The following is a 56,005-nucleotide window of genomic DNA, read 5'->3' as shown; positions in this document are numbered from 1 at the left end:
ACGCCAGCTCACTTATCCAGCGATTAATATCGTTGTTATCGGACTTATCAAAGCTATCGAAATTGTTGCTATCATTATCCTGTAATCTCTCTAATGCTTTTGTGGCTTGCAGATAGCAAAGTCTTGGGCTTATTGCGCCAATAGTGAGATAGGCTGAGAGTTGGCTGGTCGCTTGCAAATTTGGCACATCGCGGCTGATGTCATAGTTATCGATATCATCAGCGATGAAATCCTCTAAACGTTGGCACGCAGCTCCTTCACCCGCTGGATAAGCCGTTCTAGCGTGCTCAAGCTGAGCGCCAAAATCAATGTGCTGATACTCTACGGCGGTCTCTAACCGTTTTTGATAATCTTCGACGGCTTTTTTACTGAGTTTTTCTATGTCTTTAACAGTATGAGCGCTGTCTTTTGCAGTTTTTAGGCTGCTTTTTGACTGGCTGCTTTTTGACTGATAGTTTACCGCCATGGCTTGGTGCATTTGTAAGCTGCTAACATCTAAAGTGTGCCGCCATTTGTTATAAAATGGGGTAAAGACCTGATACATGCTATCGTCATTGGTGGTAATGGTTTTTGGTGGCAAGATACATTGGTCGTGCCAGCGGATAAATTTGATATCGGATTTAGCAAGTTGGTTGGTTAGTTCTTGGTCGCGCTCAATCTCATTACCTTCGTACTCATGATTTGCCATGACAAGGCTGATATCATTTACCTCACACAACGTGCTTAGCGTCTCAACACAGTCAGAAAAGCTGGCACAGACTTGTACGGTTAAGTTGATATTTAAGTGTTTTTGCAAAGAGGTTGCTAAGAGTGGCAAGCTGCGAGCGATATGATCGAGCTGGGTGAGTGACATATCATGCGCGTGCCACTGTTCAGGCGTTATAAAAAAAATAGCGCTGACTCGCGCATTATCCTTATTTGCACGCTCGCAAAGCGCTGCCAATGCCGTATTGTCATGAACTCGCAGGTCACGACGAAACCACATTAAGTAATGGGCAGGGTTTGCACTCGTCGTATTATTGCTAGCAATGTGCTGAGACGTTGCCGCCACCGTTTTAGACATTCCACCTTTCCTATATTAATCAATCGCAATCATAAACAAAACTGTGAATAAAAGTATGCTAGGATAAGTTTTTGGATGCAATGGATTTGCTATTCAATTAACAAATCATCATATTTGCTTTTTAGCGTTGGCAATCAATATTTATCGTCGTCTATGTATTCGAGCCAATCTATCAACGTTATATTTAGTGTCATGTCTATTTGATGTTATATCTAAGGTCACATTATGCAGGTGAAGTTTTGTGGTTTTACCCAGCCTAGTGATATTAAAATGGCTGCTCAGTTGGGTGTCGATGCCGTCGGCTTGGTTTTTTATCCACCGAGTCCGCGCGCTGTTACTATCGAGCAGGCACAATTGCTAAGTGCTTCTTTGCCCGCTTTTATCAGTGTGGTGGCCTTGGTGGTCAATATGCCGCGAGCGGAACTGATTGAACTGGCAAATCGTGTCCCTTTTGATATCATTCAATTTCACGGTGATGAAACGCCTGAGCAGTGTCAGCAAATGGCAAGCGCGGTCAATAAACGCTGGATAAAAGCCTTACGTATCAATACCGAGCAGCACACCACTGCTAGCGTAAGTGCTCAAATTGATGAGTTTGCTGCCGCTGGCGCGAACAGTATTTTGCTCGATGCTTACCATCCGCATAAGTATGGCGGCACAGGTGCCAGATTTGACTGGAGTTTGCTACCGCAAGACAGCTCGCTGCCTATTATTTTAGCGGGCGGGCTTGATGCCGACAATGTCGCTGCTACTTTAGAGCTGCCGATTTATGCCGTCGATGTCAGCGGCGGAATTGAGTTGGGCAAAGGTAAAAAAGACGCTGCCAAAATGCGTGCCTTTATGAAAGCAGTTAAACGCGACCGATGGCAAAACGAGACGCCGAGCGAACCTTCGAATATCAGTAATTAGCTTTTTAACGGTGGATTTCTATTTGTTAAGTAGCTCATTACCTAAAATCTTTCCCTTTATTTATTCTAAAAAATACCACTTATTATAGTAGGAATTATCATGAGTCATGTCGCAAGCAAAGATGTATCTGCCACGGCTAAAGCTATCAATACCTTTACCAATCCAGAAAACGTCCAAGACTTTAACCAATATCCTGATGCGCGCGGACATTTCGGCGTTCACGGCGGTCGTTTTGTGTCTGAAACCCTGATGGCAGCGCTTGAAGAGCTTGAAACCTTATACACCAAAGTCAAAGCCGATCCGGCATTTTGGGAAGAGTATCATAATGATTTGGTCAATTATGTTGGTCGCCCAACGCCGCTTTATTATGCCAAGCGTTTAAGTGATGAAATTGGCGGCGCACAGATTTACTTTAAGCGTGAAGACTTAAATCATACGGGCGCGCATAAGGTAAATAACACCATTGGGCAGGCACTACTTGCCAAGATGTGTGGTAAAAAACGTATCATCGCTGAGACCGGCGCAGGACAGCATGGCGTCGCAACGGCCACGATAGCTGCGCGCTTAGGGTTAGAGTGTATTGTTTATATGGGTGCCGATGATGTCGAACGCCAAAAGATGAACGTTTATCGTATGCGTTTGCTCGGTGCGACGGTGGTGCCAGTAACTTCAGGGTCGCGGACGCTGAAAGACGCCATGAACGAGGCCATGCGCGACTGGGTGACTAACGTTGATACGACTTATTATATCATTGGCACGGTTGCAGGGCCGCACCCTTATCCACTACTGGTACGTGATTTCCAAGCGATTATCGGTAAAGAAGCCCGTATTCAACATTTAGAAAAAACGGGAAAATTACCTGATGCCTTGGTTGCCTGTGTTGGTGGTGGCTCAAACGCGATTGGTCTATTCTTTGATTTCCTAAATGATACTGACGTCAAAATGTATGGCGTCGAAGCAACGGGCGACGGTATAGAAACGGGTCGCCATTCAGCGCCATTGGCCGCTGGCCGTATCGGCGTATTGCATGGCAATCGTACGTATTTGATGGCGGACGATGAAGGCCAAATCCAAGAGACACATTCTATCTCAGCGGGTCTTGATTATCCGGGCGTTGGCCCTGAGCACAGCTTCTTAAAAGACATGAAGCGTGTTGAATATGTTGGCTGTACCGATAAAGAATCGCTAGAGGGCTTTCATGAAGTGACGCGTAAAGAAGGCATTATCCCTGCGCTTGAATCTGCTCATGCGGTCGCCTACGCGCTGAAGCTGGCTAAAACCATGACGCCTGAGCAAAGCATCATCGTTAATATGTCAGGTCGTGGCGATAAGGATTTGCATTCAGTAATGAAGGCAGAAGGGATTGAGTTATAGATTCGTTTTCTAGCTTAAAAATCATTAATATTTTTCATTTAGTTTGATAGTGCCCTCTATTAAGTTTAATAGAGGGTTCACAATATATATTTATATTATTTAATTTTGAAAAATCAGAGAATTAGTAAGATGGCAAAAGTCACACCCTCTATGGCGAAAAACCAGATTAAACGTAGCCTACTACAGGTTATAGATACTCACCCTAACAAATCTCAGAAGCAGCAAGTTTGGAATTATTTTGATAATAAATGCGCCTATTGCGATATAGTAATTGATCCGAATAGTCGCAAAGGTCATCTTGACCACTTGCAGGCTGTAAAAGATGGCGGTACTAATGAAATCTATAACTTTGTGCTGGCATGCAATATTTGCAATGGTGATGAAAAAAGAGAAATGCCTTGGCGAGAATTCTTAATTAATAAATGCCAAAACTTACCAGATTCGGTTTATGTAAAACGCTTAGTACATATTGAGACTTGGCATCAGAAATCGCTTATTAGTCAGTTAGATGCTGACATATTGTTTCAAATCGATGCCATCATAGAAACCGCTCAAGCGAGTTTTGATAAGTCTATTAAACAGATGCGAGCTTTACGCGATTCAATGACAACAAACTCATTTTAAAATTATAAGAGAACCACTATGACCCGAATTGAAAGTACGTTTGAAACCTTAAAAGCCCAAAATAAAAAAGCCCTGATTCCTTATGTCATGGCAGGCGATCCAACGCCTGGTAACTTTGTTGGCTTACTACACGACTTGGTTGAGCATGGCGCAGATATGATTGAAGTAGGCTTGCCGTTTTCTGATCCAATGGCCGATGGCCCAACTGTTGCATTAGCTGGCGAGCGCGCCTTAGCAGCCGGTACTAGTACGCGTGATGCGCTAAACATGGTGGCAGAATTCCGCAAACAAGATACGCAGACGCCGATTATCCTAATGGGCTATCTGAATCCCGTGGAAATCATCGGTTATGACAATTTTGTCGCCTTATGCGAGCAATCAGGCGTCGATGGTATTTTAATGGTTGATTTACCACCAGCAGAGGCGGGCAGCTTTACGCAGCATTTGACTGAGCATGCGATGAATGAGATTTTTTTATTATCGCCAACGACTTTGCCTGAGCGCCGCGAGCAAGTACTGACCCATTGCGGTGGTTATATTTACTATGTGTCATTAAAAGGCGTGACCGGTTCGGCGACGCTCGATACCGATGATGTGGCTACCCAAGTGCAAGCGATTAAAGCCGAGACCGATTTGCCAGTATGTGTGGGCTTTGGCATTCGTGATGCGGCCTCTGCCAAAGCGATCGGTCAGCACGCCGATGGTATTATCGTTGGAAGTGCACTGGTGCAAAACTTTGCTGATATCGATGCTAAAGATGCGACTGCGGTTGCAGCTGCTCAGCAAAAAATTATGGTAAAAATGGACGAGCTACGCGGCGCACTTGATAGTTTAACCGCCTAAGATTATATCGAGTTTATTGGTATCAAAATTTGAAAGGCTTAGAAGGCTAGCGCAATTTTTATAACAATGTTTATAAAGACACAGGCAAATGACTTTGCTAAAGTTAGTTTACGTGTGTAAACTAACATCACATATAAATTGTTACAGTTGCGCATAAGCGTGCTTTATAACTGCTGATGTTTGTTATAACGATATGTGACTTTTAAATTGATTCTTATAAACGGACTTCTTAGGGACAAGAGAATAAGCCAATTAAACCAAGCTGGCCAACTTGTCGATAAGCCTTTGATAATGGCGAATATTATGACTGATACGATAACAAAATCTGATATGACCACTGCAAATAATACTGAAACAAGCACGACTGAAAAAAATGGCAGTTCCGCTGGGCAATCATGGTTTGAGCGCCCGATACCGGGCATTAAACAGCAACTGACCGCACCTTTGACGGCTGTCGAAACTGAACCGTCAACCAAGTGTAGCAGCTGTCATTCGATGATTACCAATACGGCGCTGATTTTCAATTGCTATGTCTGCCCGCATTGTGACCATCATTTACCGATGAGTGCTCGTGAGCGCTTAAACTGGCTGCTCGACCAGGTAGAGGGTGAGCTAGGACAGCAGTTTACTGCCAAAGACCCATTGAGCTTTGTGGATAGTAAGCCGTATCCGCAGCGCATGAGCGAAGCACAAGACAAAACCGGCGAGTCTGAAGCACTGATTGTGATGTATGGTAAATTGCGCAATCTTGATATCGTGACGTGTGCCTTTGACTTCCGTTTTATGGGTGGCTCTATGGGCTCGGTGGTTGGCGACCGTTTTGTAGAAGCCGCTGAAAAAGCCCTTAAAGATAAAGTACCCTTAGTCTGCTTTGCGGCCTCTGGCGGCGCGCGTATGCAAGAGGGTCTGCTATCCTTGATGCAAATGGCTCGTACGGCGGCGGCGATTGAGCGTTTGCGCTTAGCTGGTGTGCCATATATCGTAGTATTGACCAATCCTGTTTATGGCGGAGTGACGGCATCGCTTGCTATGCTTGGCGATATCCATTTGGCAGAACCAAAGGCCATGATTGGCTTTGCTGGTAAGCGCGTGATTGAACAAACGGTGCGCGAGACGCTAGAAGAGCCGTTCCAGCGTGCCGAGTTCTTGTTAGAGCATGGCGTGGTTGATGAAGTGGTGCACCGTCATCAGCTCATTGATACCATTTACCGTCTGCTAGCAAAACTATGCCGCGTGCCTAATGTTGATGCTTAACATGTGCTGAGCTGGTTTAGTAAACAGGCAATCGAGATCGTTATGACTTAATAGCATTTATCGTTAATCACGGTAAATGCTATTTTTGCTTTTTGGCTAGGTAGTTATATACTGTCTCTATTTCCTAATTAAGTATTTTCTCATTCTCTATTTTCCCGAAAAATTTCATATAGGTTCTGCCCATGTCTGACTCTACCGTTTCTAATTCTAATATTCCTAATCAGCACTCGAGTTTGACCGAATGGCTTGATTATATGCAGCAAATTCATGTCTCGGCGATAGATATGGGCTTGTCACGCGTATTGCCGGTTGCTGAGGCGTTAGGCGTGGTACAGTCAGCCAAAGACGATGCTTATGTATTTACCGTAGCGGGCACCAATGGTAAAGGCTCAACGACCGCGGTCATCGCGCAGATGTGCCAAGCGGCAGGTTATAAAACGGCGCTGTATCAGTCACCGCATCTGAGTGTGTTTAACGAGCGCGTGCGTATCAATGGCGAGATGGTCAGTGATGAGACGTTGATTGATGCCTTTAGCAAAGTAGAAACGGCAAGGTTACAGTGCGCTTTAACCTTATCATTTTTTGAAATGACAACATTGGCAGCATTATTAATCTTTGCTGAAGCAGATTGCGATGTCTGGGTGTTAGAAGTGGGGCTCGGTGGTCGCTTAGATGTGGTCAATATCATTGATCCTGATATGGCGGTGATTACCAATATCGCTATCGATCATGTCGATTGGCTAGGCGATAATGTCGAAGATATTGGCCGTGAAAAAGCAGGTATTTTACGTGATGGTATTCCCTTAATTTATGGTGCTACTGCGATGCCAGCTAGTGTACAGCAAGCGATTGCTACGCATCAGGCAACTTGTTATCAAGCTGGGCAAGACTTTGATTATCGTGAAGTGGATACCGACGTTTGGCAATATAGTAATGCTGCTGTCACTATGCAACTACCGCGTCCAGCACTGTCATTGACCAATACCGCCAATGCTTTATCAGCGGTGCTGGCAAGCCCATTAAATATTGATAAAAGTGCTATTGAACAGGCATTGCAGACGGTCAAGCTTGCCGGTCGCTTTGACTATCGTGAGACCCACAACCGTCATTGGCTGTTTGATGTGGCGCATAACGAGCAAGGCGTTGAGTTTTTATTGGCGCAATTATTACCGCTTTGGCAGCAGCATCTAGCAACGCAAAATAGTTGCGCACACTTAAGTAGTAAACCTGCCAACATTAAAATGCTGTTTTCTATGTTGGGCGATAAGGATATTAAGAAAGTCGTGCAGCGTTTGACTGAAGCGGGCTTGCCGATTAGCGATTGGTTTATCGCTGAGATTGATTATCCACGTGCAGCAAGCACAGAGCAGCTACAAGGTATCTTAGCGAGTTATGTTGATAAGGCACAAGTACATGCGTTTAAACGTTTATCAGAAGCCACCGCTGCCGTTATGAAATGTAGCCAAGCGCAGGACTTAATCGTGGTATGTGGCTCGTTCCATACGATTGGCGAGGCGCTAGCGGGTCTTGATGCTGATAATTTAAATTAAAATCATACTGATTTAATGTTAGTCTTAGCAGGAGTGTGAGGGCAGACAGTATAAAAAATATGCTTTATAATCAAACTGCTTTACCATACTGCTATACAATGCTATGTACAAATTAAAATGGCTATAAACAGCTTGTCTTAGCATTTGAGAAGTGGCTGGACATAACTGGCGGCGATATTAAGTTTCAAAATTGTTTATTAAAGCTATATAAACATAGCTTGGGACGACAGTTGCGCCGCTCAATCAACCTTATTACCAACTAAGAGACGTAAACGGATGAACTTTTCGAGACAAGCCTTATTGGGCATTGGGATGATTATCGGCGGTAGCGTGATGCTATACGCCATGGTGCAACAAATTGGCGATAGCAATAAAACAAAACCTGCTTCAGCGATGATAGAAAAACAAAGCCCGGCGCAAGAATCTCCACAGCCCTTGACGACTGATATCGAGACTGAAAAGCGCATTTTGGCACAAAAACAAAAAGAGCGCGCCGCCCGCGTTGCAGAGCAAGAAAGGCGTGCGCAGAAATTCTTAAGCGAACAAGAGGCAGCTGAAGCGCAAGCATTGGCCAAAGCGCGCGCTGAAAGCCAGCAGTATTTGGCGAGCACCGCACCTGCTAAAGACAAAGAAGCCGAGGACAGTAAAGACACTGAAACAGATACCTTGACAGCGACCAAACCTAGTAAGGATAGCAATAATACTGCTACGGCAGCTGAGAATGATAATAGTGCCCGTGAGCAGAAAAAAGCCGCTCAAGCGCAACAAGAAGCCCAGCGCCAAGCTGTGCTTAAAGAACAAGCAGCCGCTAAAAAGCTAGCAGAGAGTAAAAAGGCAGCGGAAGCAAAAAAGCAGGCAGAGGTTAAAAAACAAGCTGAAGCTGAGAAAAAACAAAAAGCTGCAGAAGTCGCTAAAAATGAAGCGCCAAAATCGCCTACGGATTATCAGGTAAAAAAAGGTGATGGGCTGATTAAACTGGCACGGCAACACAATATGCCCGTAGAAGTCTTGGCACAAGCAAATAACCTTTCACCGTCGACCTCGCTACAACTGGGTCAAAATATTACCATCCCATCGCGTCAGCAGGTAGATCGCCTAGCACGTGAAGCAGCAGCGGCTGAAAAAGCGCGTGAAGAAAAGCGTCAAAAAGAAGAAGCGTTAGCCAAGAAATCTGCCGATGCCAAGCGTGAAGCGCAGCAGAAACTGAGCGCAGCCCGTAAAGAGGTGAAAGAAACCGATGCTAAAGGCAGTTTTGGCGTACAAGTGGCACTCGCGAATGACCAAGCCAAAGCGGATGAGTTGGCAAAAAAATTCCAATCAGCGGGTTATCAAGTCAAAACCAGTCCTACCAGTCGTGGTGTGCGCGTTATCGTTGGCCCTGAGCGCGGCAAAGTCGCCGCTTTGGCGCTAAAAGATAAGATTAATAGCGACCCGAAAGTGAATACCACCAGTGCTTGGGTTTTATACTGGCGCTAAAATAAATTTAAATTGCTGTAATATGATAGCCATTAGCACTAAATAAACCGTGCGATTTTAATTACGCCCGTTTGTATTTTTATCTTTCTCGTTAATTTTATTCAAACACGACATCTATTGTCGTGTTTTTTGTTTTATCGTTTGCCGATTGGGGCCAGCTTGGTTACGATGTGCGCCGCTATTTTCTGTTTCTTCCTGTTCTTTTCTGTACTGTATAACCTGTCAGCCTATAAAGGCTGCCCTGTCGCGGTTAGCTATGTGTCGTCATTTTATTTAATGACATCCTCTACGTAGCTGACGGCTTTCATTATGTATAAGGTAAAACCATGTCATTTGGCGTTATATTTTTAATATTAGCAGTTGGATTTGTTGGGCTGATCACCCTGCCAAAACTGTTTTCTAATAAGCATTCCACTGAGCCTGAGCCGCCACCTGTGCGCGGTGATGAGCTGGCTATTTGGCCATTTGCGCCGATGCCTATCATGACCGATACGGAAGTCATCTTTTTTAAAAAGTTAAAAAATGCGCTGCCCGAATATCATATTTTTGTGCAAGTTCAGCTGTCTCGTATCATCGAAGCAAACAGTGACGAAACCTCGGAGCGTAGCTTTTGGTTTAACCGCATTTGTCGCCAAAGCGTCGACTATGTCATCGTGGACATCGATGCACAGACTACCTTGCTGGCCATCGAGCTTGATGATTGGACGCATAATAGTAAAGCGCGGCAAAAGGCGGACGATAAAAAAGACAAAGCGCTTGCCAGTGCCGGTATTGCTATCGTGCGCTTTCATGCCGAACGCATGCCGAGTGCTGATATGCTCAGATATGAGCTGATGCAGGTAATTGAGAGTTATTAAGTTTATAATAAAAGCTTAACGTATGTCTTTTGCTGGGTCAGGCTTTTTAGGATAAATCACAATCAGCCTGTCACCTTCAAAATATAATCCTGTTCTTAAAATACCGTTTTCAGAATAGATAAGGGATAACTGACGATTGTCATAAAAGTCGCGCTTGCTAAACCATTCAATATAATGGGCGGCGCGTAATGCGGTTACATCAATCGTTGCAAGCGTGGCATTATCAGTTTTATCGCACCATTCGTGCATCGGAAAGCTTGGCGCTAGCCACGCAGGGTAATTAAAATTATAAGTGCCAATTGGCAAAAAGAAACGTCCTTTAATGACGCCATAACGTTTATCAATCTTCACTTGTCCATGTGCCTCGGTATCTAGCCATACTGTACGAAATTGTTTGGTTTGCATATGGGTCATTTTGCGCTGTAAATTATCGTTGGAGTTGATACCGACCCAATTTATCGGCGCAAACGGCGCTGACCCCATAAAAAACTTAATCGCTAATTCCCAATGCTCAACCAGATTGTCTTCATGATTATACAAAATCAAATCAAGCTCGCCTGTTGTCTGCTTGCCATTGTATAACTGCACGTTATTGGCAAGCGTCTCGTACCGATGTAATTTGCGTGCAAAGCCATCTTCTAGCCAAAACGATAACAATCCTTCAAAGTGAAAACCCAAGCGATTGGGGCTAGGAAGTTTTAATAAATAGCGGGTTAATGCCTGATAGTCATTGGTGGTATCCAACTCTTTTAAACGCGGCTTATAAGCTTCAAACTGCTGTTGCCAAAAGTCTGCGCTATGTATTGCAACTTTGTGGGTAGTTTGATGCGGTGCGAAATCCAACCACGTCGTCAAGACGTTAGGGCAGGCGAGTACATACGCCAAATCACGCACAAAAGGTCGCCGATAAGCTTCCCAAGGTGCATAGCTATCAAGGCGCGGCGTAAGCTCCAACATAGGACAAACCAGAGTAAATATAAAGTATTTACCCTAGCGACTTGCTTACTAAAAGTCTATAGCGAATCGTAATATGTTAAGATTGTAGTCATCTGACAGAATGTATGATTGCCAACCCTTCAGTAATACAGAGGATTAAATTATGAAATACCTTTTGCAAATCGACTTTCCTTATAGTGGCCCTTTTGGTAGTGCGTTTTTTGATGCCATGAAAGAGTTGGCTGAAGATATCGCAACCGAAAACGGTTTGGTCTATAAGCTATGGACAGAAAATGAAGCAACGCAAGAAGCGGGCGGTATCTATGTGTTTGATAATTTGGACGATGCCAACAGATATTTAGAAAAGCATAGCCAAAGACTGACTTCATTTGGTTTTAAAGACATCAAATCCAAAGTCTTTGTCATCAATGAAGCGCTAAGTGCGATCACTAAAGCGTCTTTATAATACTTAGTGAAGAATAATGAGCATAAAAAAAGCCAACCATTGATATCAATGGTTGGCTTTTTTGTTTAACTACTATGTTTGGTCGGAACGGCAGGATTTGAACCTGCGACCACTACACCCCCAGTGTAGTGCGCTACCAGACTGCGCTACGCCCCGAATGACTGACTATTTTACGCAAAATTATGCATATTGCAAGGGCTATTTATTTTAGCCAAAATCTACAATCACATTTTACTTATCATAGTCAGTTGCATACACAGTTATTCAACCTTAACCCAATAGCTCTTTTAGGATTTGGTTGACTTGTTGCGGGTTGGCACTGCCACGGCTGGCTTTCATCACTTGCCCAACCAGACCGTTAAAGGCTTTTTCTTTACCGCCGCGATACTCGTCGACCATCGCTTGGTTTTTGGCAATAACCTCTTCAACGATGGCTTTAATTGCGCCCGTATCGGTTTCTTGCTTAAGCCCTTTTTCTTCGATGATTTTATCAGCAGCGTCATCAGCATCGCCGCCTTCGCGCTCATAAAGTGCACTAAAGACTTTTTTGGCCAATTTGCCCGATAAAGTGTCATCTTTGATACGTGCCAGCATGCCAGCCAATTGCTTGGCGCTGATAGGCGAGTCGGCGATGTCTTTATCATCTTTGTTAAGGGCACCGAGTAGATCACCCATGACCCAGTTAGCCGCCATTTTGGCGTCTTGTTGCCCGACCTCAGCGACGACATTTTCAACATAATCGGCGAGCGTACGGCTACCGGTCAAGATGCGAGCGTCGTATTCTGATAGTCCAAGCGCTTCTTCAAAGCGTGCACGGCGAGCAACAGGTAGTTCAGGCATCGCAGCCTTGATGGCATCGACCGTATGCTGCTCGATACGTACGGGCAGTAAGTCAGGATCAGGAAAATAACGATAGTCGTTGGCGTCTTCTTTGGTACGCATGGTACGGGTTTCATCGCGCTCAGGGTCGTATAGCATCGTCGCTTGGATAACTTTACCGCCGTCCTCGATGATGTCGATTTGGCGCTCGATTTCACGATTGATGGCGCGTTCGATAAAGCGGAATGAGTTGAGGTTTTTCAGCTCCGTACGTGTCCCCAAATCTGCGCCCGGTTTACGCACAGAGACGTTACAGTCGCAGCGGAATGAGCCTTCTGCCATAATCGCATCTGAGATATCAAGCCATGTGACCAGCTGGTGAATGGCTTTGATATAAGCAATCGCTTCGGCAGCTGAGCGCATGTCAGGCTCAGAGACGATTTCGATTAATGGCGTTCCAGCACGGTTAAGATCGACACCCGTCATGCCATCGACGGCATCGTGTACGGATTTACCCGCATCTTCTTCTAGGTGCGCGCGGGTGATGCCCATGCGTTTCGGATATTCGTTTTTTTCGCCTTCATTGACCACCACATCGATGTAACCTTTGCCAACGATAGGATTGGCCATTTGGGTGATTTGATAGCCTTTAGGCAAATCTGGATAGAAGTAGTTTTTACGGTCAAAGGTGTTAAATAGACCTAATTCAGCATTGACACCGATACCAAACTTTAAGGCACGATCGACCACGCCCGTATTCAATACAGGCAATACGCCAGGCAGTCCTAAATCAACGATACTGGCTTGGGTATTTGGTTCGTGACCAAAGTCAGTCGGCGCGCTGGAGAATATTTTACTTTCAGTATTAAGTTGGCAATGAATCTCAATCCCGATGACCACTTCATAGCCGTCGACAAACAGCTCTTTGCGGACGATTCCTTGGTGAGCGGCATTATCAGTAGTAGTTGCTGTGTTCATTATACCGTCTCCTTCGCGATGGTAGAGTGTTGTAAATGGTGGTCGGTATGCTGCTGAAATAAATGCACGGTAGAGAGCAGTTTGCTTTCTTGCCAATATTGACCAATCAATTGTAGCCCAATTGGTAAACCGTTTGAGGTTAACCCAACCGGCTGACTAAGGGCAGGGAGACCGGCTAAGTTGACACCGATGGTATATACGTCACCCAAATACATGGTCGCAGGGTCAAGGTCTTCAGCAAGTTTATAAGCTGCTGTTGGCGCGGTAGGACTGGCGATGACATCACAGTTAGCAAAGGCGTCTTCAAAGTCTTGTACGATGAGTCGGCGTACTTTTTGAGCTTTAGTGTAATAGGCATCAAAGTAACCGGCTGATAGCGCGTAAGTTCCGGTTAAGATACGGCGTTGTACTTCAGGGCCAAAGCCTTCTGAGCGTGAGCGCGTGTATAAATCGAGAAGGTCGGTTGGGTTGTCACAGCGATAGCCAAAACGCACGCCATCAAAACGCGATAGGTTCGATGATGCTTCAGCAGGTGCGAGCATATAATAAGTCGCAAGGGTAATTTCAGGGTCAGTGATGTTCACTTCTACAATCGTCGCCCCAAGCGCTTCGTATTGTTTTAGCGCTGCCCGTACGGCTTGCTCGACCTCAGCATCTAAGCCTTTGGTAAAGTACTCTTTTGCAACGCCAATACGTAAGCCTTCTAATGGCTTGGCGGTGTCGCCAGCGGCAGTGACGGCATTGTTTAAATCTTGCACATAATCTGGCATATCATGCTTGATAGAAGTGGCATCGCGTGGGTCATGACCAATCATTGGCTGCAATAAGTAAGCGCAGTCCATCGCACTGCGGCCCATACTACCCGCTTGGTCAAGACTTGACGCATAAGCAATCATACCAAAGCGCGAGATACGACCATACGTTGGTTTAATCCCTGTTAAACCACAAAATGAAGCAGGTTGGCGAATAGAGCCACCAGTATCACTGGCCGTAGCGACTGGGATAAACCCTGCGGCGACGGCAGCGGCACTACCACCTGATGAGCCACCTGGGACGCGCTCAAGATTCCAAGGATTGTGTACCGCGCCATAATGCGAGCTTTCATTATCCGAGCCCATCGCAAACTCATCCATATTGAGCTTACCAAGGCTAATCATGCCGGCTTTATCGATGTTGGTGACGATAGTGGCATCATAAGGTGACACAAAGTTATGCAGCATTTTTGAGCCACAAGTCGTTAAGACACCTTGGGTACAAAAGATATCTTTATGCGCCATTGGCACGCCAAGTAGTGTGCGCTTATCACCTTGGGCACGCATTTCATCAGCGGCTTTTGCTTGCGCGCGCGCGGTTTCGGAGGTGTGGGTGATAAAGCTGTTAATCTTACTGTCGAGCGCGTCGATACGCTTGATATAGTGCTCAGTTAATTCCGCACTGCTAAATTGTTTGTCTTGCAAGCCCGTAATCAGCTGCTGGGTACTTAAAAGGTGAAGTTCAGACATAAGGTGTCGTCCGTCAAAATGTGAATAACATTAAATAAAGTGGAATACGGTAGTTATTGGGGCAATTATTCAATCACTTGTGGCACAAGGTATAAACCCGCTTCAACAGCAGGCGCGACCGATTGATTGCGCTCGCGATTGATATCGTGTTTGGCGACATCGGCGCGCAAATCTTGGCAAACTTCATGAATGTTTGATAAAGGTTTGATACCAGTAGTGTCGACACTGCCAAGCGTTTGCATCAATTTTAATACATCGCTGATATCGTCGGCGTAGCTGCTGGCGGTGTCTTCATCAACACCGAGGCGTGCAAGGCGGGCGACTTCTAAGATTTCTTGGCGGCTGACATTGCTTTCAGCGGCGAGGGTTTGCTGTGACATAGTTTCTCCAGTGAAGGATGGTTTTTATTAGAGTAGGGATAAAAATAGGTAATGACTAACAACTAATAACTAAATAAAGTAATAATGTTTAAAATACACGCAAATAAACGATCTACCTGAGTATTTTATAAAGAGTGCCTTTATTATAAAGCATCTCACCGAAGATTACAGAGCAGGGCATCGATTGCTGCTGTATCTTTACTAACTTTACTCAAATAAGAGCGTTACAAAATTGACCGAATAGTTATGGATTGATTGTCAATTGCTCAGCATTGCGTTCAGAAATACGTTACAGTATGCAGCCACTGCTCAGCGAAACGTTAAGTAAATGCCTTTAAGTGCCTTTAAATGTCTTAGCAAAACCCGCCACAGCAATAATACTTGGTGATCGCGCCTTGTTAGTGTTTGAATTAAATGATGTTTCATTAAATGGCATGCTCTGCTCTGTCATTTCAAACTTTGTAACATCTTTTCGCGTTTAACGGCAAAATCCTAGCGTACTGATGCAAATTTCTGTGTTTTTTTTGAGCTAAATCGGTATAATTTAGCTCAGTTTTTTCATTTCATCATTATTGCTTCGGTTTGACTTGCTGCGATGATAAACTCGCGCCATCGGTCATGTCTTACGACGACCTGCTCAACACTGACGAGTAACCCTCAGTCAATTTCGTTCGCCTCATTCGCCTCATTTGTAATACGCTGGATATATTAGCCATGAACCCGTTTGGATTTTTATCAAATAATATCGCAATCGACCTCGGTACTGCGAACACCCTTATCTTTATTCCTGGCAAAGGGGTGGTGCTCGACGAGCCTACAGTGGTCGCGCTACGTAGTAATCGTACCCAAAACCCTACTGTCGCCGCCGTTGGTATTGATGCCAAACAGATGCTAGGGCGTACGCCTGCCAATATCACGGCTATCCGCCCATTAAAAGATGGCGTGATTGCAGACTTTGAAGTGACACAAAAAATGCTCAAGCATTTTATCACTAAAGTAAAAGCCAAGCGTTTTATGGCACACCCCAACGTAGTGGTTTGTGTGCCTTGCAAATCGACGTTGGTTGAGCGTAAAGCGATTCGTGAAGCGGTATCGTCGGCTGGCGCGAGCAAAGTCTTGTTGCTAGAAGAGCCTATGGCCGCCGCTATCGGTGCTGGCATGCCCGTGCATGAAGCCAGTGGTTCAATGGTCGTTGATATCGGTGGTGGCACCACTGAGATTGCTGTTATCGCGCTGTCAGGCTGCGTCTATGCCGAGTCGATTCGTATCGGCGGCGATATGTTTGATGAAGCGATTATTACTCATGTGCGCCGTACGCATGGTTGCGTGATTGGTGAAACCACCGCTGAGCGTATCAAGCAAGAAGTGGGTTCGGCATTAAATGAAGACAGCCAGTTAGAAGTTGAAGTTCGCGGTCGTAGTATGGCAGAAGGCGTACCAAAGACCTTTACAGTCAATTCAGAAGAAGTACAAAAGGCCCTCAGCGACCCATTAAGCGGTATCGTCAGCGCAGTAAAAGCAGCGCTTGAGCAAACGCCGCCTGAGCTGTCATCAGACATCGCTGAGCGCGGTATTGTCTTGACGGGCGGCGGTGCATTGCTGCGTGATTTAGACAAGCTTATCTCTAAAGAAACCGGTCTGCCTGTAACGGTCGCTGAAGAGCCATTGACTTGTGTCAGCCGTGGCGGCGGTATTGCGCTTGATTTTATCAACAACAAAAGCCTAAATATGATTTTTGTTTAAGTTGTAAATATTACCGCGCTATAAAAATTGTTTGATTCTATTTGTTTTTTCCTATTAAAGGTAGCCAATAAGGTTGCCTTTAATGACATTTAGCCATACCAAAATGCAATAGCAGAACGATATCAGCTAAACGTCGCTAATAATATATCGACATTATTTTAAACTGACGCTATAGGCTGATATTTGTTGCTCTTATGGCGCGTCGCAGATATTGCTCACCTTAAAACCTCTAAATTAGACCAATTATGATTCCAAGTATTTTTGCTCGTCAGCCGCTCGCGCTTCGTAAGACTGCTATCGTATTGATAGTGGCGCTGGTATTGATGTGGTTTGATAGCAAAAATCCAGAATGGTTTAAGCCGATACGCTTGACCACCCATGCCGCCATGCAGCCTATTTATGAGCTGTCGTTATTACCAAGTTATGCAAAACACTGGTCGAGCGGCAGCTTGCAGTCCAAAGAAGCGCTACGCCGTGAAAACATGCAGCTAAAAACGCAACTTATCCATGCCCAAGCTAAGCTGCAGCAGCAGGATTATGTCTTGGCACAAAACGCGCGCTTGCAAGGTATCTTATCGACCACGCGCCCTGAGCAATTTGATTTAAACCTAGCGCAAGTGATTGGAACGGATACCAATCTGCTCAGACAAATTGTGGTACTGAATAAAGGCGAGCAAGATGGCGTGCAAGTGGGTCAAACGGTCATCGATGAAGTGGGCATTTTAGGTCAGATTATTAATGTCTACCCCAATACCAGTCGCTTATTGCTGATTACCGATGAGCAGCAATCGGTTGCTGTGACCGTCAAACGTACCGGACAGCGGGCTATCGTCACGGGCGAGGGCATACCGACCTCATTACGCCTTAATTACGTCTTTAAAACCTCAGATGTGCGCGTCGGCGATGAGCTGGTGTCATCAGGCTTGGGTGGACGTATTCCGGCGGGCTATCGCGTTGGTCGCATTGCCCATGTCGAAGACACGCAAGAAGATAACTTTAGAAGTATTGAAGTCACGCCAGCGGCAAACTTTATCGACAATGCTTATGTCTTGGTGCTGCAAGATAAACTGGTTAATAGAAGAAATGCTGGTATTAAAGAAAACTAAGGGCTTGTCAGCTTACTCATAAGTCCACTTTGCGCGTCATTATTGATAGCCTAGACATTTGCACAGACATTTACATAGACGTCTGGATAGACAGATAAGATAAATAGTATTCAAAATTATTTGGTCAACTAGCGTTGCTACTCTTTTCAATATTAACTGAACGATTAAATAGCTGCTAAACTCTCGCTAAAGGTAAGTATTCATGGCATACGCGGATTTTGATGATGCAACTGGGGTACTCCCGGCCTTGATTATACTGAGTTTTATTATTGCCTCATCGCTGAGCGTCTATCCTTTAAGCCCAAGTATGGCAGCACTGCGTCCAATGGTCATGATCATGGTGCTGATTTTTTGGTTACTGTTTCAGCCGCGCTACGTCGGGATTTTTAGCGCCTTTGCTATCGGCATTATCGCCGATTTATTAATGGATACCCACTTAGGTCAGCAAGCGTTCGCCGCCGTTATGGTAGCGATGGTCATAAAAATCACCAGTATTTATATCAGACAGCTTAATACCATTAGCGCTTGGCTTATTGCGAGCTTAGGATTGGTTGTTTTCCAAGTCAGCTTATGGATATTGCAACTATTTATCCAAAATACCTTTGTTGCCCAATCTGCTCTATCGTTGCTTATGAGTATCATCAGCTGGCCATTAGTGTTATTAGCATTACGGAGATTTGCACGCTAGTTTTTTACATTTATTTGTTTCATAAAGCTGAAAAACCATAAATTTATAAAATAAGAGTTAACACAATGAATCTCATTTTAGCGTCTGGCTCGCCGCGGCGTCACGAGCTGCTAACCAGAGCGCAACTAAACTTTACGGTTATGAGCGTCGATATTGATGAAACGCCACACGCGAATGAATCTCCTAAAGATTACATTGAACGTATGGTTGCTAGCAAAGCAGAAGCGGCGCTAGAGCAATTGAATAAAGAGCTAAATAAAAAGTTAAACGACAGGCAAACTGATTTGTCTGCATCTCTAATTATTTTAACCGCTGATACCATTGGCGTCTTAGCCGATGGCAAAACGGTATTGGTCAAGCCCGACAGCCGAGCAGACGCTTACCGCATGTGGCAACAGATGTCTGATGACACCCACCAAGTATGGACAGCAGTGCAAGCAACTGAAGTATTGTTATCTGCTAAGTCTTCAAGCTCTCCAACCTCCGGCAGAGCATTTCAGATCGTGAATCAACAACAAATCACTGAGCGCACCGATGTCACCTTTATTTCTTTAACCGAAGAGATGATGCAAAACTATTGGGACAGCGGCGAGCCTGCTGATAAAGCTGGTGGTTATGGTATTCAGGGTTTGGGCGCCGCCTGGGTAAGCCGCATTAATGGCAGCTATACCAATGTGGTTGGTTTGCCGCTGGCACAAACTATGGCGTTGATTAAAAATATCACAACTGTTAGCGGCAATAAGAAAACCTAAGCACTGAAGAAATAAACTGAGTAAACAAATAGGTTAGAGTAAAGCGTATTTGGTTTAAGACAATTAAACGGCTAATTTTATATGAACTGGCAAAAGGCTATCACTCAATCATTTGCACATAATGACACGCTAGGATAATGGGCAAACCCAAGGTGCATTTGTTACACTGTGAGGCTACCAAACGATGAACGCTTCACAAGAAAGCTGAGTGCTAAGAGAAAATATTATGTCCGAAGAGCTGCTGATTAATATTAGTCCCATGGAATCGCGCGTCGCCGTGTTAGATAACGGGGTGTTGGGCGAGATTTATATCGAGCGTCATCATAAACTGGGCTTGGTCGGTAATATTTATTTGGGCACGGTAGTACGCGTGCTTCCGGGTATGCAAGCGGCTTTTGTCGATATCGGCCAGTCACGCACGGCGTTTTTACATGTCAATGATATGCAGCGCGAACCGCGTCCTGTCAGCGAGAGCAAAAATAAGACCTCAGAAAATACTGATAACGAACGTCCTGTTATCGAAGCTACCGCTGATGATTTGGCGGTGACGCCGCCTGTGGTCAGTGCGCACAGTACTGAGGTTGTAGCTGTTACAAAATCTCTTATCCAGCATCGGCTGCACGAAGGCCAACGTATCTTAGTACAAGTTACCAAAGACCAGCTCGGTAGCAAGGGCGCGCGTTTAACCACCAATATATCGCTGCCATCACGTTACTTGGTGTATCTGCCGTCGAGCGACCATATCGGTATCTCGCAGCGTATTGATGGCGAAGAAGAACGTACTCGTCTCAAGACTGAACTTGCGAGCCTGATGCAAACGGTCAACCTACAAGGTGGCCTGATTGCGCGTACCGCCGCTGAGCGTGTACCGGTTAATAAACTCGAAGAAGATATCTACTATTTATTGCAGCTCTGGCGCACCATTTGCGCCCGTCGCCAAGAAACAAAACCAAATCAAAGCTCTGAGCTTATTTATCAAGAATTATCACTGCCGCTGCGCTCCATTCGTGACTTGGTGCATGCCGATACCGAAAAAGTAGTGATTGATAACGCGCAAATCTATGAGCAAGTCCGTTACTTTGCCAAAGAGTTTGTGCCTTTCATCTACGACCGTATTGTGCATTATACTGCCGAGCCGTCCTTGTTTGACGTCCACCGTGTCGAGGATGATTTGCGCGATGCCCTAAAACGCCGTGTTGATTTAAAGTCTGGTGGCTATCTGATTATCGATCAAACCGAAGCCATGACCACCATTGACGTCAATACCGGCTCTTTTGTCGGCGGTCGCTCGTTAGAAGATACGGTATATAAAACCAATTTAGAAGCCACTCACGCCATCGCACGCCAGCTACGCCTGCGTAATCTTGGCGGCATTATTATCTTAGATTTTATTGATATGCTTGAGCAGCAGCATAAAGACGATATTTTAGAGAGCCTGCAAGCGCAGTTGGCGCAGGACTACGCCAAAACCAAAATCACCCAAGTCAGTGAGCTTGGGCTGGTTGAAATGACGCGTAAACGCACCCGTGAGTCGCTTGGACAGCAGCTATGTGAGCCCTGCTCAACCTGTCAGGGTCGCGGCTTTGTTAAAACGGCTGAAACTGTCTGCTTTGAGATATTTCGCGAGATCATGCGCTGTGCGCGAACTTATAACTCGCCCAAGAAATTTACCGTGGTTGCCCATGCTGCCGTCATTGACTTACTGTTGACCACCGAATCAGACACCGTCGCAGATTTAGAGTATCTATTAGGTAGAGTGATTACCTTTGAGGTCGAAAATCTCTATACCCAAGAGCAATATGACATCGTTTTGGATTAGTGCCAGCGTAAACTTATACCATTATAAAGTATCTTAAATGAGGTTTTGATAAGGAAACTATCGATAAAAACGCTTGTTTATAAAGGGGGATATCTCAAAACACTGCCGATATTACCCTTGCAATGAGTGAAATACTATGTATAATACACACCACTGAATTATATATGCGCAGCCAATTAAACAGCTGGCGCTATGACAGCTAGAGCATCGTTTCTAGCACTATTTCATTATGCCTTTGCTGACATCCTATAATGGAAGGGTCGGCGGGGCTTTAAACTATTTTGCTTTTGGCACGCTATAAGTTCCGGTAACGAACTCATTCTGGTTAAGAACAGAAGGCCGCTTAAAGTGAATATTTAACCAAACGGCTTTTGCTCATATCTTTGCAAAGCAAGAATGACAAAAGCACATATTAGGAGCTTGCTGGCATGGCTAACCAGAGAATCCGTATCCGTCTTAAGTCTTTTGATCATCGTCTGATTGATCAATCTGCACAAGAGATCGTTGATACTGCAAAGCGCACCGGTGCGCAAGTTTGTGGTCCTGTACCGTTGCCGACTCGCATTGAGCGCTTCAACGTTCTAACCTCACCACACGTTAATAAAGACGCTCGTGACCAGTACGAAATCCGTACTCATAAGCGTATGGTTGATATCGTTCAGCCTACCGACAAAACTGTGGATGCGCTAATGAAGTTAGACTTAGCGGCGGGTGTTGACGTTCAAATTGCTTTGGGTTAATGCAAAACACACCCAACCCATTAATATAAGATATAAAGAGGTCTAAAATGGCGATCGGTTTAGTCGGTAAAAAATGCGGCATGACCCGTATCTTCACTGAAGCAGGCGAATCTATTCCTGTCACAGTGGTTGAGGTCCATGCTAACCGCATTACTCAAGTAAAAAATACTGATGTAGATGGCTATCAAGCCATTCAAGTTACCACAGGTACTCGTCGTGACAGCCGCGTAACTGCTGCACAAAAAGGTCACTTCGCTAAAGCTGGCGTTGCAGCTGGCCGTGGTGTATGGGAGTTTCGTGCCAATGACAGCGATCTTGAAGGTCGTGAAATTGGTGGTGAGATCCTAGCTGACTTGTTCGAACAAGGTCAGATTGTAGATGTCACAGGACAGAGTAAAGGTAAAGGCTTTCAAGGCGGCGTAAAGCGTCACAACTTTAGCATGCAAGATGCCACTCATGGTAACTCAGTGTCTCACCGTGTCCTTGGTTCAACTGGTCAAAACCAGTCACCAGGTAAAGTCTTCAAAGGCAAAAAAATGCCAGGTCAAATGGGTAACAAACGCGTTACCGTTCAGGGCCTAGAAGTGATATCGGTTGATGTTGAAAAAGGGTTACTTGTCATCAAGGGTGCTATCCCAGGTGCCACCGGTGGCGATGTCATCGTACGTCCGTCAGTCAAAGCCTAAGCAAGGGGATTAACGTGGATTTAAAAACAGTTACAGGGGCGGCAGTTGAGCTTTCTGATACGGCTTTCGGTCGTGAATTCAACGAAGCATTAGTGCATCAGGTCGTCACCGCATATCTTGCTGGTGCTCGTCAAGGTACACGCGCTCAAAAAACCCGTGCCGAAGTTTCTGGTGGTGGCATCAAGCCATGGCGCCAAAAAGGTACTGGTCGCGCTCGTGCAGGTTCTATTCGTAGCCCAATCTGGCGTTCAGGTGGTCGTGCATTCGCAGCCAAACCACAAGATTGGTCACAGAAAGTTAACCGCAAAATGTATCGCGGTGCGATGCAGTGTATCCTAGCCGAATTGATTCGCCAAGAGCGTTTGATTTTGGTTGAAGAGCTAAGCGTTTCTGGTCCTAAGACCAAAGAGCTGATTGCAAAGTTAAATGATTTGGGCGCACCTCGTGCACTCATCGTCACCAAAGAAGTTGACGAAAATCTATACTTAGCTGCGCGCAACATCCCACACGTCAATGTACTTGGTACAAACGAAGTGGATCCAGTGAGCTTGATTGCTTTTGATAAGGTAATCATGTCAGTTGAAGCTGCGAAACAATTTGAGGAAGCACTAGCATGAATAACGCAAGACTTTATCAGGTCTTAAGAGGGCCTGTATTCTCAGAAAAATCTCAAATGCTTGGCGACTCACTTGGTGTACAGGTATTTAAAGTTGACTCTAATGCTACTAAGCTTGAAGTCAAAAAAGCGGTTGAGATGATGTTCGAAGGCGTTGAAGTTTTAAAAGTAAACACTTTGAATGTTAAAGGTAAGACAAAGCGTTTTGGTAAAAATATCGGCCGTCGTAATGACTATAAAAAAGCCTACGTTACCTTAAAAGCTGGTCAAGATGTACAAATGGCTGATGCTGGTGAAGAAGTCGCAAACACGACTGCTTCTACTAGTGAAACAGCGAACAACGAATAAGGATTACACTCATGCCTATCGTAAAAGCAAAGCCAACATCACCAGGCCGTCGTTTTGTTGAAAAAGTGGTGCATCCACACCTTTACAAAGGTCGTCCTTTTGCAGCGCTTCTCGAATCAAAAAGTAAGTCAGGTGGTCGTAACAATAATGGTCGCATCACGACTCGTCACGTTGGTGGTGGTCATAAGCAGCATTATCGTATTATCGATTTTAAACGTACTAAAGACAATATCCCAGCTGTGGTTGAGCGTATCGAATACGATCCTAACCGTACTGCACACATTGCTTTACTTAAGTACGCTGACGGCGAACGTCGCTATATCATTGCTGCTAAAAAACAAGCAGTTGGCGATACCGTCATGTCAGGAGAGAACTCTCCAATCCGTCCAGGTAACTGCTTACCACTGAAAAACATCCCATTGGGTACTGTGATTCACAATATCGAACTTAAAATCGGTAAAGGTGCACAGCTAGCTCGTTCTGCGGGTGCCAGCGTTCAGCTACTAGGTCGTGACGGTATTTATGCTATTCTACGTCTACGCTCAGGTGAAACTCGCCGCGTACACGTGAACTGCCGTGCTGTTATTGGTGAAGTTTCTAACACTGAAAATAACTTGAAATCACTTGGTAAAGCCGGTGCTTCACGTTGGCGCGGTGTTCGTCCTTCTGTTCGTGGTGTCGCTATGAACCCGGTTGATCACCCACACGGTGGTGGTGAAGGTCGTAACAAAGGTCGCCATCCAACCAGCCCTTGGGGTCAGAAGTCTAAAGGACTTAAAACGCGTCATAATAAGCGTACTGACAGTATGATCATCCGCCGCCGCGCCAAGAAGAAATAAAGGAAGAATTTCATGCCTCGTTCATTGAAAAAAGGTCCATTCATAGACGCGCACTTATTTGCTAAAGTTGAGAATGCATTAGATACCAACTCACGCAAACCAATTAAAACTTGGTCGCGCCGCTCGATGATTTTGCCACAAATGGTTGGCCTAACCTTATCTGTTCACAACGGCCGTACTCACGTACCGGTTATCGTAAGCGAGCAGATGGTTGGTCATAAACTAGGTGAATTTGCCCCGACTCGTACATATCGTGGTCATGGCATTGACAAGAAAGCTAAGAGATAAGGTGCTTACCATGGAAGTAACTGCAAAATTACGCGGTGCCGCCATATCGGCACAAAAAGTTAGACTCGTTGCTGATGAAGTTCGTGGCAAATCTATCGAGCGTGCTTTGGATATCCTAACGTATAGTAATAAAAAAGGCGCTGTCTTCGTTAAGAAATGTCTTGACTCAGCCATCGCCAATGCCGAACACAACAACGGTTTAGATATCGATACTCTTAAAGTATCAACCATCTACGTTGATGAAGGCATTACGCTAAAACGTATCCTACCACGTGCTAAAGGTCGCGCTGATCGTATCAGTAAGCGTACTTGTCACATCACTATAAAGGTAGGAGAATAAGTTATGGGTCAAAAAGTACATCCAATCGGAATTCGTCTTGGTGTTGTCAAAAAGCATAACGCAAACTGGTATGCTAACCCTAAACAATACTCAGAATACCTCATCAACGACATTCAAGTTCGTGAGTATCTACGCAAAAAACTAGACAACGCTATGATCAGCAACATTATGATTGAGCGTCCTACTGGTGCTGCTAAGATTACCATCGCCACTGCGCGTCCTGGTATTGTTATCGGTAAAAAAGGCGAAGATATCGAAAGACTTCAAAAAGAATTGACCAAAATTATGGGCGTACCTGCTCAGGTCAACATTGAAGAAATCACATCACCTGATCTTGATGCACGTTTGGTAGCAGACGGTATCGGCAGCCAGCTTGAGCGCCGTGTTATGTTCCGTCGTGCGATGAAACGCGCCGTACAGAACAGCATGCGTTCTGGTGCTAAAGGTATCAAAGTTGAGCTGTCTGGCCGTCTTGGCGGTGCTGAGATTGCTCGTACTGAATGGTACCGTGAAGGTCGTGTGCCATTGCATACACTCCGCGCTGATATTGACTACGCGTCAATTCGTGCAGAAACCACATACGGCACTATCGGTGTAAAAGTTTGGATTTTCCGTGGCGAAATCCTTGACGGTATGAACAGCGTATACAATCCCGTCAAAGAAGAGCAGACTCGTGCGCCAAAACGCCGTGGTCGTGGAAACGGAAACCGTCGAAACACAGACAGAGGTTAAACTATGTTACAGCCAAAACGTACCAAGTTTCGTAAAATGCACAAAGGTCGTAACACAGGTCTTGCTCACCGTGGAAGCACCGTTGCATTCGGACAAATTGGTCTAAAATCGTTGACTCGTGGTCGTATGACTGCCCGTCAAATTGAAGCAGCACGTCGTACCATCACTCGTAAAATCAAGCGTGGCGGTAAGATTTGGATTCGTGTATTCCCAGACAAACCTATTACCAACAAACCACTAGAAGTACGTATGGGTAAAGGTAAAGGTCCAGTTGAGTATTGGGTATGTGAAATCAAACCTGGTAAAGTGCTATATGAACTCGAAGGGGTTTCAGAAGAACTTGCTCGCGAAGCGTTAACGCTTGCTGCAGCAAAACTGCCCTTTAAAACTACCATTGTTAAGCGGACGATAATGTAATGAAGATCAGTGAATTACGTGATAAATCATTAGAAGAACTGACTCAGTTACTTGATGAAAAGCAACTTGATGCTTTCCGTATTCGTATGGCTAAAGCAACGGGTCAGTTGGGTAACACCCATGAAGTCAGAAGCAATCGTCGCACGATTGCTCAGATTCAGACTTTGATTAACGAGAAACAACGAGGCGACTCATGAGCGATAACAATCAAACAGCTAATGCTAGCGTATTGACAGGACGAGTTGTCAGCGACAAGATGGACAAATCCATCACAGTTTTGATTGAGCGTCTGGTTCGTCATCCTTTGTATGGCAAACAGCTTCGTCGTTCTACAAAAATCAAAGCTCATGATGAAGATAACGTTTGTCAACAAGGCGACCTTGTCCGCATCAAAGAAACGCGTCCAATCTCAAAAACCAAGTCTTGGACTTTGGTTGAAGTGGTTGAAAAAGTAGAAAAAATCTAAGTAAATTGCATTAAAAGCCAGAAGCTGTTAAAATAGCCGCCTTTTTAAGGATGCTGATTGCGCCGAGCGTATATCACTCACATTAAGAGTAGCAGCGGTTATTAATATTAAAATGCCGACTACTCATTCTGTGCTAGCGGCAGCAACTGGTTTTTATTGCTCATACGTGTGGAGTAACGCTATGATTCAGGTTGAATCGATGCTGGAAGTTGCAGACAATAGCGGTGCAAGACGAGTTCAGTGCATTAAAGTACTGGGTGGCTCTCATCGTCGTTATGCATCAGTTGGCGACATTATTAAAGTAACGGTTAAAGAAGCCATTCCGCGTGGTCGTGTCAAAAAAGGCGACGTGATGAATGCTGTAGTTGTACGTACCAAAAAAGGCGTTCGTCGTCCTGATGGTTCAGTTCTGCGTTTTGATGACAATGCTGCGGTATTGTTGAACCAAAACAAAGCTCCGATAGCAACTCGTATTTTTGGACCGGTAACTCGTGAACTACGTGGTGATCAGTTTATGAAAATTGTATCACTAGCACCAGAAGTATTGTGAGGTAATCCATGTCAAAATTACGTAAAGGCGATACAGTTATCGTGATTGCTGGGAAAGACAAAGGCAAGCAAGGTACTGTACAAGCTGTAAAAAACGATCGTATTAAAGTTGAAGGCATTAACATTGTCACCAAACATCAGAAGCCAAATCAGGCAACTGGTACTGAAGGTGGCATCGTTAAGCAAGAAGCTTTTTTGCATATCTCAAATGTCGCAATTTTAAATGCGCAAACCCAAAAAGCTGATCGTATTACTTATCAGTTCGGTGAAGACGGCAAGAAACAACGCGTCTATCGTTCGAACGGTGAAGTAGTGGCGACTGCGTAAGACACTAAGGGTGTAATGGTAATGGCAAGATTAAAATCTTTATATAACGAAGAATTAAAGCAACAAATCAAAGAAGAGCTTGGTTTGGCGAACGTGATGCAAGTGCCTAAAATCACTAAAATCACGCTTAATATGGGTGTAGGCGGCGCGTCTCAAGACAAAAAATTGCTTGAAGGTGCTGTAGCTGACATGACCGCTATCGCTGGTCAAAAACCTGTCGTCACCAAAGCGCGCAAATCAGTTGCTGGCTTTAAAATTCGTGAAGAATGGCCAATTGGCTGTAAAGTAACGCTACGCGGTGAGCAAATGTACGAATTTTTAGATCGTCTCATTGCCATTGCAATTCCTCGTATTCGTGATTTCCGCGGTTTTTCACCTAAAGCCTTTGACGGACGTGGTAACTACTCATTGGGTATCAAAGAACAAATCGTATTCCCAGAAGTAGACTTTGACAAGATTGATCGTATCCGCGGTATGGATGTGACTATCACCACGTCAGCTGGTAATGATGAAGAAGGTCGTGCGTTGCTTAAAGCATTCGGCTTCCCATTTAAATAAGGTAAAGACGTTATGGCAAAGAAGAGCATGATTAACCGCGAATTGAAACGCGAAAAAATGGTTGCTAAATATGCTGAAAAGCGTATTAAGCTAAAAGAAACTATCAGTGATATCAACGCATCAGACGAAGAGCGTATGGAAGCGATGCTAGAGCTACAAGCCCTACCACGCAATGCATCACCAGTACGTCTACGCAACCGTTGTGCTATCACTGGTCGTCCTCACGGTTACTTCCGCAAGTTTGGCTTATCACGCAATATGCTGCGTGAGCGTGTCATGCAAGGCGATGTGCCTGGTGTTCGTAAAGCAAGCTGGTAAGGAGTAACGATATGAGTATGCAAGATACCGTTGGGGATATGCTAACCCGTATTCGTAACGCACAAATGGCTAATAAAGTATCGGTAGCAATGCCGAGCTCTAAACTACGTAAATCAATCGCTGACTTATTAGTAAGCGAAGGTTATGTAGCCAGCGCTGTTGTGACTGAGCAAGAAAATAACAAAGCAACTTTGACCATTGAATTAAAATACTTCGAAGGCAAAGCGGTTATTGAAACGATCCAACGTTATAGCCGTCCTGGCCTACGCCAGCATCGCGGTAAAGACGCTATCCCTACTGTTAAACAAGGTATGGGTGTTGCTATCGTATCAACCAGCCAAGGTATCATGAGCGATCGTGCTGCACGCGCTGCTGGTATCGGTGGTGAAATCGTTGCATTCGTTGCTTAATTAGCAATCATTGCTATCGGTAACGAGACGATAAAGTCTACTTGATCTTCGTTGGGCACTTATCAATTTTATCATACATATTTTTTAACATTGATAGGTGCCTAATGCAGTCAATTATGCTAAACTAACACGCTTTTTAGCCTGTTAGTTTTTTCGCTAATAAAAGTAAGTTAATTTTTTTAAGGAATATTCCTATGTCTCGTGTGGCTAAAGCCCCAGTAGCACTGCCTAGCGGCGTAAGTGTTACTTTGAACGATCGGCAGGTCGAAGTTAAAGGCAAAAATGGCAATATGTCTTTACGCCTGCATGAATTGGTCGAGCTAAAACAGGAAGATGATGCAATTCTTCTCTCACCTGCAGCCGATTCAAAAGAAGCCATGATGCATACTGGCACCATGCGCTCTTTACTAAACAATTTAGTAATAGGCGTAAACGAAGGTTTTGAAAGACGCCTTCAACTTATTGGTGTTGGTTATCGCGCTCAAGCTACTGGTAATAAAGTAACGCTAAACGTTGGTTACTCACATCCAGTAGAATATACGCTACCTGAAGGTGTATCAGCTGAAACCCCAACGCAAACTGAAATCGTTTTAAAATCAAACGATAAGCAGCAGCTTGGTCAAGCAGCGGCTAATATCCGCGGTTTCCGCCCACCAGAGCCTTATAAAGGTAAAGGTATTCGTTATAGTGACGAGCATGTGATTCGCAAAGAAGCCAAGAAAAAATAAGGTGAGTTGAAATGTTTGATAAAAAAGCAGCTCGTCTACGTCGAGCAAAGAAAACCCGTGCACATATCCGTTTTTTAGGCGTAAATCGCTTAACGGTTAACCGCACCCCAAGACATATTTATGCCCAAATTATCTCTCCAAACGGTGGTGAAGTGATTGCTCAGGCATCTACCTTAGACAGCAGCTTACGTTCAGGTGCAACTGGTAACGTTGATGCAGCGACGTCTGTGGGCCAATTGATCGCAGAACGCGCAAAAGCAGCTGGTATTACTAAAGTTGCCTTTGACCGTAGTGGTTTTAAATATCATGGTCGAGTAAAAGCTTTAGCTGAAGCTGCTCGCGAAAACGGATTGGAGTTTTAATCATGGCTAGAAATGATAAAAATGATAAAAATGAACAGACTGACGGTCTAGTAGAACGCTTAGTTACCGTAGATCGCGTTGCAAAAGTGGTTAAAGGTGGTCGTATTTTCTCATTCACTGCGCTAACCGTAGTGGGTGATGGTAATGGCCGTGTTGGTTTTGGTCGTGGTAAAGCACGTGAAGTGCCAGCTGCTATCCAAAAAGCACTTGAAGCTGCTAAGCGCAACATGATTACTGTTGAGCTTGATGGTGCAACTTTGTTCCATCCGATCAAAGCACGTCATGGTGCTAGTAAAGTTTACATGCAGCCTGCATCTGAAGGTACTGGCGTAATCGCTGGTGGCGCAATGCGTGCGGTATTAGAAGTTGCTGGTGTTAAAGACGTTTTAACGAAATCTCATGGTTCTACCAACACGGCAAACGTTGTACGTGCAACATTCAACGGTTTACGTGATATGTCAACTCCAGAAAAGATGGCAGCAAAACGTGGTAAATCTGTAGACGAAATCTTGGGTTAACTTAGAAACTAGGTGAGTTACGATGAAAAAAATGAAAGTCACTCAATTTAAATCGGGTGCCCATCGCCTCAAGAGCCACAAAGCGAGCTTGAAAGGATTGGGTTTACGCCGTATTGGTCATACTGTTGAAGTAGAAGATACTCCTTCAACGCGTGGTATGGTCAATCGCGTCAACTACATGGTAAAAGTGGAGGAAGCGTAATGGGACTTAGATTAAATGAATTATCACCAGGTGTTGGCGCGAAAAAAACTGCCCAACGTCGTGGTCGTGGTATTGGTTCAGGTCTTGGCAAAACTGGTGGTCGCGGTGTAAAAGGTCAGAAATCTCGTTCAGGTTCTAGCATTCGCTCAGGATTTGAAGGCGGTCAAATGCCTTTATATCGTCGCCTACCAAAATTTGGCTTTACCAGTAAAATGGCAATGACGACTGCTGAAGTTCGTCTGTCTGAACTAAACAAAGTCGAAGGCGATGTGGTTAGCATTGAAACATTAAAAGCTGCTAACGTTATCCGTCATGACATGAAACGCGTTCGTATTATGTTGTCAGGCGAAGTCACTAAAGCTTATACCTTTAAAGGTATCAAAGTGACTAAAGGCGCCAAGCAAGCAATCGAAGCTGCTGGTGGTAGCATCGAGGAGTAGTAACGTGTCAAAACAATCAATGTCATCGACTGGTATACCGCTCAATCCATTTGCCTTTATACGTAAGTATGATGAATTATGGACGCGTTTATTATTCTTAATCGGCGCATTGATTGTTTATCGTTTAGGGTCACATATTCCAGTACCGGGTATCAATCCGGTTAACTTGGCTGATCTGTTTTCGCGCAACGAAAATACCATTTTGAGCATGTTTAACATGTTCTCAGGTGGTGCACTAGAGCGTATGTCCATCATGGCACTTGGTATCATGCCGTATATCTCAGCATCGATTATCGTTCAGATGATGTCTGCGGTACTGCCATCGCTTGAAGCCCTGAAAAAAGAAGGCGAAGCGGGACGACGTAAGCTAAACAAGTACACCCGTCAGGGTACGCTTGCATTGGCGCTAGTACAGTCATTAGGGATGTGTGCTGGCCTTATCAGTCAGAATCTTACTTTATCTACTGGTTTGACTTTTTATATTCCAGCAGTTACCTCATTGGTAGCTGGCGCTATGTTCTTAATGTGGCTCGGTGAGCAGATTACAGAACGCGGCGTGGGTAATGGTATCTCAATGCTCATCTTTGCGAGTATTGTGGCTGGTACGCCAGGTATGATTTCGCAGTCTATCGAACAGGTCAATCAAGGGCAGATGAACTTGATTGTGCTTTTTATCTTTGTATTGCTAGGCATCGCAGTGACTGCTGGTATCGTTTATATTGAACGTGCCCAGCGCCGTGTCCCAGTAAACTATGCGCAGAAGCAACAACAAGGTCGCAAAATTTACGCTCAGCAGCAGTCACATTTGCCGCTTAAGCTAAATATGGCAGGGGTTATTCCTGCCATTTTTGCCAGCTCGTTATTGTTGTTTCCCGCAAGCTTAGGGCAGTGGGTTGGTCAATCGGCTGACCCTACCTTTACACAAAAGATATTACAAAATATGGCATTGGTGTTGTCTCCAGGGCAGCCGCTGTATTTGGTTCTGTTTGGCGCAATGATTATTTTCTTCTGTTACTTTTACACGGCATTAGTATTTAGTCCGCGTGAAGTTGCTGAAAACCTTAAACGTAGTGGTGCGTATATCCCAGGTATTCGCCCCGGACAACAAACTCAGCGTTACCTTGATCATGTATTAAACCGACTGACCTTTATTGGCGCGATGTATATGACGGTTATTTGTTTAATGCCAATGGTCGTGCAGTCATCGTTTGGTGTACCGTTTCAACTTGGTGGTACGTCATTACTGATTATGGTGGTTGTGGTAATGGACTTCATCTCGCAAATCCAAGCACATTTGATGACCCATCAATATCATGATCAGACGTTAATTCAATCGCCCACTCAACCTTAAATGAGCGGTACGATATCTCAAAGGAGTATGCTATGAAAGTTCAAGCATCAGTTAAAAAGATTTGTGGTAGCTGTAAAGTTGTGCGCCGTAAAGGCCGTGTACATGTTATTTGTACCGCAGAACCTCGCCACAAGCAACGTCAAGGTTAATATTTTAAAGACATAAAGCGTGACGCTTATTGGATTTATACAATTAATACTTGAAAAATGACGGCGGATGCGATATCATCCGCCACTTGCCGTAGTTTATGCGAAATCTTTTATAAAATGGTCAATGAATAGACTTGTTCTCAAGTTGAAGCAGCGATAATAATTATAAAAGCTTTAGTATTGACAGCAACAAATCTGAAAAATAACGCTTTATTAATGAATAAAGCTTATTTTTCTTTAATGGAGAGAAATCAATGGCTCGTATTGCCGGCGTAAACATTCCGGATAATAAGCATGCTGTTATTTCACTAACTTATATCTTTGGTATAGGTCGTACCACTGCTCAGAAAATCTTAGAAGCAGTTGGCATTGCCCCTACTACTAAAGTTAGCCAGTTAGATGATACACAGTTAGATGCTATCCGTGCACAAGTTGCAAATTACATGACTGAAGGTGATCTTCGTCGTGAAGTGTCAATGAATATCAAGCGCTTGGTTGATCTTGGTTGTTACCGTGGCATCCGCCATCGCCGTAACTTGCCAGTTAGAGGTCAGAACACCAAGAACAACGCTCGTACTCGTAAGGGTCCGACACGCCCTCTCAAAAGATAATTAACTTAGGAAGCTAAAAGATGGCTAAAGACACTCGTAGTCGCAAAAAAGTGACTCGTCGTTCAGTATCGGAGGGCGTTGCCCATATCCATGCGTCTTTTAATAACACCATTGTTACGATTACCGATCGTCAAGGTAATGCACTGGCTTGGGCCACTTCAGGTGGACAAGGCTTCCGTGGTTCACGTAAATCTACACCATTTGCCGCTCAGGTTGCAGCTGAAGTCGCTGGTAAAGCGGCTCAAGAATATGGTGTTAAGAATATCGACGTTTTGGTTAAAGGACCAGGACCGGGTCGTGAGTCTGCGGTAAGAGCACTTGGTGCATTGGGTTATAAAGTTAACAGCATCTCTGATGTAACCCCAATCCCACACAATGGTTGCCGTGCGCCGAAAAAGCGCCGCGTCTAATATTAAAGACGAAGCTTTTTATCATAAGAGCTTATAGGAGACATAACAATGGCCCGTTATATTGGACCAAAACTCAAATTATCACGTCGTGAAGGTACAGACTTAGGCCTTAAGTCTGGTGTTAAACCATATGACGTAAAAACGAAAAAAGCGGCTCGTCCACCTGGTCAACATGGTGTTAGCCGTAATAAGAGCTCAGAGTACTCTCTACAGTTACGTGAAAAACAAAAAGTTAAGCGTATCTACGGTGTATTAGAGCGCCAGTTTGCCAACTACTATAAAGAAGCTGCTCGTAAGCGCGGTGCTACTGGTGAAAACCTACTAGCGATGCTTGAGAGTCGCCTCGATAACGTCGTTTATCGCATGGGCTTTGGCTCAACTCGTGCTGAAGCACGTCAGCTAGTTAGCCATCGCACTGTGATGGTAAAAAAAGCTGGCCGCGATGAGTTTGTTCGTGTGAACATTCCATCAATTCAGTTGCAAGATGGTGATGTCGTCGCTATCCGTGAGAAGTCTCGCGAACAACTACGTATTAAAAACGCTATTGAACTAGCGACACAACGTGGTATTCCAGAATGGCTAGATGTTGACCACAGTAAACTACAAGGCACGTTTAAACAAGCGCCTGATCGCATTGATCTACCTGCTGAAATCAACGAAAGCTTGATCGTTGAGCTATACTCTAAGTAAGTAACGTACTGCTCGATGTTATAAAAATAGCATTGAGCAATTGACGTTAATTAAACCAGTTTAATAAATCGAGGTGACATCATGATGCTAAGTGCAACTGAGTTTCTAACGCCGAACGCCATTAACGTGGATACGGTTAATGAAACGATTGCGAAAGTCACGCTCGAACCGTTAGAACGCGGCTTTGGGCATACCTTAGGTAATGCCTTACGTCGCATCTTGTTATCTTCATTACCTGGTGCTGCAGTCATTGAAGCTGAGATTGATGGTGTTGACCATGAATACTCAACGCTTGAAGGACTACAAGAAGACGTACTTGACTTGCTTTTGAATTTAAAAGGCTTGGCAATTACCCTTCATGACCAAAATGAAGTATTCTTGACCTTGGATAAACAAGGTCCAGGCACTATTACTGCTGCAGACATCACGTTGCCGCATAATGTCGACATTATCAATCCAGAATTGGTATTGGGTACATTAAGCGACCGTGGTCATCTTAAGATGCGTTTGCGTGTGGTAATGGGTCGTGGATATGAGCCAGCAAACCAGCGCCGTGAAGATGGCGACACTAAAGCGATTGGACGCTTAAAGCTTGATGCAAGTTTTAGTCCAGTACTGCGTGTTGCTTATCAGGTTGAGAACGCACGTGTAGAACAACGTACCGATCTTGATCGTCTTATCATCGAGCTTGAAACTAATGGCACTATCGATCCAGAAGAAGCAATTCGTAAAGCAGCCACTATTTTACAACAACAGATTTCTATCTTTGTTGACCTAGAAGCTGAAGAAGCGCCTGAGCCTGTGAAAGAAAAAGAAGAGGTTGATCCGGTGCTATTACGCCCTGTGGACGATCTTGAACTAACGGTTCGCTCAGCCAACTGCTTGAAAGCTGAAAACATTTACTATATCGGTGATTTGGTACAGCGTTCAGAGACTGAACTTCTAAAAACCCCAAATCTTGGTAAGAAATCATTGACCGAAATCAAAGACGTATTAGCGTCTAAAGATTTAGAGCTCGGTATGCGCCTAGACAACTGGCCACCAGCTGACCTTCGTGTCGATGATCGCTTTTCTTATCGTAGCCGTTAAACTTTAAGGATTTTTGACTATGCGCCATCGTAAGAGTGGAGTCAAGCTGGGTCGTACCGGCAGTCATCGTAAGGCAATGTTTCAGAACATGACCAACTCATTATTTGAGCATGAACTGATCAAAACAACTTTACCAAAAGCAAAAGAATTACGCCGTGTTGCTGAGCCATTGATCACTTTGGCTAAAGAAGACAGCGTTGCTAATCGCCGTTTGGCATTTAGCCGTATGCGTAGCAAAACTATGGTAGGTAAATTATTTGGCACGCTTGGTCCTCGCTACCAAACTCGTCCAGGTGGTTATTTGCGTATCGTAAAATGCGGTTACCGTGATGGTGACAATGCGCCAATGGCTTATGTAGAATTGGTTGATCGTGACTAATTTTATGCGCTCATTGTATAATAAAAAAAGCTCCAATAATTTGGAGCTTTTTTTATGCCTTTTATTCTTAAAATTTTTTTTATGGTACGAGTGAGCTGACGTCAGCAGCACCTTGTCTGATGATTTCGGGCTGATTAGTGGTCATATCGACGATAGTAGTCAGTTTGGTGGTTTTGATACCAGCATTAATGAGACCATCTATTTGATTACCGAGTAACTCTTCAATCTCAAATGGATCGTCCAATATCTCATCTCGATGCGGCAATATGAGTGAACTGGTCAATATAGGCTCATCCATCGCTGCTAGCAATGCTTGCGCAATAGGATTGCTGGGCACGCGAATACCAATGGTTTTTTTCTTAGGATGCGCCAACTTCTTAGGTACATCTTTGGTGGCGTTTAAAATAAAGGTAATCGGTGCCGGCGTATGCGCTTTTAGCTGTTTAAATTGCACATTGTCCACCGTTGCATAGTTGGCAATCTCACTTAAATCGCGACATAACAAGGTGAATTGGTGCTTATCGTCAAGCTCACGGACATGTTTAAGCTTTTCTAGTGCGTCTTTAGCGCCTAAGCGGCAGCCAAAAGCATAACTGGTATCGGTAGGATAGATAAGTAATTGGTCGTTACGTAATAAATCTGCTGCTTGTTCGATAAGCCGCGGTTGTGGGTTGTCCGGATGAATGTAAAATACTTGCATGATTTTTCCTTATTTTATAATTATAGAGTGCTTCATAGGCATTTTTTTAAAAATGAAATTGTTTTGTTTTTTTAGCGTATCTCTCTGACTGCATCAAAAGATAGCGTTACTACTCAATCAGTATAATGCAAAGTAAATATAAGTTTATTAGCAAGGCGTTACGGTGAGTAGGGAAACGTTAACACTATAGTTGTGGACCGCTTTCGATAGGAAATAAGTATATATAGTGAGTGAAAAGTAATATAGATACTTCACGCACTGCTGATATCAATTTTTCTTGCTTGCTGTGCCTGTGCAGACAGAGGCTACAAAAAATTGATATCAGCAATACCGTAGCGTTTTTAGGATATTTTGACTATAGAGACCCCACTCTCAACTTATTTTTCTAAGGTATTGGTTTACTTAGTTTTTAAAATTTCAGTTAAAACAATTAAAATTTTAAATTCTATAAAAATCAAAGGCCTATGATAAGTTGAGATTGGCGTTATAGAGAGCAGTTTTTAATCGCTAATTAGCGGTACAAATCGTTAATAATGCCTGCAATAATATTTTGGCGTCATGTGGTAGCGTATGAGGTGCCGTGATATATGCTTTGGTCTGCTGATAGACGTCCTGCGCAAAGGTGCTAGTACTGGTATCAAAGGTGGCAAACAGATTGTCTTGCGACACTTGAAAAGAACACCTGCACGCTAAAGTAAATAAACACTCTAACGCTTGTGGTTTGATTTCTACACGCTCAAACGCTTGTTGTTGAGCCTCTGTGCGCCCATCCGGTGCATACCAATAGCCAAAGTCAGAGAGCTGTCTACGACGCTTTCCTGCAATAAAAAAATGGCTACACTCATGCAATCCGCTTTGAAAGAAACCATGGGCAAATTCAATACGTGCTGGCTGATTGTCTTTGGCAGGGAAATACTCTGGTTCGCCGGTGCCACGTACTAGGATAACGTGCTGGTGGGCAAATAGCGTATTGAATAAACTGATCAGCCAATCGGTCGCTGCTTTTTCATTCTCATCAACAGTGTTGGTATTTTCAGCATGGGTAATTTTCTGCCATTGTTTTGACAGTGCGTTTAACTGCATCTCTGAAATAGAGCTCAAAAACTCAGGTGGCTTTTTGGTTTCTAAAGTATTTAAACGATGTAGCAAGCGTTTTGCATCAGAGCCAGAAAGCAAGACAGAAAAGTCAGGATCAACAGCAGGCGATATCATATGAATAGATCAACCAAATAAAAAGGTGGAGCGCGTGATTTGCAACGCGAGCAAGCCAAGGTAAATGCAAACTTAATACGAAAGCACTTACCAAAAATCTTAACATACTAGCCCTAGCGCTCATCAGCGCTTTCCGTTAGTATGGCAGGCAATATTATACACCGTTTTTGATGAATGAGGCCGCGCATGTCAAGCACTCCAATAAACAAGCCGTCAGCGCTTCAGGCTGACAAAACAGCAGCTGCAATGTCGACCAACCTGCCAGAAGATGTTTCTTTAAGCAAATGGGAAGATAGTGGCTTTGAATGGTCAGGGCAAGTTGCACCGCGTTCGTTTGAGCGCCTAAATGCTATCTTGTCAACTGAGCACGAGCAATCAAACCTTGAGCTTAAAGCCAACCTATATCGCCATAATAATGTGTTGCATTTGTCTTTTACTCTCAAGGGTGAGATATGGTTGACCTGCCAGCGTTGTTTGCAACCGATTGCCATTGATTTGACTGATGATTATGATATTGCATTGTTAGATAACGAAAGCCAAGTGCGTTTGGTCGGTGAAGAGCAGGATTACTTGCTGCTCGATGAAATCATCACTGAGCCTGCGCCTGAGCGTTTATTGCCGTTTAAAAAATTGATCGAAGATGAGATTTTGCTAAAAGCGCCAATGGCACCAAAGCACGATGATTGCGAGATGAGTGTTGAGCAGTTTGGTGACATTCCAGAAGAAGAGGAAAATGAGAATCCTTTTGCAGCGTTAGCATCGTTAAAGGGCAAGTTATAGCCCCAGAACTGGCAGTATAACGTCGATAAATCATTACTTTCTACCTTTTATCAGCTTTTTGTCCAAGAGTGAAAAGCAAGGCTTTATTAATTGGCGAAACATGCGTATAATGTCCCGTTTATTGCATTCTAGCAACCTGCCGCTGGCAGAGAGAAGCTGGCTTCGCAAACGAACTATAGATTTTAGACGTAGTCAGCACTTTAATACGTGTGGCAATCTATTTAACTAATGATGCGTAAGACTTAGGTTGTTGTGATTATATAGCCTCTGTCAGTATCGATTAAAGCTGAATTTCAAGCTTAACCCTTTTAAGTATAGGAGCTATATCATGGCTGTTCAAAAAAGTCGTAAAAGTCGTTCTCGTCGTGACATGCGCCGTTCACATCATCGTATGGAAGTGGCTGAATTAAGCATCGACGCTACTACTGGTGAAAAACATCGTCGTCATCACATGACTAAAGATGGTTTCTATCGTGGTCGCCAGCTTTTTAAAGTTAGTCAAGACGCTTAATTTATTTGCCCACTGATGGTTGATGCAAAATGCTGGTAGTTCTAATGACTATCGATGATTTTACACAGTTGTTATGGTGCAAGCAGTTTAAGCAAACAAGAGCCAAGTTATCTCGCTATCATATATTATGAAGTCAGATATCTTGGCTTTTTGTTATCTATTTTTTATCAAGTAGTGATTATAGAGATATCACATTTTAAGCGTTCAGTCTTTGATAACTATGCTTATTGTCTGCGTCAGTGTATAGTTTAATAGCAGTCGGCTGTCTTAAAGGAATAATGATAGCGGCGCTCTTCATAATAAATCTTTTTTATTATCTTTTAATCCTATAATAAACCCCATGTATTTAGGGGTATTTCCAATTAAATAAGGAATATTGGTTATGGCCTCTGTACCCGATATGGTAAAAAAACAACCCACCCGTATAGCTGTGCTATTCCCTGGACAAGGTTCACAAGTGGTCGGTATGCTGAGCGAGCTTGCTGAAACCTATCCTGAAATTCATGATACCTTTACCGAAGCCAGTACAGCGCTTGGTGAAGACTTATGGGCAATTTGTCAGGACGAAGACAAACTGAATAAAACCCAATATACTCAGCCGGCTTTATTGACTGCTAGTATCGCTGTTTGGCGCATCTTACAACAAAAAATAGAAGATAAGCCTTGTTACCTAGCGGGTCATTCCTTGGGTGAATATAGCGCCTTATGTGCCGCTGGAGTGATATCCTTAGCTGATGCGGTCAAGCTGGTGCATAAACGCGGTCAATTGATGCAAGAGGCGGTAGCAGGGGTCGATACGGCGATGGCAGCGGTGCTTGGTCTTGAAGACCACCGCGTCGAAAACTTATGCGAACAAGCGACCGAGCACGTTGATGATGCCATTGTTGGCGCCGCAAACTTTAATAGTCCAGGTCAAGTGGTGGTTTCAGGTAATGCCGCTGGCGTCAACGCCGTCATTGATAAAGTTCAAAATACTGGTAAAAAAGCCATTCCATTAAAGGTTAGTGTACCGTCGCATTGTGCGCTTATGGAGCCTGCAACAAATGCCTTGGCTGATGAGTTGGCAGCCATTCAATTTGATCAAGCAACCATTCCAGTGATTCAAAACCGCCATGCGCGCGTTGAAAGCAATGCAGTCGCTATCAAGCAAGCATTGACCGAGCAGCTCAGTGAACCGGTCTTATGGTCAAAAACCATGCAGGAATTGGCAGATAAGCAAATTAATATTTTAATCGAATGTGGCAGCGGTAACGTCTTAAGTAATTTGGCCAAGCGTCAAGCGCATCCTATCGTAAGTTATCCTACCGACAAGCCTGCCCGTTTAGATAAGTTGATGGAGGTATTATCATGAGCCGTACGATTACATTAGTGACGGGCGCAAGCCGCGGTATCGGTAAAGCGGTCGCTAAACGTTTTGCCAAAGAAGGACACTTTGTCATTGGCACCGCGACCACCGAAAAAGGCGCAGCACTTATCGAAGAATACTTAAACGATAGTGGTGGTATTGGGCGCGTGCTAGACGTGCGCGATACGGCGCAGATTGATAAGCTGTTTGAAGAAATCGAAAGCGTTTATGGCGCCGTACAAGTACTGGTTAATAATGCCGGTATCACCCAAGATGGCTTATTGATGCGTATGAAAGATGAAGATTGGGACAATGTTGTCGATACCAATCTGACTTCGGTTTATCGTATGAGTAAGCGGGCGGTACGCGGTATGATGAAAGCGCGCCGTGGCCGTATTATCAATATCACCTCTGTGGTTGCACAGATGGGCAATGCGGGTCAATCTAACTATGCGGCCACTAAAGCCGGCGTCGAAGGCTTTAGCCGAACGCTAGCGCGCGAAATCGGCTCACGCCAAGTGACGATTAACTGTGTGGCACCGGGTCTTATTGAAACCGATATGACCGATGAGCTTGACGAGCGCCTACTTAACTCAATGCTTGATGCGGTTCCAATCAGCCGTCTTGGTCAGCCAGAAGATATCGCTGCCGCCGTGTTTTTCTTAGCAGGTGATGAAGCCAGCTATATTACAGGTGCGGTTATTCCGGTTAATGGCGGTATGTACATGTAGCGTTAGAACTATCATTCTAATTTGGCGTTACATAGTTATAATAAAAAACTCTGTGAACGAGTGTAAACTATAATAAAGGGTGCTATAATAGCGGATGCTTTTTTGTCAAAGCCCTGTATGATAGCTAGGTTTTAGCAGACATTAGTCAAAACGTATAATTGGTTATCTGTCTACCAGACAGCCGTGATAATTTGACCAGCCCATTTTATATATACTGCCATAGCGCTTTATCATAAGACTATGGCAATTTGTCGAAATAATAGATCAAAAAGGAGAAATCTACATGAGTAATGATACCGAGCTAAGAGTTAAATCTGCGGTAGCGGAACAATTAGGTATGAACGTTGAAGACATCAACAATGATGCTTCATTCATGGAAGACTTAGGCGCTGATTCATTAGACCTAGTTGAATTGGTTATGTCATTCGAAAGCGATTTCGGCATCACTATTCCTGATGAAGATTCAGCAGAATTAACGACTGTTCAAAAAGCCATTGATTACGTACAAGCGCAATTGTAATTAATCATTCGCTTAGTAAGTGTGCTATGACCGTTTATCTTTATTGATAAGCGGTTTTTTTAACGCTATTTTTTAGAGGTAGTGATTAACTCTCTGTTTTACCGCTTATATTTACTCAATTCACTGCCATATTTGAATGGTAGCTATTAATGATAAAGTTACATAAGCTACGCCAAATCAACATTACTCAACATACTATTACTAGAGACGGTATTTGCCTTTGTCTATACTAAGAATGGTAAGCAGTAATAAGGTGATATTTTTTATATTGATGAAACCTTAATCACTGTTTAGAGATAAAAATTTTATCCAGATATAGGTGATGCGAGAGTGACAAACGTTAAATACATTGCCTATTAAAACAATAATGATAAATAATAGATAACAATATTTTAAGGAGCAATTTTATGGGTATGTTCAGTTTTGCAAAAGACATCGGTGAAAAGATTTTTAACCGTGACGATGCCAAGCATGACGCTAAAGTAGAAACTAAAGCGGATGCTAATACCCCAGTTCAAAGCACGGAGCCTTCTGCTCAGTCAGTTGCCAATATTTTACTACGCCGTATTCAGCAGCAAAATCTGAATATCAGTAATCTAAAAGTAAAATATAATGGTTCTACAGATACCGCAGAAATCAGTGGTAAGGCCAAAACCCAAGCGGATCGCGAAAAAGCCATTATCGCTATCGGTAACGTGCAAAACGTCGCTAAAGTTATTGATAATATCGATATCGAAGAAGATGCGCCTGAATCTACTATGTACACAGTAAAATCTGGCGATAGCTTATCTAAAATTGCCAAAGAAGTGTATGGTTCAACGGGTGATTATATGAAGATATTTGAAGCCAATAAGCCAATGCTTTCTGATCCAGATAAGATTTATCCAGGTCAAGTACTACGTATTCCTAAGCCATGAGATGATTTTGAATATTAAAATATAGACTTTTAAACATAAATATTTAAAGTTAACCGCTAACAAAAATGCCTCTTCCTAACATTAGAGGCATTTTTTTTTGGTCTTTATTTTCCATAGCATTTACGGTTTTAAATTTTCTAATTTTACCTGCTGTTCTTTAATTGCCCAATGGATATGTTCGTCCAGCATGGCATTATGAACGCCTAATTTTGCTTGCAGCTGAGTAATTATTTCCGTACTACCATCGGCATTGCCAAGGCCAATGGCGATATTGCGTAAAAAATTCACGTAACCGGTGCGTCTAAGCGGACTGCCTTCGGTTTTTTTCATAAACTCCGCTTCTTGCCATTGCCATAGCTCAAGCAAACTGCTGTTATCAAGGTTGTGCCTTGGAGCAAAATCTTCTACTGACGTGATATTGGCGTAGCGATTCCACGGACAAATAAGCTGACAGTCGTCACAACCAAAGATACGATTACCGATGGCACGGCGATATTTGCTATCAATAATGCCGTCGTGTTCAATGGTAAGGTAAGAGATACAAGCAGAAGCGTTAAGCTCATAGGGCGCGATAATAGCCTGAGTAGGGCAGACGTCAATACAGGCGCTGCAACTGCCGCAATGCTCCTTGACCGGTTCGTCATCCGGCAGCTCAAGGCTCATAAATAGCTCGCCTAATACAAAAAACGAACCAGCTTGCTTGTTTATGAGCAGGGTATGTTTGCCCGTCCAGCCAAGCCCCGCCGCATCGGCAATAGGACGCTCAAAGATAGGCGCAGAATCGCTAAAGGGGCGAAAAATAAAGTCCTGCTCTGAGCCGATATTAAGATGCTGCCATTCAGGGAGCATGGTTTCTATTTTTAATGCCAGTTGTTTTAGGCGACTACGCATGGTTTTATGATAGTCACGTCCTCTGGCATAACGGGCGATGATACCTTGATTGGGATAAGCGTTATCAGTGACTACGCGTGGCGTGGGCGTTTGGGTTAAATAATCCATACGCACGCTAATAATGGTTTTTGCGCCTTCTACCAATAGCGCAGGTTGCGCCCGTAAATGATGGTTATGATGCATAAACTGCAATTGCCCTTCATACCCTTTCGCTAGCCATTGCTTTAAGTGCTCTGTTTGCTGAACAAATAAAGGATGATGCACTGATAAAAAACCACAGTCAGCAAATCCTAGGGCTTGCGCTTGGGTTTTAATCCATTGTTTGACGTCTGCCGGTGTAGCAAATTCTGACGCATTATGAACGGCAATTCTTGCTTGCCCTGCATGATTAGGCGCAGATGTCTGCGCTGCTAAATTGTGAGCATCTGAGGTCTGTGCGCCTGACTGTGTTGATTGAAGGTGCGTAGGTTGGGCTTTGCTATTCATAATGCGCTATAAATGATAATGTGAATAGCAGTATGATAAGCCAGTGAGTTACGAGCGCAAGTAGTAAAATGAATAAATCTGTATTTTTACCAAACTGTAAGCTCTCGTAAAATCTAATAGAGCTGATACTACTCATACATTACCTTATGATTAAAATAATAAGACCAGTAAATAAAAATAAGCGAGGATAAGCCATGTCAGTATCAACCAATGTATTCACAAAAACGACCATGCCTGTAGCGCTGTATAGCAGCAATCAAATTTATGCCATGGAGCAGGTGTGGTTTGCTGAAGGTCACGACAGTTTTGGATTGATGCAGCAGGCCGCATGGCAAATGGCGCATTATATTATGGCGCTTTATGAGCAAAAAATGCTTAATTTTCATTCCTTTGCATTTACTAACACTCATAATCGCAATAATTGTTCGCCTCGAGCGAATGTCTGGGTCGGGAAGGGTAATAACGGCGGTGATGGTTGGTTGATTGCTTATTATTTACAGCAATTGGGCTGGCAAGTAGAGATAACAGCCGTCGGTTTTGACAAACAGGATTTTTTGATGGCTGAGACAACCCAGCAATCTAACCAACAAAGTTCTTTATCTGATGCCAACAAAGCCCTGAAAATAGCGCTGTCTGCTAACTGTGACTATTTACGCTTTGAAGACATGAGTTCTGATGACAAGCAAAACGTAAATGAGCAGCTACAAGCAGACGTCTACGTCGATGCGTTATTTGGTATAGGTTTAGATCGCGCGCCTGATGGTATTTATAAACAGGCGATTAATAGTCTTAACAATGCCGCGCAGTACAACGGCACTTTGGTCGTTGCAGTTGATGTGCCCAGTGGCTTGGTTGCTTCTACTGGGCAAGTATTCGACCAAGTAGCTGTAAACGCTGATGCGACATTATGTTTGATTGCGCGCAAATTTGGTTTACATACCAACGATGGTATGGATTATAGCGGACAAGTGATTGACATTCCGCTCATCCCTTATCAAACGAATAGTAAAGAATTTAAACCAATTGCCAAGCTACTGACAGCGGCTTATCCATTAAATTCACGCCGTCAAAACAGTTATAAAGGCAGTTACGGCCACGTATTAGTGATTGGCGGTAATCGCGTTGATGGCTCGCAGGGCATGGGCGGTGCCGCTATCCTCTCGGCTTCAAGTACGATGGCGACTGGTGCGGGGAAAATTACCGTCGCCTGTCATGAAGCATTTCATGGAGCGCTATTAACCTCACTGCCCGATGCGATGACCATCAATTTACATGATACCGATGGCGTAAAAAATCTTATCAAAGAAGCCAGTGTTATTGCTATTGGCATGGGACTTGGCCGTGATGATAAGGCAAAAGCGTTATTTATAAATTATATCCAAACGGCGGTAGAAAACAGCAAGCCAATAGTGATTGATGCCGATGGCCTATATCATTTGGCAACATTACAGGCTGGCGAGCATAAACTGGTTACACAGCTAAAAGCGTATAGTAGCGAACATCAAGTTTGCCTAACACCGCATAGTGGTGAAGCGGCAAGATTGTTGAATAAAGAGGTCAGTGAAGTAGAAGAGGATAGGCTAGCTACGATAAAAAAGTGCGCCAACATCTATGGCGGAGATTGGGTGTTAAAAGGTGCAGGGTCGTTAGTGCTAGAACAAAAGGCTGAGGAAAGACAAATTTACGCTTGTGGTGTCGGTAATGCCGGAATGGCAAGCGCTGGCATGGGTGATGTGTTATCTGGCGTCATTGCAGGTCTGCTAGCGCAAAAGGATTTAACCGAAGAAGCGCGTAGTTTGCACCAAGCGGTTCTGCTTCATGGTCTGGCAGGCGACTGCTTAGCGGGACAGACAGAAAATTTAGAAAGTCTTAGCCATGCTCATAATACTCGCTCATTATTGATCGGCCAACGAGGCTTACAAGCGCAGGATATGCCCGCTGCTATCCGCCATATTGTGCAGTCGATAACTGTCTAATAAATAGTTATCAACCGCACCTACCAACATTGAATATAGCAGTGTTAGTATTGTTTAAAGATAGATTACAGGACTTAGGTACCATTACAATATTGATTGATGGCTTGCTGTACACGCTCGCGTTTTAGCTCAATTTCACGGCCATCTAAATATTGACGTTTACCATTGGCATCCATCTCGTAGATACGCCCACCAACATTTAGGTTGGTCAAATTATTGCGTAATGACTGGCAACGCTGAGCATTAGCCTGTGCTTCTTGTTCTTTAATGCGCGCCTCTAGCTGAGCCACGCGCTGTTCTTCAGCACTTTGCGGGGCGGCTTGATTGGCTTCAGTTTTCCCTGCCAATTGTCCGGCATTATTTTGTCTACCGTCACTACGAAACTCAATCACTTCAATATTTCTACCATTTTGCGGCGCGTATTGGCTGTACTTCACCTCACCGTGTGCGCCGATAGACTTATAAACCTGAATGGCATGGCTGGCATGCATTGACAGCATGAGCATACACGCCGCGCTGATACTCATCAGCAGTTTGATAGTGGTGTTTATGGTAGACGCAGATGTCATAGTAACGATTGCCATAATGACAAACCTCTTAAGGGGTAAAGAACGGCTGTATATACCAGTTAAGGATAATATTTAATCGTCTTGATAACAAAGTAAATACACTAGCGTTTGATTTTAGCAAATAATACTTATAAATGCATAATGTTTAATAACTAATAGTTAGGGATAGGGTTTAGAAGTTTTTCTTGACAAAGGTGCTTAAACCATCGAATATAATAGCAGTTGATTGGTCAGTGAGCGGCTTTTATAAAATTGCCGTGGCACTTGAAAATAAGGACTACGGGTTGCTTATCAGTAGCTTGCTCAGTTTTATTTTCTTTGTGACAAAAATATAAAGTAGATGGTCATTATCGCAATGATTATCAGATTCTATATTTATTGTCTGCGGACTTATCTGTCTACAATGACTAAGATAAACTTATTATTACTGTGGTTCGTAAGATTTGGCTGTAATAAACAATAGGGCGCAATGTATAGTTTTAACAACAACTCATAAAATAAGTTATAAGATTTAGCGATCCTATAGCGTGCCAATATTATTGAGAGTCGTTTCATATCCTGCCTCCCTTTATTTATTACTGTCGTAACTTGGTATTCTCAAAATAATAAGCCTCTTTTATAGATGCATTCGCATCTTGTCACTGTCTGTCGATAAAATCCTGCCACAAAGCTGACCCTACATATATTGCTGTGTTTGAGTGCGATGCTGTTCTATATAACAGTATTACTTGGATATAGTGGGCACACATTCTTGATATGGATAAGAATCCCGAATCTTCTTTATAAGACCAATAACCTTGTAAAAACGGTGTTTTCTTTTATAAATGAGCGACCATTCTTACCACAAAAAAAGGTGATGACAGTGACGCAAACCACGCAAAGTCCGAATATGACTGGACATACCCAAACGGGTAATGCCGCCAAAAATTTTGAAGAAAAGCAACAACGCCTTGCAGAAGGTAGCGAGCAGCCTGTGATGTTGTCTGGCGCTGAGATGTTGGTGCAGGCACTGACCGACGAAGGGGTCAAATATATTTTTGGCTATCCAGGCGGCGCCGTTCTACATATCTATGATGCCTTGTTTCAACAAGAAAATATTGAGCATATTTTAGTGCGTCATGAACAAGCAGCCGGCCACATGGCAGATGCTTATTCACGCGTGACCGGTCAGACAGGTGTGGTGCTCGCGACCTCAGGTCCAGGTGCGACCAATACCGTGACGGCAATCGCCACCGCGTTTATGGATTCTGTGCCGATGGTGGTTATTTCAGGTCAGGTACCTAGTAGCCTAATCGGTGAAGATGCCTTCCAAGAAACCGATATGGTCGGTGTATCACGTCCTATCGTCAAGCATAGCTTCCAAGTGCGCCATGCTAGCGAAATCCCTATGATTGTCAAAAAAGCCTTTCATATCGCTCAGTCTGGACGTCCAGGCCCAGTAGTCATTGACGTACCAAAAGATATGACAGCGCCAAGTGAAAAATTTGCCTACGCTTATCCAAAAGACGTGTTTATCCGCTCGTATCAGCCCTCACTAAAAGGTCATAGCGGTCAAATTAAAAAGGCCGTTGAAACTTTATTGTCAGCACAGCGTCCTGTTATTTATGCAGGCGGCGGGGTCATTTGGAGTAAAGCCAGTAAAGAGTTGACTGAGCTTGCTCATCGCTTAAACTTACCAGTTACCAATACCTTAATGGGTTTGGGTACTTTCCCAGGTTCTGATAGTCAGTTCTTAGGCATGCTTGGGATGCATGGCACCTATGAAGCCAATATGAGTATGCATCACGCTGATGTCATCTTGGCAATCGGTGCACGTTTTGATGACCGCGTGACCAATAATGTCAAAAAATTCTGTCCGAATGCGACGATTATTCATATCGATATTGATCCGGCATCCATTTCAAAAACCATTAATGCCCATATTCCAATCGTTGGCGATGTTAAAGCAGTCTTGACCGATATGTTAGAAATCATCGGTGATGATAAAGAGCTTGAGCAGCATGCCTTGTTAGATTGGTGGTCACAAATTAATGAATGGCGTACGCGTCATGGCCTACGTTATGACACTAATACCGATAATGGTATTAAGCCACAAGCGGTGGTGCAGGCTTTGGATAAAGTAACCAATAGTAACGCCATTATCACCAGTGACGTCGGTCAGCATCAGATGTTTGCCGCGCTTTATTATACTTATAATGAGCCTGGTCAATGGTTGAACTCCGGCGGTTTGGGCACCATGGGTGTAGGCTTGCCTTATGCGATGGCGGCAAAACTTGCCAATCCTGAGCGTGACGTGGTGTGTATTACCGGTGAAGGCTCTATTCAGATGAATATTCAAGAGCTATCGACTTGCCTACAATATAACTTGCCAGTCAAGATTTTGAACCTAAACAATGCACAGTTGGGTATGGTTAAACAATGGCAAGACATGCTGTATGAAGGCCGTCATGCGCAGTCTTATATGAACTCACTACCAGACTTTGTCAAATTGGCTGAAAGCTATGGTCATGTCGGTATTAAGATTACCGATCCTGCGACTATGGAAGCACAATTGGCTGAAGCTATGGCTATGACTGATAAATTGGTATTTATCGACGTTTATGTCGATCGTAATGAGCATGTTTATCCGATGCAAGTCGCTGGGCAAGCGATGCGTGATATGTGGTTAACAAAAGGGGAGCGTACCTAATGCAACAACAACATCTGATTTCGGTATTGATGGAAAACGAAGCGGGTTCGTTGTCGCGGTTAGTCGGCTTGTTCTCCCAACGCGGCTATAACATCGAGACGCTAAACGTCGCCCCTACTGATGATCCAAGTATCTCACGTCTGACGGTCACTACCATTACCTCGCCTGAAAGAATCGAGCAAATCACCAAGCAATTGCATAAATTGATTGAAGTGGTTAAAGTGCTCAATCTAACAGACAATGTGCACGTCGAGCGTGAGCTCATGCTTATTAAAGTACGAGCGTCGGGCGGTGTACGTGAAGAGATTAAACGCAGTGCTGATATTTTCCGCGCTCAAATCGTTGATGTCAATTCTAACCTATACACCATTCAAATCGTTGGTGATAAAGCCAAGCTTGACGGCTTTATCGATGTGATTGGTCGCGAGCGCATTATGGAAGTGGTGCGTTCGGGTGTGATTGGTATTGCACGTGGCGAAAAAACCCTAAGCTTGTAATTTTATAATCGTTATTAAAAATCTTAATTTATTATCAACAGCGCGCTCATTTTAGCCAATACTTTAGAGTTTCGGTTAGAGCAGAAGCGCTTATTATCCATGGCCAGCCATGTTTTAGGAAAAGGACTCTATTTATGAACGTTTATTATGACAAAGACTGTGACCTATCAATCATCCAAGGCAAAAAAGTTGCCATTATTGGTTACGGTTCACAAGGCCATGCACACGCGTTGAATTTACAAGACTCAGACGTCGATGTCACCGTTGGTCTACGTGCCAATTCTAGCTCATGGAAAAAAGCGGAAAACGCGGGTTTAAAAGTTGCTGAAGTAGAAGAAGCGGTAAAAGCGGCTGACGTCGTGATGATTTTGACCCCTGATGAGTTCCAAAAACAGCTTTATAGCGATGTGATTGAACCAAACATCAAAGAAGGTGCCACCCTTGCTTTCGCTCATGGTTTTGCGATCCATTACAACCAAGTAGAGCCACGTAGCGACCTTGACGTTATTATGGTGGCGCCTAAGGCACCAGGTCATACCGTACGTTCAGAATTTACCAAAGGTGGCGGTATCCCAGATTTAATCGCTATCTATCAAGATGCGTCTGGTCAAGCTAAGCAGTTAGCCTTGTCTTATGCTGCTGGTGTTGGTGGTGGTCGTTCAGGCATCATCGAAACGACCTTTAAAGATGAAACCGAAACCGACCTATTTGGTGAGCAAGCGGTACTTTGTGGCGGCGCGGTTGAGCTGGTAAAAATGGGCTTTGAAACCCTAACTGAAGCCGGCTATGCTCCTGAAATGGCTTACTTTGAGTGCTTACATGAGCTAAAGCTTATCGTTGACCTCATGTATGAAGGCGGTATCGCTGATATGAACTATTCAATCAGTAACAACGCTGAGTACGGCGAATACGTGACTGGTCCAGAAGTGATCAACGAACAGTCACGTGAAGCGATGCGTAATGCGCTAAAACGCATCCAATCTGGTGAATACGCAAAAATGTTCATCAGTGAAGGCGCAACCAACTATCCTTCAATGACTGCCCGTCGTCGTAACAACGCTGAGCACCAAATCGAAGTGACTGGTGCGAAATTGCGCGGCATGATGCCTTGGATTGGTGGCAATAAAATCATCGATAAAGACAAAAACTAATTTATTAGTGAATGGTTAAGCAATTAAGCAATAATCAAATCTCTATCATTTTAGTTATCTAAAAATCAAAACCCATGTTATCACTCGATAGCATGGGTTTTTTAATGGCTAGCAATTCAATAATCTAGAGAAAGTTGCCACCGTAATCACTTGTTAGTGGTTGAAAACTCTTTATTACTGCCTCATATAAGCAGACTTGCTTATTTTATTTAAAAAAATACTAAAACCAAACGCTAAAGAATGATCTGAGCGCTTGATTTTTTATTCTTATTCTTTCTTGATTACAGGTTGTCTGTTGTGCAAATACCAAGTCCTAACTGGCTGACGCCGCAATTTATCTACATTACTCTGAGCGCTGTGGTAGCAGTATTGATTTGGATAGAAGGCGAGATGCTCAAGCGCAACCAAGGTAAGCTGCCGCAATCTAAGTTCTTTCGCATCAGCTCTTTACTTGATACCGCTTGGTTCTTTGTCTCTACTCTGGCGTTGTACGTCATTGATTTGGCGCCGTTGGCCATTGCCGTGCCAGTCGCTTATAGCATCTATACCATCTACGGCTGGATATATGGTACGCGTCTGCTCAAGCGCAAAGGCATACCAGACTCACCGAAGGATTTGGTGGTGCCAGCTAAATATATCGCCTATAGCCAATCCTTTTCTTTGATATTTTTTGCCTTGTGTCTACTGGTTTTATTATCGCCCTGGTTACCGCTACCTGCATAATAATGTTTTAGCGCTGGAATGATGTTTTTGGTTGTTGTGCTATTAAATGCATGGCAAATCAATTGTTTTAGCTTGGATGCTATAAAATACTTATTAAAATCAACTATTTAAATAATACATCTTTATTTGATGATAAAGCTGACAGAAAGCCGCGGTTTTTTACAAAAAAAAATAATTTAACCTGTTGCAGTTTAGAAAAGCTGCTATAATCAGTTTGTACTCGTAGGATTTTAGGCAAGAGCTTTAGGTTATCTTCTAGATAAATCAAGGGTTTAAGCCGATGCGCTTAGCAAAAAATACTTGAGTATATATCAATTAATCGGTGATGACACACGTCTCGCCAACAGTTAAAGAGTTAGGAAAATTTATGTCAGAGAAAGTTGAAGGCACTGTAAAGTGGTTTAATGAAGCTAAAGGTTTTGGTTTTATCGCTCAAGACAATGGCGGACAAGACGTATTCGCTCACTACAGCGCTATCCAAGGTAACGGTTTCAAAACTCTAGCCGAAGGCCAAAAAGTGTCTTTCATCTTAGGTGATGGCAAAAAAGGCCCACAAGCTGAGCAAATCGAAGCTATCTAATCTTAGTGATTATTGAGTAAACTGATTTATCAGCCAGCTTGATACCATAAAGATAATCGATAAGTATTGATTCCTTTGTTTGTTAAAACAATAAAAATACTGTTTAGACGTTAAAAAAAAGCAACCATTCATCAGGTTGCTTTTTTTATGATATTTTTTTAAGAAAATGACTTAAATTCTGTAAGTTTGGACAAAGCGTGATTATTTATTTTTGACAATAACGCTGTTATCTTAATAGAGGATTAGTTTAAAAAAGTTTTTAGGCATTAATACCAAATAAAAAAGGCGAGTGTATGCAGTGGGAAAAATGGTTTGCGATTGAATGGCCGCAAGTGCTCGGTATTTCACTATCAGCGCTTGGATTATATTTGGGACTCATTGCGTTTACGCGACTGATGGGGCTACGCAGTTTTTCCAAGCTTTCAAGCTACGATTTTGCCATGACTGTTGCTATCGGTAGCATACTGGCGTCAACCATCTTATCTGACAGCCCATCTTTGGCGCAAGGCTTAGTCGCCGTTGCGATATTGTTTCTTATTCAAGGTACCATCTCTGTCATCAGGCGTAAGTCTAAGCCTCTAAAATCACTGATTGATAATCAAGCAATTATCTTAATGGCGCACGGAGAGTATTTTTGCGATAATTTAAAAGAAGCCAATCTGACCAAAAGTGACGTGCAAGAAGTATTGCGTAAGAATGGATTGAAAGCAAAGAGCGAAGTATTCGCTGTTATTATGGAAACGACCGGCGATATGAGTGTCATTAAGCAGGATAATACTGCACCCGACTGGTCACTGTTTGACGACATTCGTGACAGCCATTTGCTAATTAATGCTAACAATAAATCTGATAAACCGCCTAGACAATAAAAACTCGGAAGATGAAATCATAGTAAAGTAGGCATTAATTACAAGGCTGTCTCTGTTATAAAGGACGGTCGAGTTAGCGTATTCGAGCAAATTAATTCTCTATTTAGGCACTCATAGACAGTTTTTGCAACAATGGTGACAAATTTATGACGCATTATTCACGGCGTTGTCTTGACCTTAGCCCTGTGCTCACGCAAGATAGACGGGTCTGATAATAACGGTTGGCTTAGCTTTAGCAGGATTTAAGCGTTTGCTGGTATATTTTTATTATTGGTAAATACTTATAAAAGTAAATACCAATAATAAATCACGACTAGCGAATAATAAATATGATGCCGCGATATCTTGGGTGAGCGGCTTATACATATTTATGTTTAAATACGCCACTCTCAACTTATTTTCCTAAGTAGCTGATTTTTAATGGCATTGCAAATTAGATATTTCTGTTACGCTAATTTGAAGCTAATAAAACCAAGGTCTTGTTTAAGTTGAGAGTGGGGTGTTTAAATCTATGTTAATGTGGTAAAAACCTTTAGTAGTATTTTGAACGACAATTTGCACCATAGTTTGAAGAAAATGAACCTTTGGTTCTTAATTGGTAACTCTTAATTCATAACATTAATAAACGAGGAACGTATGAAAGCATTAGTAGCGGTCAAGCGTGTCATTGATTACAACGTAAAAGTTCGTGTAAAAGCTGATAATTCGGGCGTAGATTTATCTAACACTAAAATGTCAATCAACCCTTTTGATGAAATTGCTGTTGAAGAAGCCGTTCGTCTAAAAGAAGCGGGCGTGATTGATGAAGTCATCGTCGCCTCAATCGGTCCAAAAGAATCACAAGAGCAAATTCGTGCAGCTTTAGCCTTGGGTGCTGATCGTGGGATTTTGGTCGTATCTGACGAAAAACCTTATCCATTACAAGTTGCTAAAATCCTTAAAAATATCGCTGAAACTGAGTCTACGGATATTATCTTATTAGGCAAACAAGCCATTGATGACGACAACAACCAAACCGGTCAGATGCTAGCAGCATTGATGGGTATCGGTCAGGGTACTTTTGCGTCAGAAGTAAAAGTTGAAGGCAGCAAAGTCAACGTCACGCGTGAAATCGACGGTGGTCTGCAAACCCTAGCACTTGAGCTCCCAGCGGTTATCACCACTGACTTACGCTTAAATGAGCCACGTTATGCTAAATTGCCTAACATCATGAAAGCGAAGAAAAAGCCACTTGATGAAAAAACACCTGCTGATTTCGGTGTCGATATGACTTCTAAGCAAGAAATTATCAAAGTCGTGCCACCTTCTGAGCGTAAAGCTGGTATCAAGGTAGGTTCAGTTGACGAGTTGGTCGATAAGCTAAAAAATGAAGCAAAAGTTATCTAAGGCGTGAGTCTTTTAATATTTTTCTACGGCATATCTTGTGCAAAATGATGTTATCTAAAAGGTTTCATATTTAAGCTGGATTGGTAAATCATTTTGTACACAAACAACCGCATGAATAGATGATACGAATAAATAAAGGATAAAAATAATGGCAATTTTGGTATATGCAGAACATGACAATGCCAGTCTAAAAAAGGCAACTTTGAACACGATCGCTGCTGCTAAGCAAATAGGCGATGACGTCCATGTATTGGTCGCTGGTAGCGGCGCGCAAGCAGCAGCTGACGCAGCCGCTAAAGCTGAAGGCGTGACTAAAGTACTATTAGCCGATAACGCCGCTTATGAGCATCAATTGGCAGGCAACATCGCCCTATTGGTTGCTGACATCGCTAGTGATTATAGCCATATCATTGCTGCTGCTACTACCACTGGCAAAAACTTTATGCCACGTGTCGCCGCTTTACTTGACGTGAGCATGTTGTCAGAAATCTCTGCGGTCGTAGATGCAAATACCTTTGAGCGTCCTATCTATGCAGGTAACGCCACGGCAACAGTTAAGACTTCAGAAGATAAAGTGGTTTTAACAGTCCGTACAACGGCTTTTGATCCTGTGGCAAGCGAAGGCGGTTCAGCATCTGTTGAGACACTGGATAATGTTCAAGATTTGGGTAAATCAAGCTTCGTCAATGAAGAGATGGCAAAATCCGACCGCCCTGAATTGACTTCAGCAAGCATCGTGGTTTCAGGTGGTCGTGCGCTAGCAAACGGTGAAAACTTCACTAAATATATCGAGCCGCTAGCTGATAAGCTTGGCGCTGCGGTTGGCGCATCACGTGCTGCTGTTGATGCAGGCTATGTACCAAACGATATGCAAGTTGGTCAAACAGGTAAAATCGTTGCACCAGACCTCTATATTGCAGCTGGTATCTCAGGCGCGATTCAGCATTTAGCGGGTATGAAAGATTCTAAAGTGATCGTTGCTATCAATAATGATCCAGAGTCTCCAATCGCTAGCGTTGCTGATTACTTCTTAGAAGCCGATTTATTTGAAGCATTGCCTGAGTTAACTAGTAAGATTTAATGATTAATTACTAGATAAGTAATTAAGCAAAAAAAACCCGCTATTTTTATAGCGGGTTTTTTTATTATCAAATCTAAAATTTTTTAATTTACTTAACAATATTGGTGTAATGGACATTATTCATGCTGGCGTAGTGTCTAACGCTATATACTGTCTATATTTGCAAGGAATCAAAGCCATGAATCAAAAAACTGCCCTTTTTGTCATGATAAACACACCAAGAAGAATGGACGCAAGCTAGGCAAACAACAGTATCAATGTCTAGCTTGCAGACGGCAGTTTTTAGGTGGCAAAAGACTCAATAACCAGACCCTTTGGACTGAATACACCCAAGGGAAACAGACCTACAAACAACTGGCTGACAAGTATAGCTGTAGTCTTAAAACCATTCAAAGACGCTTAGACAAAGTCAGTACCCAATATCAAGTTAAACGACCGAATACTGCTAACATCATCATGGATACCACTTACTTCGGTCGTAAGTTCGGTTTAATGGTTTTTATGGACAATACCACTAAAGCCGTTCTTTACTACGCGATAGTCAGTCATGAAACCAACAGTGCCTACAAGCAAGGAATTGATCATCTAGCATCGTTAGGCGTTGATGTACAAAGCATTACCTGTGATGGTAGACGAGGACTGCGTACGTTATTTACCTACACCCCTTGCCAGATGTGCCAGTTCCATCA

At 43.5% G+C, this 56,005-nt stretch carries 65 protein-coding genes, 1 tRNA gene and 2 pseudogenes (1 of these 68 cut by a window edge); 58 read left to right on the top strand and 10 right to left on the bottom strand.

Features of this window, described 5'->3' with window-relative positions:
- On the bottom strand, positions 1–1,063 hold the 5' portion of the coding sequence (locus tag A7325_RS12200; protein WP_068408517.1) for a cryptochrome/photolyase family protein. It extends 596 nt beyond the left edge of the window; only the first 1,063 of its 1,659 coding nucleotides appear in the window; it begins with the start codon at positions 1,061–1,063; the stop codon falls past the left edge of the window.
- Positions 1,064–1,288: 225 nt separating this feature from the next.
- On the opposite strand from A7325_RS12200, the gene A7325_RS12195 reads away from it, so the two are divergent.
- From A7325_RS12195 to A7325_RS12160, 8 genes are all read left to right on the top strand, one after another.
- The gene (locus tag A7325_RS12195; RefSeq protein WP_197488911.1) at positions 1,289–1,972 is read left to right on the top strand and encodes a phosphoribosylanthranilate isomerase; all 684 of its coding nucleotides are present in this window, start codon (positions 1,289–1,291) and stop codon (positions 1,970–1,972) included.
- 99 nt (positions 1,973–2,071) lie between these two features.
- Complete coding sequence (gene trpB / locus A7325_RS12190) at positions 2,072–3,346, top strand: tryptophan synthase subunit beta (RefSeq protein WP_227515014.1); 1,275 nt, start codon at positions 2,072–2,074, stop codon at positions 3,344–3,346.
- A gap of 129 nt (positions 3,347–3,475) precedes the next feature.
- Positions 3,476–3,970 (top strand): HNH endonuclease, encoded by a 495-nt coding sequence (locus tag A7325_RS12185; protein ID WP_068408513.1) that lies wholly within the window; start codon positions 3,476–3,478, stop codon positions 3,968–3,970.
- Between the two features lie 18 nt (positions 3,971–3,988).
- Positions 3,989–4,813 (top strand): tryptophan synthase subunit alpha, encoded by an 825-nt coding sequence (gene trpA / locus A7325_RS12180; RefSeq protein ID WP_068408510.1) that lies wholly within the window; start codon positions 3,989–3,991, stop codon positions 4,811–4,813.
- A gap of 291 nt (positions 4,814–5,104) precedes the next feature.
- Positions 5,105–6,067, top strand: coding sequence for an acetyl-CoA carboxylase, carboxyltransferase subunit beta (gene accD / locus A7325_RS12175; protein ID WP_197488910.1), 963 nt, complete (start codon positions 5,105–5,107; stop codon positions 6,065–6,067).
- A 182-nt stretch (positions 6,068–6,249) separates the two neighbouring features.
- A complete protein-coding gene (gene folC / locus A7325_RS12170; RefSeq protein WP_068408508.1) occupies positions 6,250–7,617 on the top strand; it encodes a bifunctional tetrahydrofolate synthase/dihydrofolate synthase in 1,368 nt (455 codons plus the stop codon).
- Positions 7,618–7,893: 276 nt separating this feature from the next.
- Positions 7,894–9,093, top strand: coding sequence for a LysM peptidoglycan-binding domain-containing protein (locus A7325_RS12165; protein ID WP_068408506.1), 1,200 nt, complete (start codon positions 7,894–7,896; stop codon positions 9,091–9,093).
- Positions 9,094–9,419: 326 nt separating this feature from the next.
- Complete coding sequence (locus A7325_RS12160; protein ID WP_068408504.1) at positions 9,420–9,950, top strand: DUF2726 domain-containing protein; 531 nt, start codon at positions 9,420–9,422, stop codon at positions 9,948–9,950.
- Between the two features lie 15 nt (positions 9,951–9,965).
- On the opposite strand, the gene A7325_RS12155 is transcribed toward A7325_RS12160, so the two are convergent.
- Complete coding sequence (locus tag A7325_RS12155; protein WP_068408502.1) at positions 9,966–10,907, bottom strand: DUF1853 family protein; 942 nt, start codon at positions 10,905–10,907, stop codon at positions 9,966–9,968.
- Positions 10,908–11,049: 142 nt separating this feature from the next.
- Here A7325_RS12155 and A7325_RS12150 point away from each other — a divergent pair, with 142 nt between their 5' ends.
- The gene (locus tag A7325_RS12150) at positions 11,050–11,352 is read left to right on the top strand and encodes a monooxygenase (protein ID WP_068408500.1); all 303 of its coding nucleotides are present in this window, start codon (positions 11,050–11,052) and stop codon (positions 11,350–11,352) included.
- Between the two features lie 79 nt (positions 11,353–11,431).
- Here the strand turns inward: A7325_RS12150 and A7325_RS12145 are convergent.
- The 4 genes from A7325_RS12145 to gatC all read right to left on the bottom strand — a co-directional run bounded on the left by A7325_RS12145 (position 11,432) and on the right by gatC (position 15,031).
- Positions 11,432–11,508: transfer RNA gene (locus A7325_RS12145), tRNA-Pro, on the bottom strand.
- A 114-nt stretch (positions 11,509–11,622) separates the two neighbouring features.
- Positions 11,623–13,149 (bottom strand): Asp-tRNA(Asn)/Glu-tRNA(Gln) amidotransferase subunit GatB, encoded by a 1,527-nt coding sequence (gene gatB / locus A7325_RS12140; protein ID WP_068408498.1) that lies wholly within the window; start codon positions 13,147–13,149, stop codon positions 11,623–11,625.
- Positions 13,149–14,651: an Asp-tRNA(Asn)/Glu-tRNA(Gln) amidotransferase subunit GatA gene (gene gatA / locus A7325_RS12135; protein ID WP_068408496.1), complete on the bottom strand. Its 1,503-nt coding sequence runs from the start codon at positions 14,649–14,651 to the stop codon at positions 13,149–13,151. The genes gatB and gatA overlap by 1 nt, the downstream gene beginning before the upstream one ends.
- 65 nt (positions 14,652–14,716) lie before the next feature.
- Positions 14,717–15,031, bottom strand: a complete 315-nt coding sequence (gatC, locus tag A7325_RS12130) for an Asp-tRNA(Asn)/Glu-tRNA(Gln) amidotransferase subunit GatC (protein ID WP_068408494.1) — start codon at positions 15,029–15,031, stop codon at positions 14,717–14,719.
- A 714-nt stretch (positions 15,032–15,745) separates the two neighbouring features.
- On the opposite strand from gatC, the gene A7325_RS12125 reads away from it, so the two are divergent.
- From A7325_RS12125 to rplQ, 33 genes and pseudogenes are all read left to right on the top strand, one after another.
- Positions 15,746–16,774 (top strand): rod shape-determining protein, encoded by a 1,029-nt coding sequence (locus A7325_RS12125; protein WP_068408492.1) that lies wholly within the window; start codon positions 15,746–15,748, stop codon positions 16,772–16,774.
- A gap of 245 nt (positions 16,775–17,019) precedes the next feature.
- On the top strand, positions 17,020–17,880 hold the full coding sequence (mreC, locus tag A7325_RS12120; protein ID WP_068408490.1) for a rod shape-determining protein MreC: 861 nt from the start codon (positions 17,020–17,022) through the stop codon (positions 17,878–17,880).
- A 202-nt stretch (positions 17,881–18,082) separates the two neighbouring features.
- Positions 18,083–18,568: a rod shape-determining protein MreD gene (mreD, locus tag A7325_RS12115; RefSeq protein ID WP_068408488.1), complete on the top strand. Its 486-nt coding sequence runs from the start codon at positions 18,083–18,085 to the stop codon at positions 18,566–18,568.
- Between the two features lie 65 nt (positions 18,569–18,633).
- Positions 18,634–19,320: a Maf family protein gene (locus tag A7325_RS12110; RefSeq protein ID WP_068408486.1), complete on the top strand. Its 687-nt coding sequence runs from the start codon at positions 18,634–18,636 to the stop codon at positions 19,318–19,320.
- 226 nt (positions 19,321–19,546) lie between these two features.
- Positions 19,547–21,139, top strand: a complete 1,593-nt coding sequence (locus tag A7325_RS12105) for an Rne/Rng family ribonuclease (RefSeq protein WP_068408484.1) — start codon at positions 19,547–19,549, stop codon at positions 21,137–21,139.
- Positions 21,140–21,567: 428 nt separating this feature from the next.
- A complete protein-coding gene (gene rpsJ, locus A7325_RS12100) occupies positions 21,568–21,879 on the top strand; it encodes a 30S ribosomal protein S10 (protein WP_010196670.1) in 312 nt (103 codons plus the stop codon).
- A 47-nt stretch (positions 21,880–21,926) separates the two neighbouring features.
- Positions 21,927–22,565 (top strand): 50S ribosomal protein L3, encoded by a 639-nt coding sequence (gene rplC, locus A7325_RS12095; protein ID WP_068408481.1) that lies wholly within the window; start codon positions 21,927–21,929, stop codon positions 22,563–22,565.
- A gap of 14 nt (positions 22,566–22,579) precedes the next feature.
- The gene (rplD, locus tag A7325_RS12090; protein ID WP_068408479.1) at positions 22,580–23,182 is read left to right on the top strand and encodes a 50S ribosomal protein L4; all 603 of its coding nucleotides are present in this window, start codon (positions 22,580–22,582) and stop codon (positions 23,180–23,182) included.
- Entirely contained in the window at positions 23,179–23,529 is a 351-nt protein-coding gene (gene rplW, locus A7325_RS12085; RefSeq protein ID WP_068408477.1) for a 50S ribosomal protein L23, read from the top strand. Before rplD ends, rplW begins: the two co-directional genes overlap by 4 nt.
- A gap of 11 nt (positions 23,530–23,540) precedes the next feature.
- Positions 23,541–24,368: a 50S ribosomal protein L2 gene (gene rplB / locus A7325_RS12080; protein WP_068408475.1), complete on the top strand. Its 828-nt coding sequence runs from the start codon at positions 23,541–23,543 to the stop codon at positions 24,366–24,368.
- Between the two features lie 12 nt (positions 24,369–24,380).
- Positions 24,381–24,656: a 30S ribosomal protein S19 gene (gene rpsS / locus A7325_RS12075; RefSeq protein WP_010196682.1), complete on the top strand. Its 276-nt coding sequence runs from the start codon at positions 24,381–24,383 to the stop codon at positions 24,654–24,656.
- Between the two features lie 10 nt (positions 24,657–24,666).
- Positions 24,667–24,996 carry a 50S ribosomal protein L22 gene (gene rplV / locus A7325_RS12070; protein ID WP_068408473.1) on the top strand — a complete coding sequence of 110 codons (330 nt, stop codon included), beginning with the start codon at positions 24,667–24,669 and terminating at the stop codon, positions 24,994–24,996.
- A 3-nt stretch (positions 24,997–24,999) separates the two neighbouring features.
- Positions 25,000–25,834, top strand: a pseudogene (gene rpsC, locus A7325_RS12065) (30S ribosomal protein S3).
- On the top strand, positions 25,732–26,145 hold the full coding sequence (gene rplP, locus A7325_RS12060; protein ID WP_068034608.1) for a 50S ribosomal protein L16: 414 nt from the start codon (positions 25,732–25,734) through the stop codon (positions 26,143–26,145). Before rpsC ends, rplP begins: the two are co-directional and overlap by 103 nt.
- Positions 26,145–26,342 (top strand): 50S ribosomal protein L29, encoded by a 198-nt coding sequence (gene rpmC / locus A7325_RS12055; RefSeq protein ID WP_068408469.1) that lies wholly within the window; start codon positions 26,145–26,147, stop codon positions 26,340–26,342. Before rplP ends, rpmC begins: the two co-directional genes overlap by 1 nt.
- On the top strand, positions 26,339–26,611 hold the full coding sequence (gene rpsQ / locus A7325_RS12050; RefSeq protein ID WP_068408467.1) for a 30S ribosomal protein S17: 273 nt from the start codon (positions 26,339–26,341) through the stop codon (positions 26,609–26,611). The genes rpmC and rpsQ overlap by 4 nt, the downstream gene beginning before the upstream one ends.
- Positions 26,612–26,792: 181 nt before the next feature.
- Positions 26,793–27,161, top strand: coding sequence for a 50S ribosomal protein L14 (gene rplN, locus A7325_RS12045; RefSeq protein ID WP_010196702.1), 369 nt, complete (start codon positions 26,793–26,795; stop codon positions 27,159–27,161).
- Between the two features lie 8 nt (positions 27,162–27,169).
- A complete protein-coding gene (gene rplX / locus A7325_RS12040; protein WP_068408465.1) occupies positions 27,170–27,487 on the top strand; it encodes a 50S ribosomal protein L24 in 318 nt (105 codons plus the stop codon).
- Between the two features lie 21 nt (positions 27,488–27,508).
- Positions 27,509–28,045 (top strand): 50S ribosomal protein L5, encoded by a 537-nt coding sequence (rplE, locus tag A7325_RS12035; protein WP_068408463.1) that lies wholly within the window; start codon positions 27,509–27,511, stop codon positions 28,043–28,045.
- 12 nt (positions 28,046–28,057) lie between these two features.
- Complete coding sequence (gene rpsN, locus A7325_RS12030) at positions 28,058–28,363, top strand: 30S ribosomal protein S14 (RefSeq protein WP_068408462.1); 306 nt, start codon at positions 28,058–28,060, stop codon at positions 28,361–28,363.
- Between the two features lie 11 nt (positions 28,364–28,374).
- Complete coding sequence (gene rpsH / locus A7325_RS12025; protein ID WP_068408460.1) at positions 28,375–28,773, top strand: 30S ribosomal protein S8; 399 nt, start codon at positions 28,375–28,377, stop codon at positions 28,771–28,773.
- 194 nt (positions 28,774–28,967) lie between these two features.
- A complete protein-coding gene (gene rplF, locus A7325_RS12020; RefSeq protein ID WP_068408459.1) occupies positions 28,968–29,501 on the top strand; it encodes a 50S ribosomal protein L6 in 534 nt (177 codons plus the stop codon).
- An 11-nt stretch (positions 29,502–29,512) separates the two neighbouring features.
- A complete protein-coding gene (rplR, locus tag A7325_RS12015; protein ID WP_068408457.1) occupies positions 29,513–29,863 on the top strand; it encodes a 50S ribosomal protein L18 in 351 nt (116 codons plus the stop codon).
- 2 nt (positions 29,864–29,865) lie between these two features.
- Complete coding sequence (gene rpsE, locus A7325_RS12010; RefSeq protein WP_068408455.1) at positions 29,866–30,381, top strand: 30S ribosomal protein S5; 516 nt, start codon at positions 29,866–29,868, stop codon at positions 30,379–30,381.
- Between the two features lie 22 nt (positions 30,382–30,403).
- A complete protein-coding gene (gene rpmD, locus A7325_RS12005) occupies positions 30,404–30,583 on the top strand; it encodes a 50S ribosomal protein L30 (RefSeq protein ID WP_068408453.1) in 180 nt (59 codons plus the stop codon).
- Positions 30,583–31,023: a 50S ribosomal protein L15 gene (gene rplO / locus A7325_RS12000; RefSeq protein ID WP_068408451.1), complete on the top strand. Its 441-nt coding sequence runs from the start codon at positions 30,583–30,585 to the stop codon at positions 31,021–31,023. Before rpmD ends, rplO begins: the two co-directional genes overlap by 1 nt.
- Before the next feature lie 19 nt (positions 31,024–31,042).
- Complete coding sequence (gene secY / locus A7325_RS11995; protein ID WP_197488912.1) at positions 31,043–32,374, top strand: preprotein translocase subunit SecY; 1,332 nt, start codon at positions 31,043–31,045, stop codon at positions 32,372–32,374.
- A 32-nt stretch (positions 32,375–32,406) separates the two neighbouring features.
- On the top strand, positions 32,407–32,523 hold the full coding sequence (gene rpmJ / locus A7325_RS11990; protein WP_011279805.1) for a 50S ribosomal protein L36: 117 nt from the start codon (positions 32,407–32,409) through the stop codon (positions 32,521–32,523).
- Between the two features lie 254 nt (positions 32,524–32,777).
- Positions 32,778–33,134, top strand: a complete 357-nt coding sequence (gene rpsM, locus A7325_RS11985) for a 30S ribosomal protein S13 (RefSeq protein ID WP_058025564.1) — start codon at positions 32,778–32,780, stop codon at positions 33,132–33,134.
- Positions 33,135–33,154: 20 nt separating this feature from the next.
- The gene (rpsK, locus tag A7325_RS11980) at positions 33,155–33,544 is read left to right on the top strand and encodes a 30S ribosomal protein S11 (protein ID WP_058368279.1); all 390 of its coding nucleotides are present in this window, start codon (positions 33,155–33,157) and stop codon (positions 33,542–33,544) included.
- Positions 33,545–33,592: 48 nt separating this feature from the next.
- Positions 33,593–34,234 carry a 30S ribosomal protein S4 gene (rpsD, locus tag A7325_RS11975; protein ID WP_068408447.1) on the top strand — a complete coding sequence of 214 codons (642 nt, stop codon included), beginning with the start codon at positions 33,593–33,595 and terminating at the stop codon, positions 34,232–34,234.
- Positions 34,235–34,315: 81 nt separating this feature from the next.
- Entirely contained in the window at positions 34,316–35,323 is a 1,008-nt protein-coding gene (locus A7325_RS11970; RefSeq protein WP_068408445.1) for a DNA-directed RNA polymerase subunit alpha, read from the top strand.
- Positions 35,324–35,342: 19 nt separating this feature from the next.
- Positions 35,343–35,702, top strand: coding sequence for a 50S ribosomal protein L17 (gene rplQ, locus A7325_RS11965; RefSeq protein ID WP_068408443.1), 360 nt, complete (start codon positions 35,343–35,345; stop codon positions 35,700–35,702).
- Positions 35,703–35,781: 79 nt separating this feature from the next.
- Here rplQ and A7325_RS11960 read toward each other — a convergent pair whose 3' ends face one another.
- Complete coding sequence (locus A7325_RS11960) at positions 35,782–36,402, bottom strand: L-threonylcarbamoyladenylate synthase (RefSeq protein WP_068408441.1); 621 nt, start codon at positions 36,400–36,402, stop codon at positions 35,782–35,784.
- A gap of 507 nt (positions 36,403–36,909) precedes the next feature.
- Positions 36,910–37,614 carry an elongation factor P hydroxylase gene (locus A7325_RS11955; protein ID WP_068408438.1) on the bottom strand — a complete coding sequence of 235 codons (705 nt, stop codon included), beginning with the start codon at positions 37,612–37,614 and terminating at the stop codon, positions 36,910–36,912.
- Positions 37,615–37,800: 186 nt separating this feature from the next.
- On the opposite strand from A7325_RS11955, the gene A7325_RS11950 reads away from it, so the two are divergent.
- The 6 genes from A7325_RS11950 (at position 37,801) to lysM (ending at position 42,418) form a co-directional block, all read left to right on the top strand.
- Complete coding sequence (locus tag A7325_RS11950) at positions 37,801–38,394, top strand: YceD family protein (RefSeq protein WP_068408436.1); 594 nt, start codon at positions 37,801–37,803, stop codon at positions 38,392–38,394.
- 328 nt (positions 38,395–38,722) lie between these two features.
- Positions 38,723–38,905: a 50S ribosomal protein L32 gene (gene rpmF / locus A7325_RS11945; protein WP_068408434.1), complete on the top strand. Its 183-nt coding sequence runs from the start codon at positions 38,723–38,725 to the stop codon at positions 38,903–38,905.
- A gap of 382 nt (positions 38,906–39,287) precedes the next feature.
- The gene (gene fabD, locus A7325_RS11940) at positions 39,288–40,256 is read left to right on the top strand and encodes an ACP S-malonyltransferase (RefSeq protein WP_068408432.1); all 969 of its coding nucleotides are present in this window, start codon (positions 39,288–39,290) and stop codon (positions 40,254–40,256) included.
- A complete protein-coding gene (gene fabG, locus A7325_RS11935) occupies positions 40,247–40,981 on the top strand; it encodes a 3-oxoacyl-ACP reductase FabG (RefSeq protein ID WP_223808606.1) in 735 nt (244 codons plus the stop codon). The genes fabD and fabG overlap by 10 nt, the downstream gene beginning before the upstream one ends.
- A gap of 283 nt (positions 40,982–41,264) precedes the next feature.
- A complete protein-coding gene (gene acpP / locus A7325_RS11930; RefSeq protein WP_068034635.1) occupies positions 41,265–41,501 on the top strand; it encodes an acyl carrier protein in 237 nt (78 codons plus the stop codon).
- Positions 41,502–41,908: 407 nt separating this feature from the next.
- Positions 41,909–42,418 carry a peptidoglycan-binding protein LysM gene (lysM, locus tag A7325_RS11925; RefSeq protein WP_068408428.1) on the top strand — a complete coding sequence of 170 codons (510 nt, stop codon included), beginning with the start codon at positions 41,909–41,911 and terminating at the stop codon, positions 42,416–42,418.
- Positions 42,419–42,538: 120 nt separating this feature from the next.
- On the opposite strand, the gene queG is transcribed toward lysM, so the two are convergent.
- A complete protein-coding gene (gene queG / locus A7325_RS11920; protein WP_082894402.1) occupies positions 42,539–43,795 on the bottom strand; it encodes a tRNA epoxyqueuosine(34) reductase QueG in 1,257 nt (418 codons plus the stop codon).
- A 194-nt stretch (positions 43,796–43,989) separates the two neighbouring features.
- Between queG and A7325_RS11915 the strand changes: the two genes are divergently transcribed.
- A complete protein-coding gene (locus A7325_RS11915) occupies positions 43,990–45,771 on the top strand; it encodes a bifunctional ADP-dependent NAD(P)H-hydrate dehydratase/NAD(P)H-hydrate epimerase (RefSeq protein WP_068408427.1) in 1,782 nt (593 codons plus the stop codon).
- Positions 45,772–45,845: 74 nt separating this feature from the next.
- On the opposite strand, the gene A7325_RS11910 is transcribed toward A7325_RS11915, so the two are convergent.
- Positions 45,846–46,355 (bottom strand): DUF4124 domain-containing protein, encoded by a 510-nt coding sequence (locus tag A7325_RS11910; RefSeq protein WP_226928797.1) that lies wholly within the window; start codon positions 46,353–46,355, stop codon positions 45,846–45,848.
- A gap of 841 nt (positions 46,356–47,196) precedes the next feature.
- Between A7325_RS11910 and A7325_RS11905 the strand changes: the two genes are divergently transcribed.
- The 9 genes and pseudogenes from A7325_RS11905 to A7325_RS11865 form a co-directional block, all read left to right on the top strand.
- A complete protein-coding gene (locus A7325_RS11905; protein WP_180952479.1) occupies positions 47,197–49,029 on the top strand; it encodes an acetolactate synthase 3 large subunit in 1,833 nt (610 codons plus the stop codon).
- Entirely contained in the window at positions 49,029–49,526 is a 498-nt protein-coding gene (ilvN, locus tag A7325_RS11900) for an acetolactate synthase small subunit (protein WP_068408422.1), read from the top strand. The genes A7325_RS11905 and ilvN overlap by 1 nt, the downstream gene beginning before the upstream one ends.
- Before the next feature lie 134 nt (positions 49,527–49,660).
- Positions 49,661–50,677, top strand: a complete 1,017-nt coding sequence (gene ilvC / locus A7325_RS11895; protein ID WP_068408420.1) for a ketol-acid reductoisomerase — start codon at positions 49,661–49,663, stop codon at positions 50,675–50,677.
- Between the two features lie 297 nt (positions 50,678–50,974).
- A complete protein-coding gene (locus A7325_RS11890; RefSeq protein ID WP_068408418.1) occupies positions 50,975–51,400 on the top strand; it encodes a hypothetical protein in 426 nt (141 codons plus the stop codon).
- 367 nt (positions 51,401–51,767) lie between these two features.
- Positions 51,768–51,980 carry a cold-shock protein gene (locus A7325_RS11885; protein WP_068408416.1) on the top strand — a complete coding sequence of 71 codons (213 nt, stop codon included), beginning with the start codon at positions 51,768–51,770 and terminating at the stop codon, positions 51,978–51,980.
- Positions 51,981–52,273: 293 nt separating this feature from the next.
- The gene (locus A7325_RS11880) at positions 52,274–52,849 is read left to right on the top strand and encodes a DUF421 domain-containing protein (RefSeq protein ID WP_068408414.1); all 576 of its coding nucleotides are present in this window, start codon (positions 52,274–52,276) and stop codon (positions 52,847–52,849) included.
- Between the two features lie 636 nt (positions 52,850–53,485).
- Positions 53,486–54,235, top strand: a complete 750-nt coding sequence (locus A7325_RS11875) for an electron transfer flavoprotein subunit beta/FixA family protein (protein WP_068408412.1) — start codon at positions 53,486–53,488, stop codon at positions 54,233–54,235.
- A gap of 148 nt (positions 54,236–54,383) precedes the next feature.
- Positions 54,384–55,316 (top strand): electron transfer flavoprotein subunit alpha/FixB family protein, encoded by a 933-nt coding sequence (locus tag A7325_RS11870; protein ID WP_068408410.1) that lies wholly within the window; start codon positions 54,384–54,386, stop codon positions 55,314–55,316.
- Between the two features lie 456 nt (positions 55,317–55,772).
- Positions 55,773–56,005 (top strand): annotated as a pseudogene (locus A7325_RS11865) (hypothetical protein); the annotation flags it as partial.

Source organism: Psychrobacter sp. SHUES1 (assembly GCF_001652315.1).
GTDB lineage: Bacteria > Pseudomonadota > Gammaproteobacteria > Pseudomonadales > Moraxellaceae > Psychrobacter > Psychrobacter faecalis.
The sequence above is the reverse complement of the archived record's forward strand: the minus strand, read 5'-3'. Positions and strand labels throughout refer to the sequence as shown.

Excerpts from the sequence above, each read along its gene's own strand:
- A7325_RS11910 (WP_226928797.1), bottom strand. The coding sequence starts at position 46,355 with ATGGCAATCGTTACTATGACATCTGCGTCTACCATAAACACCACTATC.
- A7325_RS11970 (WP_068408445.1), top strand. The coding sequence starts at position 34,316 with ATGATGCTAAGTGCAACTGAGTTTCTAACGCCGAACGCCATTAACGTG.
- A7325_RS11880 (WP_068408414.1), top strand. The coding sequence starts at position 52,274 with ATGCAGTGGGAAAAATGGTTTGCGATTGAATGGCCGCAAGTGCTCGGT.
- gatC (WP_068408494.1), bottom strand. The coding sequence starts at position 15,031 with ATGTCACAGCAAACCCTCGCCGCTGAAAGCAATGTCAGCCGCCAAGAA.
- A7325_RS11960 (WP_068408441.1), bottom strand. The coding sequence starts at position 36,402 with ATGCAAGTATTTTACATTCATCCGGACAACCCACAACCGCGGCTTATC.
- A7325_RS11950 (WP_068408436.1), top strand. The coding sequence starts at position 37,801 with ATGTCAAGCACTCCAATAAACAAGCCGTCAGCGCTTCAGGCTGACAAA.
- mreD (WP_068408488.1), top strand. The coding sequence starts at position 18,083 with ATGGCATACGCGGATTTTGATGATGCAACTGGGGTACTCCCGGCCTTG.
- ilvC (WP_068408420.1), top strand. The coding sequence starts at position 49,661 with ATGAACGTTTATTATGACAAAGACTGTGACCTATCAATCATCCAAGGC.
- A7325_RS12195 (WP_197488911.1), top strand. The coding sequence starts at position 1,289 with ATGCAGGTGAAGTTTTGTGGTTTTACCCAGCCTAGTGATATTAAAATG.
- A7325_RS11905 (WP_180952479.1), top strand. The coding sequence starts at position 47,197 with ATGACAGTGACGCAAACCACGCAAAGTCCGAATATGACTGGACATACC.
- queG (WP_082894402.1), bottom strand. The coding sequence starts at position 43,795 with ATGAATAGCAAAGCCCAACCTACGCACCTTCAATCAACACAGTCAGGC.
- ilvN (WP_068408422.1), top strand. The coding sequence starts at position 49,029 with ATGCAACAACAACATCTGATTTCGGTATTGATGGAAAACGAAGCGGGT.
- A7325_RS11875 (WP_068408412.1), top strand. The coding sequence starts at position 53,486 with ATGAAAGCATTAGTAGCGGTCAAGCGTGTCATTGATTACAACGTAAAA.
- rplC (WP_068408481.1), top strand. The coding sequence starts at position 21,927 with ATGGCGATCGGTTTAGTCGGTAAAAAATGCGGCATGACCCGTATCTTC.
- rpsK (WP_058368279.1), top strand. The coding sequence starts at position 33,155 with ATGGCTAAAGACACTCGTAGTCGCAAAAAAGTGACTCGTCGTTCAGTA.
- trpA (WP_068408510.1), top strand. The coding sequence starts at position 3,989 with ATGACCCGAATTGAAAGTACGTTTGAAACCTTAAAAGCCCAAAATAAA.
- rpsM (WP_058025564.1), top strand. The coding sequence starts at position 32,778 with ATGGCTCGTATTGCCGGCGTAAACATTCCGGATAATAAGCATGCTGTT.
- rpsJ (WP_010196670.1), top strand. The coding sequence starts at position 21,568 with ATGGCTAACCAGAGAATCCGTATCCGTCTTAAGTCTTTTGATCATCGT.
- A7325_RS12155 (WP_068408502.1), bottom strand. The coding sequence starts at position 10,907 with ATGTTGGAGCTTACGCCGCGCCTTGATAGCTATGCACCTTGGGAAGCT.
- rpmD (WP_068408453.1), top strand. The coding sequence starts at position 30,404 with ATGAAAAAAATGAAAGTCACTCAATTTAAATCGGGTGCCCATCGCCTC.
- A7325_RS11870 (WP_068408410.1), top strand. The coding sequence starts at position 54,384 with ATGGCAATTTTGGTATATGCAGAACATGACAATGCCAGTCTAAAAAAG.
- rpmF (WP_068408434.1), top strand. The coding sequence starts at position 38,723 with ATGGCTGTTCAAAAAAGTCGTAAAAGTCGTTCTCGTCGTGACATGCGC.
- rpmC (WP_068408469.1), top strand. The coding sequence starts at position 26,145 with ATGAAGATCAGTGAATTACGTGATAAATCATTAGAAGAACTGACTCAG.
- gatB (WP_068408498.1), bottom strand. The coding sequence starts at position 13,149 with ATGAACACAGCAACTACTACTGATAATGCCGCTCACCAAGGAATCGTC.
- fabD (WP_068408432.1), top strand. The coding sequence starts at position 39,288 with ATGGCCTCTGTACCCGATATGGTAAAAAAACAACCCACCCGTATAGCT.
- A7325_RS12185 (WP_068408513.1), top strand. The coding sequence starts at position 3,476 with ATGGCAAAAGTCACACCCTCTATGGCGAAAAACCAGATTAAACGTAGC.
- rplR (WP_068408457.1), top strand. The coding sequence starts at position 29,513 with ATGTTTGATAAAAAAGCAGCTCGTCTACGTCGAGCAAAGAAAACCCGT.
- rplQ (WP_068408443.1), top strand. The coding sequence starts at position 35,343 with ATGCGCCATCGTAAGAGTGGAGTCAAGCTGGGTCGTACCGGCAGTCAT.
- acpP (WP_068034635.1), top strand. The coding sequence starts at position 41,265 with ATGAGTAATGATACCGAGCTAAGAGTTAAATCTGCGGTAGCGGAACAA.
- A7325_RS11885 (WP_068408416.1), top strand. The coding sequence starts at position 51,768 with ATGTCAGAGAAAGTTGAAGGCACTGTAAAGTGGTTTAATGAAGCTAAA.
- folC (WP_068408508.1), top strand. The coding sequence starts at position 6,250 with ATGTCTGACTCTACCGTTTCTAATTCTAATATTCCTAATCAGCACTCG.
- rplB (WP_068408475.1), top strand. The coding sequence starts at position 23,541 with ATGCCTATCGTAAAAGCAAAGCCAACATCACCAGGCCGTCGTTTTGTT.
- lysM (WP_068408428.1), top strand. The coding sequence starts at position 41,909 with ATGGGTATGTTCAGTTTTGCAAAAGACATCGGTGAAAAGATTTTTAAC.
- rpsH (WP_068408460.1), top strand. The coding sequence starts at position 28,375 with ATGAGTATGCAAGATACCGTTGGGGATATGCTAACCCGTATTCGTAAC.
- rplP (WP_068034608.1), top strand. The coding sequence starts at position 25,732 with ATGTTACAGCCAAAACGTACCAAGTTTCGTAAAATGCACAAAGGTCGT.
- A7325_RS12165 (WP_068408506.1), top strand. The coding sequence starts at position 7,894 with ATGAACTTTTCGAGACAAGCCTTATTGGGCATTGGGATGATTATCGGC.
- accD (WP_197488910.1), top strand. The coding sequence starts at position 5,105 with ATGGCGAATATTATGACTGATACGATAACAAAATCTGATATGACCACT.
- A7325_RS11915 (WP_068408427.1), top strand. The coding sequence starts at position 43,990 with ATGTCAGTATCAACCAATGTATTCACAAAAACGACCATGCCTGTAGCG.
- A7325_RS12160 (WP_068408504.1), top strand. The coding sequence starts at position 9,420 with ATGTCATTTGGCGTTATATTTTTAATATTAGCAGTTGGATTTGTTGGG.
- gatA (WP_068408496.1), bottom strand. The coding sequence starts at position 14,651 with ATGTCTGAACTTCACCTTTTAAGTACCCAGCAGCTGATTACGGGCTTG.
- rplO (WP_068408451.1), top strand. The coding sequence starts at position 30,583 with ATGGGACTTAGATTAAATGAATTATCACCAGGTGTTGGCGCGAAAAAA.
- rpsE (WP_068408455.1), top strand. The coding sequence starts at position 29,866 with ATGGCTAGAAATGATAAAAATGATAAAAATGAACAGACTGACGGTCTA.
- rpsN (WP_068408462.1), top strand. The coding sequence starts at position 28,058 with ATGGCAAAGAAGAGCATGATTAACCGCGAATTGAAACGCGAAAAAATG.
- rplN (WP_010196702.1), top strand. The coding sequence starts at position 26,793 with ATGATTCAGGTTGAATCGATGCTGGAAGTTGCAGACAATAGCGGTGCA.
- A7325_RS12125 (WP_068408492.1), top strand. The coding sequence starts at position 15,746 with ATGAACCCGTTTGGATTTTTATCAAATAATATCGCAATCGACCTCGGT.
- rpsD (WP_068408447.1), top strand. The coding sequence starts at position 33,593 with ATGGCCCGTTATATTGGACCAAAACTCAAATTATCACGTCGTGAAGGT.
- rpsS (WP_010196682.1), top strand. The coding sequence starts at position 24,381 with ATGCCTCGTTCATTGAAAAAAGGTCCATTCATAGACGCGCACTTATTT.
- rplX (WP_068408465.1), top strand. The coding sequence starts at position 27,170 with ATGTCAAAATTACGTAAAGGCGATACAGTTATCGTGATTGCTGGGAAA.
- A7325_RS12110 (WP_068408486.1), top strand. The coding sequence starts at position 18,634 with ATGAATCTCATTTTAGCGTCTGGCTCGCCGCGGCGTCACGAGCTGCTA.
- rpsQ (WP_068408467.1), top strand. The coding sequence starts at position 26,339 with ATGAGCGATAACAATCAAACAGCTAATGCTAGCGTATTGACAGGACGA.
- rplF (WP_068408459.1), top strand. The coding sequence starts at position 28,968 with ATGTCTCGTGTGGCTAAAGCCCCAGTAGCACTGCCTAGCGGCGTAAGT.
- A7325_RS11955 (WP_068408438.1), bottom strand. The coding sequence starts at position 37,614 with ATGATATCGCCTGCTGTTGATCCTGACTTTTCTGTCTTGCTTTCTGGC.
- A7325_RS12105 (WP_068408484.1), top strand. The coding sequence starts at position 19,547 with ATGTCCGAAGAGCTGCTGATTAATATTAGTCCCATGGAATCGCGCGTC.
- rplV (WP_068408473.1), top strand. The coding sequence starts at position 24,667 with ATGGAAGTAACTGCAAAATTACGCGGTGCCGCCATATCGGCACAAAAA.
- mreC (WP_068408490.1), top strand. The coding sequence starts at position 17,020 with ATGATTCCAAGTATTTTTGCTCGTCAGCCGCTCGCGCTTCGTAAGACT.
- trpB (WP_227515014.1), top strand. The coding sequence starts at position 2,072 with ATGAGTCATGTCGCAAGCAAAGATGTATCTGCCACGGCTAAAGCTATC.
- rpmJ (WP_011279805.1), top strand. The coding sequence starts at position 32,407 with ATGAAAGTTCAAGCATCAGTTAAAAAGATTTGTGGTAGCTGTAAAGTT.
- rplW (WP_068408477.1), top strand. The coding sequence starts at position 23,179 with ATGAATAACGCAAGACTTTATCAGGTCTTAAGAGGGCCTGTATTCTCA.
- A7325_RS12150 (WP_068408500.1), top strand. The coding sequence starts at position 11,050 with ATGAAATACCTTTTGCAAATCGACTTTCCTTATAGTGGCCCTTTTGGT.
- secY (WP_197488912.1), top strand. The coding sequence starts at position 31,043 with ATGTCATCGACTGGTATACCGCTCAATCCATTTGCCTTTATACGTAAG.
- rplE (WP_068408463.1), top strand. The coding sequence starts at position 27,509 with ATGGCAAGATTAAAATCTTTATATAACGAAGAATTAAAGCAACAAATC.